Genomic DNA, 57661 nt, shown 5'->3' with positions numbered 1-57661 from the left:
GAGGTCTTCCCATGATCAACGTGACCAATCGTACCAATATTAACATGCGGTTTTGTTCGTTCAAACTTGCTCTTCGCCATTGCTATTAATCTCTTGTTTTATTCCCTATTTTTGTTAGCACCTAGGGTCAGTCCTGCAAAAATGAGTCTGACCAGACTGTAAACAGCCCAATAACCACAACTCTTAGAGGCAAAACCCCACCCAATCTATAAATGGAATATCCTCCATCATACCTATTTGCCCAATCATCAACAACCATTTGGAGCGGGTAGCGGGAATCGAACCCGCATATTCAGCTTGGAAGGCTGCTGCTCTACCATTGAGCTATACCCGCATGAACCCACGTACTAACTCTCCTTCGATGAATGGTGGAGGGGGTTGGATTCGAACCAACGTAGCATACGCAACGGATTTACAGTCCGCCCCCTTTAACCACTCGGGCACCCCTCCATTACACCGATAAAGTCACGCAATGAGACATCACGACAACCATCTTGAATACCCATTCAATTCAATCTGATTGCGATGTGGTTATGACGATTACTATTGTATCTGTCAACAGAATAAATACAATTCTGTACAAATTTCCTGCTCATAATTTTAAATCATAGATTTTTTTCTCTCTATTTTTCTTATTAACACGCTATAAAGAAGCTATGAAAGAAAAAACATCACAAAATTCTCATTATGCTCGTTTGCGTCGCCGATATCGCGATACAAAAGGCTCTGCTTCTCGATCTTTTACACACCCAAAGAAGAAAGCTGCTTCTTTACAGCAAGGGATCATCCATCTTTATGGCATTCATTCTGTTCAGGCTGCTTTAGAAAACCCAAAAAGAATTTTAAAATGTCTTTACGTTACACAAAATGCCTTAAAACGATTAAATATATCCGAATCAGATTATCCTTGCTCTGTTACATTATGCACCCCCAAATATCTTGATTCGCTTGTTGGAAGTGAGGCTGTTCATCAAGGTATTGTTCTGGAAACTCTCCCCCTCAAACCATGCAAACTGTCGGAACTAACCAATACTGATCTGGTCATTGTCATGGATCAAATTACCGATCCACATAATGTTGGCGCTATTATGCGCTCTGCAGTTGCATTGAAAGCTAAAGCACTTATTACAACTTGCCGTCACTCTCCCCACGAAAGCGGTGTTCTTGCGAAAGCGGCATCTGGAGCTCTGGAAATGATTCATTATATTACCGTACGAAACCTCGCTGAAGCTCTTCAAGAACTTCATCAAACAGGTTTTACAAGCTTTGGTCTCGATTCAGAAGGTGACCAACCTCTAGAAACAGCATTAACAGGGAATAAAATTGCTCTTGTTTTAGGAGCAGAAGGTAAAGGTTTACGTAAAAAAACACGCGAAACCGTTTGCGCTTTAACACGCCTTGACATGCCTGGAAATATTAAATCATTAAATGTTTCAAATGCAGCAACAATAGCTCTTTATGTGGCACATCAATATCTTAGATTCTAGTTTTTAATTTTTTGTGAAACATCAAAAAAACCAACCAACAAAAAACCCGCAAAAAACCCGCCAATATGAGCTTCCCATGCTATTGAGATGCCATTTTCTTCAAACAAAATAGAAGAAATACCTATGATCAAATCAGTCGTCAGCCATACACTCATATAAACAAGAACCCCCTTAGAACACAGAGCTTTTTTGACAGATAATAAAGGTCCTAAAAGTTTTTCGTTCTGCGCATTGACAGCTAGATTACCACTAGGAAAACCGTAACGTGCAATAGCACCCATCATTCCAGATACGGCACCTGACGCCCCAATAAGTGATATGGTACTTTCTTGATGAAATGTAAAATAAGTCAAAACAGAAATAACTGCCGTTAACACCCAAAAAATTAAAAAACGTAAAACACCAAAATGCCTTGCTAAAGGAGAGCCAAAAACCAAAAGCCAAACCATATTAAGAGCAACATGTTTAAAACTACTATGCATAAATGAATAACTCACCATGGTATAACAAAATGCTACAGGATCCCTCTTAAACAATGCTGGTATAAATGAAAAAAACTCAAGGCTTTCAACATAAAACTGATGAGAAAAAAAATACTGAGAAATGCAATAAAGACAAAAACAAAATGCTATCAAAACAACTATAATAAATGGAACATTCAATAAAGGTTCTTTAGGTTGTTTCGGCAATCGGGAAACATCATTATGGTGGTGACTAGAAACTTTCATTGTATAAAATCTCGTATTTTTCAGAAAATGGGTTATTCTTTATACAAAAGAAATATACCACTCCCAGTGATGCAAAATCTTTTTAACGCCTCTTCGAGGCCTCTTTTAAAATTTTCAATAGCTCTACATGAAAACACGTGTATTTTATACAAAAGATTTTAAAAAACATGGATACCAAGAATATGATTTACAAACTTAATGGTATTCTGCTTACTTAAATGTGAAGTTATCATGCAATATACAAGAACTTACAAATAGACAAACTCACTTATGAGTGTGGTATATAATAAAAATATATAAACATTATTTTCTTACTAGAAATATATTGATTATTGCATTTTTTAACCAAGCTATACTTCGATTGATAAACTTTAAAGAATCTTAAATCTCAATTTTTCCATTAATATAGCCTGCATTGCTTCTACGCTTTGAACGAAAAGCGACATCTCTATGAGAAAAAATACCAATACAGCGTTCTCTAGATATAATAATTAGTGTTTCATGATGAATTACTTACTTGATAGTCTGTTTCCCTCATAAATGCAAAAGCGTCAGTTCATCTCTTTAACAAATATAAACAAGCCTTTCATTTCAACCTTTTACAGATATAATTCAAGAACTGTCTCTTATGAAACACTGAAAAAATATGTTTATTCTAATGATGCATCTTTGAATTTAAACAGTTCATGACGGAGTTTTTTATTCCTTTCTTAGACAGTCTTATTTACACATCCGTCACTTTTAACGCGCAAGAGAATAGTTTGGATCAATTCAATATAAAAAATTTTAAATGAGGTAATCATAGGAATTTGAACCTCCTATTAAGTTGTAAAATGATAAATAACCATTATAAATCAATGTATTATAAATAGATAATACACTAATCATTGAAGAGGAAGATCTTGAGAATTCTGCTTGCAATCCTTTAACCATACATCATAAATAGGATGCTCAACAGCGTTCAAACCAGGACTATCCGCAAACATCCATCCTGTAAAAATACGCCGTATTTTTTTATCTAATGTCACTTCATTGACTTCAACAAAACCTGTTGTACGCGTGGGTTCATCTTTAGAGCTCGTATAACACGCACGTGGAGTTACCTGTAATGCACCGTACTGATAAATTTTACCAAGAGTAACTTCAAAACGTGTAGTCCGCCCCGTGATTTTGTCAAGACCCGCAAAAACAGCAATTCCATTGCTAATACGTTCAGCCCGCACTCCACTATTTAAGGATAAAAACACTAAAATTCCCATTAAAAAAATATATAAAAAATGCCTCACCCCTAACAATAAAAAAAATCTCATCATATCAAAATCAATCGCACCTTAAAAAAATAATTCTTTTCATAACATAGAGTCAAATAAGACAAAAATACACACGCACATTAAAACATGTTATTTTTTAGGTGACCACGCATCATAATCTTCATGCACACAAGAACGCTCTCCATTGGAAGTGATAGCCCCCTTTGGTCGATAGTCCTCACTTGTTCCTGTCATATTTGCAACATGAGGCTTTTCCCATTCATAAGGATGATAATCCTCCTGTGTTGGTGGACACTCACAGCGATGATGAATCCAGCCGTGCCAACCTGGTGGAATAGTAGAGGCCTCAGAATAGTCTTTATAGATAACCCAACGGTGCGGATAACCATCCTTATGAAGTCCTCCTTCATAATATATATTTCCAAATTGATCTTCCCCTATCCGCTTACCTTTGCGCCATGTGAAAAAACGCGTACCAATGGTATTGCCATTCCACCATGTGAAGATTTGCTTAAAAAAACGAGCCATCTGCTATTCCATTCATTTAGTGCGCTCATGAAATTAATCGTTGGAATAAAATTATTAACGATTGAAATTATCGAAAAAGTTACTCGTAAATTCAACTACAATTCCAATTGATAGGTTAACGTGCTATCCTTTAATTTCAAGAAGATATCATATGTATGGCTTCTTCTCCACCCCATAAAAATTTAATCTATGCCAAGTTTCATCTTAACCAATTCATTAACAGCTTGGGGATTTGCCTTACCACCTGTTGCTTTCATTACCTGTCCAACAAACCAACCAGCTAAAGCAGGTTTGTGCTTTGCTTGCGCAACTTTATCAGAATTATTAGCAACGATCTCATCAACAGCTCTTTCAATAGCCTTTGTATCCGTTACCTGCTTCATATTTCGCTCTTCTACAATTTGGCGTGCATCACCCCCCTCATTCCAAATAATCTCAAAAAGATCTTTGGCAATTTTTCCAGAAATAACTCCTTCTTTTATGAGATCAATAATACTTCCCAATTGATTTGGCGATACTGGGGACTCTTCAATCTCACGATTATCTTTATTTAAAGCCCCTAAAAGGTCGTTAATCACCCAATTGGCAACTATTTTTCCATCACGCCCACGCGCTACCTCTTCAAAATAATCAGCAATAGCCTTTTCTGTCACAAGAATGGAAGCATCATACACTGTCAATCCCATTTCCTTAATAAAACGTGCTTTTATAGCGTCAGGCAATTCTGGTAAGTCCGCTGCCAAAGCATCCACAAATGCTTGATCAAATTCTAATGGTAAAAGATCAGGGTCAGGAAAATAACGATAGTCATGCGCTTCTTCCTTTGAGCGCATAGAACGCGTTTCACCTTTAGCGGCATCAAAAAGCCGAGTCTCTTGATCTATGACGCCTCCATCTTCTAAAATTGCGATCTGACGACGCGCTTCATACTCAATTGCTTGACCAATAAAGCGAATAGAATTAACATTTTTAATTTCACAGCGCGTTCCAAAATCTTCACCAGGACGACGAACAGATACATTGACATCTGCACGCATAGAACCTTCATCCATATTGCCATCGCAAGTGCCCAAATAACGAACAATCGTACGCAATTTTGTCATATAGGCTTTGGCTTCATCTGATGAGCGCATATCAGGTTTGGAAACAATTTCCATAAGAGCAACACCAGAACGATTAAGATCTACAAAAGACATCGTTGGATGTTGATCGTGCATCGATTTTCCAGCATCCTGTTCAAGATGCAACCTCTCAATTCCCACTTCAATATCCTCAAATTGGCCATTCGAATCTGGACCAACAGATATGATAATCTTTCCCTCTCCCACAATGGGATAGCGAAATTGAGAAATCTGATACCCCTGCGGTAAATCTGGATAAAAATAATTTTTGCGATCAAAAACAGACTTTAAATTAATATGCGCCTTTAATCCTAACCCCGTTCGAACCGCTTGACGAACACATTCTTGATTAAGAACAGGCAACATACCTGGCATGGCTGCATCAATAAGTGATACATGATTGTTCGGCTCTGCACCAAATTCTGTTGATGCTCCTGAAAAAAGTTTTGAATTTGATATGATTTGCGCATGAACTTCCATGCCAATGATGACTTCCCAATCACCTGTAACTCCAGAAATAAAACGCTTAGAATCAGGAGTACGCGTATCAATGATGCTCATTGCCAATCCACTACCAATATTTTAAAATATACTCATGGCTTATCTAAAACCATTCTCTCAGTGTAACCCCAGGATATAAATCTTACAACACAAGCCCGTTTCTATCGGGCTTGTTCTGTTTGCATAAATATTAAGCTTTTTTAGGAGCCTTTTTCTTAGCTGGTTTTTTCTCTGTAGACGTTTCTTTCACTGCAGACTTTTTCTTTGCCGGCTTTTCTTCAGGAACATCTGATTCGTCATATTCTTTCATCAACTCTTCAACCGTCACTTCTTTATCTGTGACTTTTATCTGTGCTAATAAATGATCAATGACCTTTTCTTCAAAAATCGGAGCACGTAGATTTTCAACAGCTTCCGGAGTCCTACGGAAAAAATCCATAATCTCTTTCTCTTGTCCAGGATACTGGCGAACCTGATCAAAAACGGCTGCTTTTAGCTCATCCTCACTAACTTTAACACCAACCTTCATTCCAATTTCAGAAAGCACCAAACCAAGACGAACACGACGCTGCGCAAGGACACGATATTCCTCCCGTGCCTTTTCTTCTGTAATACCTTCATCTTCAAAACTGCGCCCAGCCTTTTTCAAATCATCATTAACCTGAGCCCATATATTGTTAAACTCAACTTCTAAAAGTTCTTCAGGAATCTCAAAATTATAATCAGCATCTAAAGCATCAAGAATTTGACGCTTAACTTTTTGACGTGTCACTGAACCATATTGGCTTTCAATCTGCCCACGAACGACCTCACGTAAGCGATCTAGAGACTCTAAACCAACTTTTTGCGCTGCTTCATCATCAATTTTTAATTCATCTGGTTTAAAAACAGCTTTGATAGTAATGTCAAACTCTGCTTCCCGTCCCGCCAAATGTGCTGCACTGTAATTATCAGGAAATTTAACAAAAATCGTTTTTACATCCCCAGCTTTCACACCAACCAATTGCTCTTCAAAACCAGGAATAAATTGTTTTGACCCAAGAATCAGTTGTGCATCACTATCTGTCCCACCTTCAAATGGAACGCCTTCAAGCTTACCTTGATAATCTATGGTAATGCGATCACCTTCTTCAGAATTCCCCTCTTTTAGGGAATAATTACGCGTAGAAGAAAGGACGCGATTGACTTGATCATCAATATCCTGTTCAGGAATAATTGCAATTTCACGGATAACCTTAATATGTTCAAAATCTTTAATGTCAATTTTTGGTAAAACTTCATACTTTAAACTAAAAGTAAAATCAGCTTTGCCATCTAGAATTTTTTCATCTTCATCTATATCAATTTTTGGCTGCATCGCTGCACGTTCATTGCGGTCTGCTAAAATAGAACCGGGTGCATCACTGAGTATCTCATTGAGAATCTCCGCCATAAAGGATTTACCATACATTTTTCGCAAATGCCCACTAGGCACTTTACCGGGACGAAAACCATTAAGCTTGATTTTTCCCTTGGTATCATCCAATCGTTCATTCAACTTTTCTTCTAAATCTTTCGCTGGAACCACGATCTTAATTTCGCGCTTCAGTCCTTCATTAAGCGTCTCGGTAACCTGCATTAAACACCTTCATTTTTCTAAGGAGAGGGATCAACCCACTCTAATAATCATTACATTCTAACACTTCGAGTGTTACATTTACCATGAAGCGGAATTTCAGACACGTAGAAATCCGTAGCACCTAAGGGATTGCTTTGGTGCGGATGGAGGGACTCGAACCCCCACGGTCTCCCGCCAGAACCTAAATCTGGTGCGTCTACCAATTTCGCCACATCCGCTCAAACTTACAAGCTAATAACCTTATACAAGCGGCGTTTCTATACCATTAATTACAGAAAAAAAGCAAACAAATATATTAAAAAAAAACAAAATCTATGCTTTTCATACATAACTGCTTACGCTAAAAGTCAATTATGTTAAAGACATTTGATATCCCAATTCATATCATCGGTGGCGGTCTTGCGGGGTGTGAAGCGAGCTGGCAAATCGCTCAATCAGGAATTCCTGTTGTTTTGCATGAAATGCGACCCGAAAAAAAATCAGATGCCCATAAAACCGATAAATTGGCAGAACTGGTTTGTTCAAATTCGTTTCGTTGCGATGATTCATTAACAAATGCCGTAGGGCTTTTACATGCTGAAATGCGATTAGCAAAATCGTTAATTATGAAAGCTGCTGATGCCAACAAAGTTCCCGCAGGGAGTGCTCTTGCTGTTGACCGTGATGGATTTTCAAAAACCGTTACGACAGCACTCGAAAACCACCCCCTTATAACAATCAAACGTGAAGAAGTTCAAGAAATTCCTAAAGCTTGGAAACATGTTGTCATTGCAACGGGCCCCCTTACATCGCCTGCACTTGCTCAAAAATTACAAGCAATAACCGGTATAAAAGCTCTTTCTTTTTTTGATGCGATTGCACCTATTATCCATACCGACAGTATTGATATCAACATTTGTTGGTATCAATCTCGCTATGATAAAATTGGTCCTGAGGGAACGGGAAAAGATTATCTTAATTGTCCTCTCAACAAAGAACAATATGAAACATTCGTTGAAGCGTTAAAAAATGCTGAAAAAACAGAGTTTCGTGACTTTGAAAAAACGCCCTATTTTGATGGATGCCTCCCCATTGAAATTATGGCTGAGCGCGGACTTGAAACGTTAAGACATGGTCCTATGAAACCTATGGGCTTAACTAATGCCCATAACCCTACAGTTAAACCCTATGCTGTCGTTCAATTACGCCAAGATAATAAACTTGGAACGCTTTATAATATGGTCGGCTTTCAAACAAAACTGAAATATGGTGAACAAATTCGTATTTTTAGAATGATTCCCGGTCTTGAAAAAGCAGAGTTTGCGCGTCTTGGTGGTCTTCACCGCAATACCTACCTCAACTCGCCAATTATTCTTGATCAAACCCTTCGTTTAAAACAAAAAAGACAACTACGCTTTGCAGGGCAAATTACCGGATGTGAAGGTTATGTAGAATCAGCGGCAATAGGGCTTCTTGCTGGACGTTTTGCTGCTGCCGAATATCATCATATTTCCCCTTGCCTCCCCCCACAAACTACAGCATTCGGAGCCCTTTTGAATCATATTACGGGGGGACACATCATAGATGAAAAAGCAGAAACACAGTCTTTTCAGCCAATGAATATCAATTTCGGACTTTTTCCCCCTATTGCTTCTATTAAACATTCAGGGAAACGCTTACCAAGTAAAGAAAAAAAATTAGTAAAAAAACAAGCCATAACAGCGAGAGCTCTCAATGATTGTACTCAGTGGTTAGCAGATAAAGAATCAAAGAGCTCCTGTTTATAAAAAACATACGATTCGCCTCTCACCTACTGAATAGATCTTTATGACTCTCGTGAAAAAATCATTCTAAAGCCTTTTAAAGACTGTCTCCTCCAATCAATAAATACTACCTACATTTCATCATTTATTCAATTATGTAGGTGCTGTGAAATAACTTTTGGCTATAAAAAACCTTTACCGCTATCAACAATTTAATATGATTTAATGACTAAAAAAATAATCATATAAATATATTATGAATAATCAAAAAAATAGATGAAAAATACACACGTAATACTGTACTATCTTTATTAATAGTTTTTATATTACGTAATGTATATTATTTTATAAGAGTAATTTTTCTGTTTTGTAACTTCCTCCCTCAAAATTTGTGATGTTCTCTCATTTTAACTCTTGTATGATGAAGGAAAAATACTCGCTTGCATATCACAAGTGAAATAAAGATATGGAAAAAATATTTGTAGGATAGAGCTGGAGCTATCTCTCCCCTCTCAAATGCCAAGAAAAATCACAATATTGAAAACCAAATCTGAATATCAAAAGATTCTTTCATTTCAGGCTCTCTAATAAATCAATAAAATTATCCTCTTGGTGTGTCACAAGAAAGGTTGGCGTATAAGAGTAAAAGAATAAAACTATCCCTTATGCACTCGTCTCAGATATCTGGGGCTAGTCGCAACATTATAGGAACTGAGAAAATAGATAGCACGGTGGCACCAACATGCACTTTTATTAAGCGTAAATGGTGATATATAATAACTTTTATGGACTTTACAGAGTTTTCCGCCTCATATTATTTACGGATCTTGTTTTGAAATAAATACCGTAACACTTCAGCGTAATAAAAGTTAATATTACATTTTATAAGCCATACCCGTGCTCAATTAATACAGTGCAATATTTCATTGAAAATGACTAAAAACAATATATTTTAAGCTGACAGTATTTTATACAAAACTTAAAATCATTTTCAAAAATACCAGCAATACATGAAAATAAAAAGTATCGCAAAGATCTCAAAGTTTTATATGAAAAATGCGCATAACACATGTGTTAAAAAAACCCGCTTATAAATAAATCGGGTTTTTTTAATGTAGCTTAAATTATTTTTTATTAACTGCTTCTTTAAGGCTTTTTCCTGCAGAAAATTTGGGTACAGAACGTGCTGGAATATCGATTTCAGCACCAGTTGAAGGATTACGCCCCTTTGTTGCAGCACGATGAGAAACTTCAAAAGTGCCAAAACCTGGAAGACGAACATCTCCCCCTGAAGCTAAAGCTTCTGTTACAGAAGCCATAAAAGCATCAACAACAGCACCAGCTTGCGCTTTCGAAACACCTGCCTTTTCAGCAACGGAGCTAACCAATTCACTTTTATTCATAAAATATTTCCTTTCCCTATATTACCTGAACATGACTTAATCATGTTATTGGTCAGTTTATTGAAAAGTACAGCAAACAGAAGTCTTATTTTTATCCAAAACATTGTTTTTTTAGCAATAATCACAGTTATTCACGGAATTTTTCACTTTTTCCAACAAAAAACAAAATAATAACCTCAACAACGCCTTCTGCCACCTAAAAAATGCCGTTATAAATGAGATAAGTGAATCAGTGCGCAATCTGTATTCCGTCACTATCACTGCTCTCTGACCGGATTGGGACAGCCACTGTAGAGGGTTCTTTCCATTCAATAGTATCTGGAAAACGAACCAAAGCGTGTTTCAAAACTTCACTCACATGATTTACCGGAATAATTTCCATATTATTTTTGACATCATCAGGAATATCAACCAAATCTTTTGCATTTTCTTCAGGAATAAGTACTTTTTTTATCCCTCCTCGAAGAGCTGCTAAGAGTTTTTCTTTTAATCCACCAATGGGTAAAACGCGTCCACGTAAAGTAATTTCACCAGTCATTGCAATATCTTTATGCACAGCTACTCCTGTAAGGACCGACACAATTGCTGTCACCATTGCAATCCCAGCAGAGGGACCATCTTTTGGTGTCGCACCCTCTGGAACATGAACATGGATATCGCGTTTTTCAAAAAGTGGAGGCTCAATACCAAAATCAACAGCACGAGAACGCACATAAGATGCGGCCGCTGAAATGGACTCTTTCATAATATCACGTAAATTTCCAGTTACAGTCATCTTACCTTTGCCGGGCATCATAACTCCTTCAATGGTCAATAACTCTCCGCCGACTTCTGTCCACGCAAGGCCTGTCACAACACCAATTTGATTTTCGCCTTCAATCTGATTGTAATGATAACGTTTAACACCCAAGAAATCATGAATATTACTTTCTGTAACTTTTACAGATTTTTGATGCGTTTTGAGAATTTTTGTAACGGATTTGCGGGAAATTTTCATGAGTTCACGCTCAAGGTTACGAACGCCTGCCTCACGTGTGTAAAACTGAATAATTGACCTTAGTGCTCCATCAGAAATACTGAGTTCTTTTTTAGACAAACAGTGATCTTTTAGTGCCTTTGGAAAAAGATGCTGTTTAACAATTTCCATTTTCTCACATTCAGTATAACCAGCAATACGAATAATTTCCATACGATCCATTAACGGACCTGGAATATTAAGCGTATTGGCAGTTGTGATAAACATGACATCAGAAAGATCATATTCAACTTCCAAATAGTGATCAATGAACGTACCATTTTGTTCAGGATCAAGAACTTCTAATAAAGCAGATGAAGGATCGCCACGAAAATCTTGTCCCATTTTATCAATTTCATCAAGCAAGAAAAGCGGATTAGATTTTTTTGCTTTTTTCATAGACTGGATAATTTTTCCAGGCATCGAGCCAATATATGTTCGGCGATGTCCACGAATTTCTGCTTCATCTCGGACACCTCCCAATGAGATACGAACATACTCACGCCCCGTTGCCTTTGCAATAGAGCGCGCTAATGATGTTTTCCCAACACCTGGAGGACCTAACAAACAAATAATGGGGCCTTTTATCTTTGACGCGCGACTTTGTACGGCCAAATATTCAATAATTCGCTCCTTAACTTTTTCAAGACCAAAATGTTCATTATTCATGACCTTTTCAGCAAAATCTAAATTGTTTTTAATCTTAGATTTTTTCCCCCAAGGCATTGCTAATAACCAATCAAGATAGTTACGTACAACTGTCGCTTCTGCAGACATAGGAGACATATTCCGTAATTTTCTCAATTCTGCTCCAGCTTTTTCCTGCGCTTCCTTGGATAGTTTTGTATTCTTGATACGTTCTTCTAATTCAGAGAGTTCATCTCGGCTATCATCACCTGCTCCTAACTCTTTTTGAATAGCCTTCATCTGCTCATTAAGATAATATTCTCGTTGGTTTTTTTCCATTTGCCGTTTAACATGCGAACGAATACGTTTTTCAACCTGCAAAACAGAAATTTCTCCTTCCATGAAGGACAAAACACGTTCAAGACGGGCCCGCACAGGTAAGAGCTCTAATATTTCCTGCTTTTCTGCAAGTTTAATCATCAAATGAGAAGCAATTGTATCGGCAAGCTTAGAAGGATTATCAAGCTGGCCAATCGCATTCACAACTTCAGGAGAGATTTTTTTATTAAGCTTTACATAGTTTTCAAAATAAGCAATCACTGACCTTGAAAGAGCTTCAATCTCAACATCACTCTCTCTAGGTTCTTCTGTAACAGTTGCAAAAGCCTGATGATAACCTTCACTTAAAGAAAATTGACTAATTTTTGCACGTGCAGTTCCTTCAACCAAAACCTTTACAGTACCATCAGGAAGCTTTAAAAGTTGAAGAATATTAGCAAATGTACCAATATGATAAATATCCTCTGATTTTGGATCGTCATCAGAAGCATTTTTTTGTGTCACCAATAGTATTTGCTTATCAACCGCCATCGTTTCTTCAAGAGCACGAATTGATTTTTCGCGGCCCACAAAAAGTGGAACAATCATATGGGGGAAGACAACAATATCACGAAGAGGTAAAACAGCATAAACCCCATCTCTTACTTCATCTGTCTTTTCATCAATATATTGCATAACTCTCCTTTCTGGAGCCTATGAGCTACCTACAACAACCAGCTCACCTTTAGAAAACCTCAGCTCTTCACTGTACATGAAGTGGTAATTACTCATACATAAATCAAGCATTATAATGATATTATTAGAAACACCCATCAAATACCATTCATTACCACCTTTTATATTGTGCATCGCACAATGTCATGCTGATACATTTTCTTTATCTTCTGCACGTTCTGAGTAAATATAAAGAGGACGCGCTTTCCCATCAACGACATCACTCGAAATAACCACTTTTTGAACGCCTTCAAGAGCCGGTAGCTCAAACATCGTCTCAAGAAGGATCTTCTCCATAATTGAACGCAAACCACGAGCACCAGTTTTACGTTCAATTGCTTTCTTTGCAATAACACGTAAAGCATCTTCATGAAATGCTAACTCGACATTCTCCATTTCAAAAAGACGCTGATATTGCTTTACTAACGCATTTTTAGGTTGTGATAAAATTTGCATGAGGGCGTTAACATCTAAATCCTCTAAGGTAGCGACTATAGGAAGGCGTCCAATAAATTCTGGTATTAAACCAAATTTTATAAGATCTTCAGGCTCTAAATCACGAAAAATTTCACCGACACAACGCTCATCAGGAGCCTTAACGGTCGCAGAAAAACCAATAGAAGTTTTTTCACCACGCCCTGAAATAATCCGTTCTAAACCTGCAAAAGCTCCCCCACAAATGAATAAGATGTTTGTGGTGTCAACCTGAAGAAACTCTTGTTGCGGATGCTTACGTCCACCTTGAGGAGGAACAGAAGCAATCGTTCCTTCCATAATTTTTAATAACGCTTGCTGAACTCCTTCCCCCGAAACATCTCTTGTAATAGAAGGATTATCTGCTTTACGAGAAATCTTATCAACCTCATCGATATAAACTATACCACGCTGTGCACGTTCAACATTATAATCTGCTGCTTGAAGGAGCTTAAGAATAATATTTTCAACATCTTCCCCCACATAACCTGCTTCAGTCAAAGTGGTCGCATCCGCCATCGTAAAAGGTACATCAATAATACGTGCTAATGTTTGTGCGAGATAAGTTTTACCGCAGCCCGTTGGACCAACAAGAAGAATATTTGATTTTGCCAACTCAATATCATTGCTTTTAGACTGATGCGCCAACCGTTTATAATGATTATGCACAGCAACAGAAAGAACACGCTTCGCATGCTGCTGACCAATAACATAATCATCAAGAACTGTTATAATTTCCTGTGGCGTAGGAACACCATCACGCACCTTAACCCCAGAAGACTTATTTTCTTCCCGAATAATATCCATGCAAAGCTCTACACATTCATCACAGATAAATACAGTAGGCCCCGCAATGAGCTTACGCACCTCATGCTGACTCTTGCCGCAGAACGAGCAATAGAGAGTATTTTTTGATTCGTTCCCGCTATTGCTAATTTTGCTCATTTTTCTTTCCTTTCACCACGATATATGAATACTTTGCCTTTTCAAAGGAAGCTTTTCATCATGAAAACTAAAAGACATATAGAAAACCATGCATGTCTCAATATTTTTAGGTGTTTCTCTTATTTTGCGATATTTTTTATAAAACTCTTTGATTTAAAGTAGCTGTTTTTTCTATAAAAATTCTTAATCTTTTTCTTCTTTTTCAGTTTCTGCACGATATTGTATAACATCATCAACTAAGCCAAACGCTTTGGCTTCTTCTGCTGTCATAAAATGATCGCGATCGAGAGTTTTCTCTATAACCTCATAATCTTGCCCCGTATGTTGGACATAAATTTCATTTAAACGCCGTTTCATCTTTATAATATCTTGCGCATGTCGCTCAATATCTGAAGCTTGACCTTGAAAACCTCCAGATGGTTGATGCACCATAATGCGTGCGTTTGGCAATGTAAAACGATGACCTTTTGCTCCAGCTGTTAACAATAAAGACCCCATAGATGCCGCTTGCCCCATGCAAAGCGTAGAAACAGGAGGGCGAATAAACTGCATAGTATCATAAATAGCCATACCAGATGTTACGACACCACCTGGAGAATTAATATAAAGACTAATTTCTTTTTTAGGATTTTCCGCTTCTAAGAAAAGCAATTGTGCACAAACAAGCATTGCCATACCATCTTCAACAGGACCATTAATAAAAATAATCCGCTCCTTTAAAAGACGGGAAAAAATATCATAGGCCCGCTCACCACGATTGGTTTGTTCAATAACCATAGGAACAAGGCTTAATGCTGTTTTCATTGGATCACTCATATTTTTACTTTCCGTTCATATAACAACCGCTCTTTACACATTCAATGTTTTTATCCATATGCTAACATTACTCTCTTGTGCAAGCTACAATCAAGAGATGTATAAGATAGATTAAAATCTCAATAGTTAAAATAGCAATAATAACTCTACCTAAACAAATGATGAACATCAGGAATGCGAGATACCGCCCAATGGTAAAAACTTCCTTCCTGAGGTCTTTTCGTGGTCTTTGTCTTTCTGTGAATATGAAAGCCTATCAAGCGTGAATCTGTAAGCGGCTTTACGCCAAAAGCTGGTTCAAAAATACGTTCAGTTTTTCGCCCAGTCCAATAATAAAAAGTTTCCTTTTCCCTTGCTTCATGAAAAAAACCATATCGTTTTGCTAATCGTGAAATACCATCATTGCCAAATATTGTAACGCCAAGATTTCCCGGTAAAATCGGCATTTTTTTCCTCTTTAACCAGAACGGTCTCCAAACACGACGCTTAAACCCAAGCCAATGAGGAATAATTTCTGTGCCTGCCCAATAATCTTCAAATATTTTTATAATAGGGTTATTGGGCGGAAAATAAAGTGCAGAAACGCCTACTCTTGTATTATTTTCTCTTGCCAACCAAACCTTATCGGCATCTGGATGAAATTGTTTAACAAGGTAAACATCTGTATCTAACCAAACACCTTGTTGATATTTCATCAGCATAACACGAAAAAAATCCGAGAACTGAACAATTGTACACCCTAGTTTATCATCAGAAAAATCGGGATCAAGGCGATAAATTGCTGAGCGTGGTAAAATTGATTCGGCTTCATGCAGCTCAACACCAGCAGGGAGATTATCTATTTTTTTATCATAACTAAAAAGCTTAACGCGCTGTCCAGTTTTAACCATTGAAGACAAACAAAGCCTATCCACCAATCTTAATTGTCCACTATACCAAAAAGTACAAATATCCATAGATAATACATCAAAAATATTCTAAACTTACGCGAAAGAGTTGTTCAACATCACGAACCCTATCAGCAAGAGCAAAAATCACTATTCTATCACCAGACAAAATACGCGTATCTGCCGAAAGCTGTATTATTGTCTTATTGCGATAAATTGCACCAATTCTCAAACCATCTGATAAATTGAGCTCTGATAATGACTTACCAACTAATGAAGATGTTTGCATCACTTCAGCTTCAATAATTTCTGCTCGGCCATTAAAAACTGAATGAACAGAACGAATACGCCCACGGCGCATTTGTTGCAAAATTCTCGATATTGTAACGCTATGGGGATTAAGATATGCATCCACACCAACAGCACGACTAAATTCTTGATAGGCAACATTATTAATCAATACCATATTGGCTTTGCAGCCCAATCTTTTAGCAATAATAGCGCTTAAGAGATTAACCTGATCTTGATTGGTCAATGTAATCATTAAATCGGACTGATCAATTCCCGCATCTTGAAGAATCACTGGATCTAACACGTTACCGTATAAGACTGTCGTTTTTTCAAGCTGATCAGCAATTGTAAGAGCTCTTTCTCTATGCGATTCTATAATCTTCAATTTTAATTTATGGAAACGCTTTTCAATCGCCTGTGCAACATAAAGGCCAATGTGACCACCCCCTGCAATAATCATGCGGTGTGCATCTTGTTCTTTATGACCAAAAAGCCCAACAGCACGACGCATCTGTTCACGAGAAACAACAAGATAGGTTATATCACCAACGCGTAATTGCGTTTCTGAATGTGCAACCAATAATTCCGCGCCACGTTTAATAGCGGTAACCGTCGTATGAAGATCTGGAAAAAGCTCTGTTAATTGACGCAAAGGTGTATTAATAACTGGACAATCTTCCATACATTCCAAGGCTAGCGCAACAATATCATCATTACAAAAATAAAGAACATCTATTGCACCAGGTAAAGCAATACGGCGCAAAACCATTTCCCCAACTTCAACTTCTGGCGAAATAACCACATCAATGGGAATATTCTCTCTGGAAAAAAGCGTCTTATAACGTGGCTCTAAATAAGATTGTGAGCGAATACGAGCAATTTTTGTGGGCACATTAAATAATGAATGTGCTACTTGGCAAGCTACCATATTGACTTCATCAAACAAAGTAACAGCAATCAACATATCAGCTTTGTCTGCATCTGCTGCCAAAAGAACTTCAGGCCGTGAACCGTGACCAACAAAACCTCTCACATCCAATGTATCGCGAATCTTTTCAATTAATCTCGTTTCGATATCAATAACGGTAACATCATGATTTTCAGCAGCAAGACGCTCTGCTATCCCATAACCAACCTGTCCTGCTCCGCAAATAATAACACGCATCGCTTAAGAAACTCCAAGCGCTTTAAGTTTACGGTGCAAAGCTGAACGCTCCATGCCTATAAATTCAGCAGTACGTGATATATTTCCACCCAAACGCCCAATCTGCGCCACTAAATATCTCTTTTCAAACAATTCTCGAGCTTCACGTAACGGCAAATCCATTATACTTTCATCTGAATCCATTTGAAGGCGTGGCAAAGAATCACTTACTTCACTGGGAAGAAAGTCCGCTGTTATAGGACCATCACCATCCCGCACAAGAATAAGAAGACGCTCAATATTATTACGTAATTGCCGCACATTACCCGGCCAAGCGTGCGTTTGCAAAATAGCAATCACATCATCACTGATTGCACGCGGTTTAATCCCAACCTGCTGTGATATTGTTTTTACAAAATGATGTACAAGTTCTGGAATATCTTCACGACGCGCTGAAAGGGGAGGAACAACAATAGGAACAACGGAAAGACGGTGAAAAAGATCCTCCCTAAAGCGCCCATCAGAAATGAGGTTTTCAAGATTTTGCGCTGTCGAAGAAATGATACGGACATCCACCTTAACACGTTTTGTGCCGCCAATTCTCTCAAATGTTTGCCCCGTTAAAACCCGAAGAATCTTCCCTTGAGTCTCACGTGGCATGTCAGCAATTTCATCAAGATATAAGATACCGCCATGAGCTTCCTCTAAGGCACCGATTTTACGCTCTCTTCCCTCCATTTCGCTGCCAAACAGCTCTATTTCCATTCTTTCCGGAGTAATCGTTGCAGCATTTATTGTAACAAATGGCCCATTCGAACGCGTTGAGAGCGCATGAATAGTTCGTGCAACAGTCTCTTTTCCTGCCCCTGAAGGACCTGTTATCATGATGCGACTATTGGTTGGTGCTACTTTTTCTATGATTTGACGCAAATTTTTTATAACTGTCGATTTTCCGAGCAACTCTAATGTCTCGTTCGAACGCTTTCGTAATTCTAAAAGCTCACGTTTTAAATTTGAATTTTCAAGTGTTCTCTCTGCAACCAATACAAGTCTATCAGCTTTAAAAGGTTTTTCAATGAAATCATATGCCCCTCGCTTTATAGCGGAAACAGCCGTCTCAATATTACCATGACCAGAGATCATAACGACCGGAAGAGCCGGATATTGTGTTTTAATTTCATCAAGCAGTGCTAAACCATCGAGACGACTACCCTGTAGCCAAATATCCAAAAAAATGAGCTTTGGAATACGCTCACTAATTTGAGCCAATGCTTCATCAGAGTTACAAGCAACGCGCGTTTCATAACCTTCATCCTCTAAAATACCAGCAACAAGCTCACGAATATCTGCTTCATCATCAACAATCAAGATATCTGATACCATACTATTCCCCTATCTTATGATTTATGGCTTGTATAATATTACCCTGCTTACCCCCATCCGCAGGAAATATCAAACGGATCATCGCACCACGACCTTCATAAAAACTCTCCGGTGCATCATGAAGCTCCATGAAACCACCGTGATCTTCAATAACTTTGCGCACAATGGCTAACCCCAGTCCTGTTCCTTTTTCCCGCGTTGTTATATAGGGTTCTAATAACTTTTGTCTTTGCTCTTTAGGAAGTCCTTTCCCGTTATCAACAACATCCACAACCACCCATTCTTTCTGTCGATAAGAACGGACAAGAATATGACCGTGAATATTTTCCTCTCGCATAACTGAATCTATGGATTCGCTCGCGTTTTTGATAACATTGCAGAAAGCCTGTACAATGAGACGGTTATCAAATGCACCCATAAGTGGTAGAGTTCCTAAATCTTGCTCAAAATGAATATCATGTCGCGTCACCTCTATCAAGAAACATGCTTCGCGCAACAATTCTCGTATATCTAAAATATGCATTTTGGGTTTGGGCATACGTGCAAAAGAGGAAAACTCATCAACCATACGCCCAATATCTCCAACCTGCCGAATAATCGTGTCAATACACCGCTCAAAAACCTCTCTATCTTGTGTAATAGCTTTGTTATAACGTTTACGAATGCGTTCAGCGGATAACTGAATAGGTGTAAGAGGATTTTTAATTTCGTGCGCAATACGCCGCGCAATATCCGCCCACGCCGCTGTACGTTGCGCTGCAACAAGGTCAGTAATATCATCAATTGTTAGAACCCAAGATTGCCCCTGTCCATCATCCTCCTCCATCGTAACTTGAACATTACAGACACGCTCTTTTCCTGCAACGTTTAAAGTGACCTGTTCACGATGGTTTTTACGATCTAATGAACGCACAAACTGAAAAACCTGCCAAATTTCAGCGCTTAAAGATAAAAGACTTTGTCCAACAACGTGCTCAGAGCGAATATCAAACATCGCTTCAATAGACCGATTGATAATGGTGATATCACCATTATCATCTATACCTGCTACTCCCGCTGTTACACCCGATAACACAGCTTCAGAAAAACGCCGTCTTTCATCAATTTGATCACGCACTGCAATCAACTCATTACGCCGACTTTTCAATTCACTGACCATGTAATTAAAAGTTTTGGATAATTGCCCAATATCTCCATCTTTTGCTCGTACTGGCACGAAAATTTCCATATTTCCAGAAGCAACATCATCGGCAGCACTAATGAGAAGACGAATAGGACGCACTAAACGATCAGCAACAGCAATAGCAGCCCAAATAGCTGATAAGAATAAACTAAAAAAAAGACACAAATAAAGCATACCAAATGCAATCTGTGTCAGCAGGCGATTTTCATTTAAATCACGATAACGATCTGTATTAACTTCTGTCAAACGCAAAGCAGATAAAACACCTTTATCAACGTCACGCACCAAATATAAAAATGTGTTTGGAATGTTGGTAAATTTTAAAATAATACCAAAATAATCATGAACGCCTGGTTGAAAAGAAAAAGGTCTCGCACTGGTTGCACGTTCAATAAGATGAGAAGGAGGAATTGGCAGTTTATCTTCATCACCAAGAGCACTCGATACAAAAATAGCTCCGCTAGAACTTAACAAAAATGCACCACGCAAATTGCGTCCTATAGCATGACGCGTCAATTGCATCCTATATTCAGCTGGATTACGTTCTAAGAGTTTTTTGTTATCAAGTGCAAATGCCATCGCGTAGGATAAATTTTTTAAATTTTGAAGCATTTCATCTGCATAAGCATTTGCTAAATCAATAGAAGAGCCCACAATTTGCCGCGTTGTTGTATCAAACCATCGATCAAGTCCCAAATTTAGTGCTGGACCCGATACAAGAGCTACAGCAACAGCTGGCATTGTCGCAACAAGTGCAAACAATGAAATAAGACGCACATGAAGACGCGATCCTGCACGCCTTGAACGCCAAGCACGAATGATCGGAATCATCTCATAAAAAACGATGACAATAAGCCCTAAAACCCAAAAACTATTAATCCCTATAAGAATAAGGGTTACTGTTCTACTGGGAACAACAGGAGTTAATCCAATAAGAATAATAAACGAAACAGAGGCCGTAAGTAAAGCCAATACAATAATTGTAATCCCTAAAAAAATATATACCTTACTTAAACGATACAACTCATCGTTATAAGTATTTTTATCTATGTCTTGAAGATTCGTCACAGATGTTATATTCGTCATGAGCTTACATACCCTTATCCCATTATTCTCATATAACCTTTTGTAGCAAAAATTGACAATACTAATACTACATTTAAAATAGGGCAAATATAGTCAATGAGGAAAAGCTTCTATATTTTGCAAAATATCTTTAAAATAGACTGTGTTCGACGATACTTTACGAAGGAAATGAGATGCGATTAACAAAACAAACAAATTATGCTCTTCGAATGCTCATGTATTGTGCAGATAATCAGGGAACTCTCAGTCGTGTTCCAGAAATTGCTAAAGCATATGCCGTTTCAGAACTTTTTTTATTTAAAATCCTTCAGCTGCTTGTTCAAGCAGGTTTTATACAAACAGTGCGTGGACGCAATGGTGGAGTTAGATTGGCTAAACCCGCAGCAGAGATTTCAGTCGCTGATGTTGTGAAAGTAACAGAAGACAACTTTTCCCTAGCAGAATGTTTCGATACTGCAGAACCAACTTGCCCCTTGTTTGATTTTTGTGGTTTAAATACCGCACTTCAAAAAGCATTAAATGCTTTTTTTGAGGTGTTGTCCATGATATCCCTTGCTGATCTACAACAACCATCCTTTCAAAATCATTTTAAAATTAATGACAAAAAAGAAAACTAAGATTATAATACAAGGAGATTAAGTATTTCTATTGCAGCAATAATATTAGCCGCTGGACGGGGTGAAAGAGCAGGATCTCCCTATAAAATTCCAAAACAATATCGGCTTCTAGGACAAAAGCCGATTATTTATCATACCGTGCATTGTTTTTTGCAGCATCCAGCTATCACAACAATTATCCTTGTTATTCATCCAGAAGATCGTCAAATCTGTGAACAAGCTATTGGCGATTTTAAAGAGCGCCTTATTATCGTTGAAGGAGGCAATACACGTCAAATCTCTACCTTACATGGACTTCAGGCACTTAAAAAATTTTCCCCCCAATATGTGCATATTCATGATGGTGCACGCCCTTTTATTGAAAACAAGCTTTTTAATAACATTCACAACACTATCACGCCTCAAGAAGGTGTTCTTCCTGTTCTGCCCATCTCTGATACCCTTAAACGTATAAATAATCAGCATGTTTTAGAAACAATTCCCCGTACCCATCTTTATAGTGCACAAACTCCACAGTGTTTTCCCTTTGAACATATCTTAGCGGCCCATAAACAAGCAAAACAAGCTTGCAAACAAGAATTCACTGACGATTCTGCAATTGCCGAATGGTTTGGAATTCCTATGCGTACCGTTCCTGGGGATCCTAACAACATAAAAATTACATGGCATGAAGATTTTAATACTGCACATTTATATCTCCAAAAGAAAATGCAAATGTTTCCTGATATCCGTACTGGCAATGGTTATGATGTTCACTCTTTTGAAGATGGTGATTTTCTTATATTATGTGGTATAAAAATCCCTTTTCATAAAAAATTAAATGGACACTCCGATGCGGATGTTGCTCTTCATGCATTAACAGATGCCCTTCTTGCAACTCAAGGTGCTGGAGATATCGGTACACATTTTCCTCCCTCTGATCCTCAATGGAAAAATGTATCATCAGAAATTTTTCTCCGTCATGCTCTCGATATTATAAAACAAGCAGATGGTCGTATCGCCAATGTTGATATCACAATTATCGCTGAAAATCCTAAAATTGGTCCCTATCGTCATGCTATGACAGAAAATCTTATGACAATACTTGCAATGACACCTGATCGAATCTCTATCAAAGCAACAACAAATGAAAAGCTTGGATTTATTGGTCGTGGTGAGGGAATTGCTGCTCTTGCAACAGCGAGCGTTCTTTATTCAGGAGAAATTCCCCAATGACATATCTTTGTGAAAAACAAGCACATGAAGTCCTTAATACCTTTCGCCAAAAAGGTTTACTGTTAACAACTGTAGAGTCTTGTACAGGGGGACTCATTGCTGCAAGCCTCACAAATATTGCAGGATCGTCAGATGTTCTCGATTGTGGATTTGTTGTTTATTCAAATGAATCCAAAACACGCCTTGTTGGCGTTTGTGCTGAACTTATAAGAACCTATGGTGCCGTTTCAAAAGAAGTTGCTCTTGCAATGGCTGAGGGTGGATTAAAACATTCACAAGCTGACATTGCAGTTTCTGTAACAGGGATTGCTGGTCCAGGAGGTGCAAGTCTTGATAAACCTGTAGGACTTGTGCATTGCGCAGTTGCTTACAAAAATCACCCCCCCCTGCACAAAGAAATGCACTTTGCTCATCTTAATCGCAATGCTATCCGCCATGCAACTGTTGAAAATGTTTTTAAAATGATTCTGGAATTACTTCACTGAATTCCCCATACTAATTTCAAAATTCTCTATTCCACATTGAGTCTATAATCGCCCACAACTTGAAAATGAAAGACCTGAATAGCGTAAAGTTATCTCACTTCAGCCCTGTGTAGGTTGAATTAATCAAATTTATTCACTTGCACGCCACAAGAGAAAAAAACTGTAGTAAATAAAATGATTAAAGAAAGGGACACTTGTACCTCTCTCTCAAGTGCTAAGAGCTGGCGCAACATCTTGAGAGATGGCAAATAAATGGTGCAGGCTGACTTGTTCATAAACGTACAGATGTGGAGTTTATATGCTTTTACGAAGGATCTATACTATTTATTATGAGCACTATTATGAAATGGGTATGACGCAAGCATGTTCTATTTGGGCGTTCTGTTTAACGGATGTGTATCCATTAAAAAAGAGAGAAACAAAAGAGTGAAGCTGTACATCATCTTCATTATTTAAAATGACGTTCCTTCAATATGTTTTTGAAAGCTGGATTAAAAACAAATAGTAAAGATGGAAACCGATTTCCACCTTCACGCTGTTATAAGCAATACGTATTGTTAAAAAATAACAGAATAGACTATGTTACCGTAGAGCCATAAATCTGATGCGCACGCTTCTCAAAAGCCTCGGTAAATTTACGAAACGCAATATCAAACATTGAGCCCATCACTAATCCAAGCGTTTTACTTTTAAATTCATAATCAATAAAAAACTCTACATTACATGCATTGGTATTTTCAATATCATGAAAGGCCCAACGATTTTCAAGATATTTGAATGGACCATCAATATATTTAACTTCTATAAGACTTTTTTCCGGCTGAAGAAATACTTGAGTCGTAAAAGTTTCACGAATAATCTTATAGCCAACGGTCATATCCGCAAGAAGCAATATTTTTTTTCCATATTCTTTTCGAGAACGTATTATTAAAGACTCACACATTGGTAAAAATTCAGGATAACGCTCAATATCTGAAACCAGATCAAACATCTCACTGGCACTATGGGTGATCTGCCGATGTATTGTAAAAATCGGCATAATTATCTCTGTAAGGAAAATTTTTCATCACGCGCTTTTTGCAAAATGGCAAAATCATCTCCAGCGTGATGAGATGAACGCGTCAGAGGATTGGAAGCCATATGTAAAAATCCTTTTACTTTACCAATCTTGGCAAAAGACTCAAATTCTTCAGGAGGCACAAAACGAACAACTGGATGATGTTTTCGTGTAGGCTGCAAATATTGTCCAATTGTCATAAAGTCAACATCAGCAGCGCGCAAATCATCCATCAATTGCAAAATCTCATTTCGCTCCTCCCCAAGGCCAACCATAATTCCCGATTTTGTAAAAATTGTTGGATCAAGTTCTTTAACGCGTTGTAATAAACGAATTGAATGAAAATAACGCGCCCCTGGACGGACCTTCAAATATTTAGAAGGAACTGTTTCTAAGTTATGATTAAAAACATCAGGCTTAGCAGCAACAACAACTTCTAAAGCGCCATCCTTATGACGAAAATCAGGTGTAAGAACTTCAATTGTTGTTTTAGGAGTTTTTTGACGAATCGCATAAATAACTTTTGCAAAATGCTCAGCACCACCATCAGCAAGATCATCACGATCAACAGATGTAATGACAACATGTTTTAATTCCATCCGTGCAACAGCATCGGCGACACGTTCTGGCTCATTATCATCAACGGCAAGTGGAATACCTGTTGCAACGTTACAAAAAGCACAAGCACGCGTACATATTTCACCTAAAATCATAAAGCTAGCATGCCTCTGGCTCCAACATTCGCCAATATTAGGGCAACCAGCTTCTTCGCATACAGTCACTAACTTATGCGTACGTACAATACCATGTGTTTCCTTATAAATTGGTGATGTTGGCGCTTTTACACGAATCCAATCTGGCTTTTTTTGAACGCTTGTATCAGGACGATGTGCCTTTTCAGGATGACGCAAACGTCTATTTGTAACTCTATCAACAACCGTAACCATTTAAGCCTTTGCCTTATAAATACGAAGTAACAATCAAAAATATAAAATTTTTCATACAATCCAGTCATCAAGCGTTTAAAACTTGACCATAAGCATCTAATACACTTTCTTTCATCATTTCCGATAAGGTCGGATGTGGAAAGACAGTATGCATTAATTCTTCTTCTGTTGTTTCAAGATTCATAGCAATAACAAAACCCTGTATCAATTCTGTTACCTCAGCCCCTACCATATGGGCCCCGAGAAGCTGTCCTGTTTTTTTATCAAAAATCGTTTTTACTAACCCCTGATCTTCACCCAAAGCAATCGCCTTACCATTCGCAGCAAAAGAATAACGACCAATACGTATATCATAACCTGCTTCTTTTGCAGCCGCTTCTGAAAGCCCTACAGAGGCAACCTGTGGTGTACAATATGTACACCCTGGAATTTTTCTTTTATCAAGCGGATGAGCACTCTTCAAACCTGCAAGATGCTCAATACATATCACTCCTTCTTCTTCTGCTTTATGGGCCAACATAGGAGGACCTGCTACATCACCAATAGCATAAATGCCTTCCACCCCCGTCCAACTCCATTCATCAGTTACAATGCACCCGCGATCGGTTTTTATTCCCAAAGATTCTAAACCAAGATTCTCAATATTACCTTGCACCCCTACAGCGGAAATTAACCGGTCAACAGTTATTGTCTCTATTTTACCTTGAACATCAATATGTACAGTCACAGAATCGGAAGACTTTTCAACCTTTGTTACTTTTGCTTGACGAAGAATGCGTAAACCTCTTTTCTCTAACTGTTTACGAGCAAACGTTGAAATTTCAATATCTTCAGCAGGCATGATATGGGGCATCATTTCAACAACAGTTACTGTCGCCCCCATATCACGATAAAAAGAGGCAAATTCAATGCCAATAGCCCCAGACCCTATAACCAAAAGCGATTTTGGCATTGATGACGGTATCATAGCTTCAAAATAAGTCCAAATGAGTTTTCCATCTGGCTCAATACCAGGAAGGACACGAGGACGTGCACCTGTTGCAATAATGATATGTTTTGCTTGATAAGTTCCCTCCCCTAACGTCCCTTTAGGGACTGGATTTTGCGGTTGCATAATCGGCTTGGAGGATGAAGAAACCATAATTTCCGCAGGATGGCTTCCCTTTGCTTTTTTAGTAAGCTTTGCTTCACCCCAAATAATATCAATTTTGTTTTTTTTCATTAGAAAATCAACACCAGCATTTAAACGTGCTGAAACACCGCGTGAACGTGCCACAACATCTTTGATGTTTGCCTCAATTGAACCATTAATTTTTAGTCCATAATTTTTTGCATGTTCAGCAAAATGTTTCATTTCCGCTGAACGTAGAAGGGCCTTTGTGGGAATACATCCCCAATTTAAACAGATCCCTCCCAAATGTTCACGTTCAACAATCGCAGTCTTAAAGCCACATTGTGCTGCACGAATTGCGGTTACATATCCGCCTGGACCTGATCCAATCACAATTACATCATAAAGATTTGCCACAGTAATTCCTCCATGGATATATATAAAACGGATATGCACTTTTTGAACTTAAGTCTGCAAAATAACATGACAGAATTATCTTATGTCTTTTGCTTACGTAAATGCTTTACCCAAACCAGAAATAGCAATAACATTGCTCTTCAAACTCGTTAAATTTGCTTTTATTCTCTTAATACACTCTCTCACAATTTACGTGAAGAACTGTTAAACAGTTCAAACCAACATTGCTAATGGATTTTCAATCATCTTCTTAAAAGTCCGCGCGATCTCTGCTGCTAAAGCACCATCGACAGCACGATGATCAGCAGAAATCGTAACTGACATAACTGTCGCAACGACTAATGCATCATTTTTAACAACGGCGCGCTGCTCCCCTGCACCAATCGCAAAAATCGTCGCATGCGGTGGATTAAGAATAGCAGAAAAACTTTTTATACCATACATCCCCATATTTGATACAGCTGTTGTTCCACCCTGATATTCTTCCATTTTTAACTTGCCCTCGCGCGCACGCTTTGCAAAATCCTTCATCTCTTTGGAAATAAGTGATAACGGCTTTTCCTCTGCATGGCGAATAATCGGTGTAATTAATCCATTGGGAATGGAAACAGCAACCCCAACATCACAATGTTTATGATGAATCATCCCACCTTCAAGCCAAGAGACATTCGCATCAGGAACCGCTTTCAAAGAAAGTGCGACAGCTTTGATCACCATATCATTAACAGAAAGCTTATAAGTAGGCTGAGTTTCTTCTTGCCTTTTAACCATTGGTGCAGCAGCATTCAGTTGTGTACGCAGTGCTAATAGCGCATCAAGTTCACAATCTACCGTTACATAGAAATGTGGGACTTTCTGTTTTGATTCCACCAAACGTGTGGCGATTGTTTTACGCATATTATTATGGGGAACGAAGCTATATTCATCCTCTTTGAAGAGTTTCAATATCTGTTTGTCTGAAGCACCTGTAGCTGTTAGCTCCCCTATCTGTGATGAATAAGACACTTTAGAAATATCGCTGCTCACAGCTTTTTCCACATCGCGCTTAATAATACGCCCATGCGGACCACTTCCAGAAATAAGGGATAAATCAAGACCTGCCTGAGATGCTAATCGCCGCGCTAAGGGAGAGGCAAAAAGACGAGCTTCTTTTTTATCTTGCTGTATTAATTGCCCAGTTGATGATTCATGAGACATTTTTATTCCCTTTGAGTCCGTCTGTTTCAGAGAATCTGTCTGTTTGATGCCCTCTGATTCTTGTCTTGTAGAAGAAGAGATTTCTTCTGTAACTTTTGCAGCTTCAGCTAAATCTTCACCTTCTTCTGCTAAAACAACAATTAAAGCATTTACTTTAACGCCTTGTGTTCCAGCAGGAACAACAATTTTAGCAACCCTACCTTCATCAACGGCTTCGACTTCCATTGTCGCTTTATCCGTCTCAATTTCAGCAATAACATCACCAGAGGAAACCTTATCTCCCTCCTTAATATTCCATTTTGTTAAATTTCCCTCTTCCATCGTAGGGGAAAGCGCTGGCATTGTAATTTTAATGGGCATTATGCTTTCCTCCGTTATGCTCTGTATGTCACAGCTTGAACTGCCTCAATAATTTCAGCAGTATTAGGCAAAGCCAACTTCTCAAGATTAGCGGCATAAGGCATCGGAACATCTTTGCCAGAAATCGTAGCAATTGGCGCATCAAGATAGTCAAAAGCCTGCTGCATAACACGCGTTGCTATTTCAGTTCCCACGGATGACTGAGGAAATCCCTCTTCAATTGTTACCAAACGACCTGTTTTTTTAACTGACGAAAGAATTGTAGGAAGATCCATAGGGCGAATGGTTCGTAAATCAATCAATTCAACATCAATACCAAGTTTTTCAATTTCTGGTAACGCTTGAACAGCATAATGCATCCCAATTCCACATGCAACAATCGTCACATCTTGTCCAGACTTATGAATACGCGCCTTACCAATAGGCAAAAGAAAATCATCCAGTTGAGGAACATCAAATTGATGCCCATACAAAATCTCATTTTCAAGGAAAATAACAGGATTATCATCACGAATAGCAGCTTTCAGCAAACCTTTTGCATCTGCAGCACTATAAGGCATGACAACTTTCAGACCTGGTACATGACTATACCATGCAGCATAGCATTGAGAATGTTGAGCACCAACACGGGCAGCCGCACCATTGGGACCTCGGAAAACCATAGGAGCGGTCATTTGTCCACCAGACATATAACGTGTTTTGGCTGCTGAGTTAATAATTTGGTCCATCGCCTGCATCGCAAAATTAAAGGTCATAAACTCGACAATAGGACGTAACCCACCAAAAGCAGCCCCAACAGCCAGCCCAGCAAAGCCGTGCTCTGTAATTGGGGTATCAATAACTCGGCGTTCCCCGAACTCTTCCAACAAACCCTGACTAACCTTATAGGCACCTTGATATTGCGCGACTTCTTCCCCCATAAGAAAAACTGTTTCATCACGCCGCATTTCTTCAGCCAAAGCCTGATTAAGCGCTTCACGAACTGTCATTGTAACCATTTGTGTTCCCGCTGGAATATCAAAATTAAGAGATGTATCAAAAGTAGGAGCAGCCTGCGGAACTGACAAAGGTAGAGAAAGAGCAGATTCCTTAGGTTTTTGTGCTGTATCCGTAGGCTGCGAAATATCCTCAGCACGCTCACCTTCTTCTAACAAAATTGCAATAACAGTGTTAACCCTTACGCCTTCTGAACCTTCAGGCACAAAAATTTTACCAAGAGTACCTTCATCAACGGCCTCTACTTCCATTGTAGCCTTATCCGTTTCAATTTCAGCAATAACATCGCCAGAGCTAACCTTATCACCTTCTTTCTTGAGCCATTTAGACAGTTTACCTTCTTCCATAGTTGGTGAAAGCGCCGGCATCAAAATATCAATAGACATACTTGCTTCCCTCGCATCAAACTAAAATATCAGTATAGAGCTCAGAAGCATCTGGCTCTTGATCACTTTGTGCAAAATCTACCGCATCAGCAACAATTGCACGGACCTCTTTCTCAATAGATTTTAAATCGTCTTCGCTCGCCCAATTTTTTTTAAGAATCCGACTTTTTACTTGATCAATCGGATCGTGCTCCTCTTTTATTTTTTGGACTTCTTCCTTTGAACGATATTTTGCTGGGTCAGACATGGAATGACCACGATAGCGATAGGTCTGCATATCAAGAATGATCGGTCCTTTACCTGAGCGTGCCCAAGAAATTGCTTCATCAGCAGCTCCTTTTACTGATCGAACATCCATACCGTCAACAACAATACCTGGAATTTCAAAAGAAAGACCACGTCGGGAAAAATCAGTTTCTGCAGATGCACGTGAAACTGACGTTCCCATAGCATACTGATTGTTTTCAATAATATAAACAACGGGAAGCTTCCAAAGTGAAGCCATATTAAAACTCTCGTAAACCTGCCCCTGATTTGCAGCACCATCACCAAAATAAACCAATGTCACATTATCTTTACCAAGGTACTGATTCGAAAATGCCAAACCTGAACCAATTGGAACCTGCGCACCAACAATACCATGTCCTCCATAAAAGTTCTTTTCTTTAGAGAACATATGCATCGAGCCACCTTTCCCTTTGGAAAAGCCACCTTGGCGCCCCGTTAATTCTGCCATAACCCCACGCGGACTCATCCCAACCGCTAACATATGACCATGATCACGGTAAGACGTAATAACCTGATCACCTTCTTTTGCCGCTTTCAATGTTCCTATAACAACGGCTTCCTGACCAATATAAAGGTGACAAAATCCCCCTATAAGCCCCATACCATAAAGTTGTCCTGCTTTTTCTTCAAAACGGCGAATTAAAAGCATTTCACGATAAGCATCAATTTCTTCTTCTTTTGTAAAATCTGCTATTGGTGCTTTCTTTGTGGTGCTTGATAATGCAGTGCGCGCCGCCGACGCAGAATTTTTTTTAAGTCGTTCTGCCATATTAAACTCCCTTTTATGATTATTTAGGAATAACCTTTACGAACAAAAGTTACAAGCCTTATCAATCGGCTTAAACAATATCATTGCTGATTGTTGTTTAAATTAAGCGATTTTTCATTTACCTTTGGTATCATTTCAAGGTATTAAGATTGTCAGTTCATTTGGCTTAGAGAAGTTCAAATTCTTTCGTACATACTCATCCAACATATCTTTTTCTATATGCCCATTGCGTAAAAGAGAAATACGCTTTTCCATGAATATCCGCTCAGCTTCTATTTTATGAAGCTCCTGTTCTAATTCGCTAATATGCTGATTAACTTCACTGCGTGAATACAATCCATACTCACCATGATAAATGTGATAACTGAAATAGCTTAAGACTCCCACCGTCATAAGAGGTAGTACAAAGCGTACTTTGATTGATCGACGTTTCTGCTTTGTCCACATAAAATAGCACAGTCTTTACAGCACAAATTTTTTAATATTTTGCCCAACTATGCATGATTTTGATTAATACCTCATTACCAAATCTACACCAAAATAATTTGTTATCATCAAAGTCCCCCCCTTAATACAATTAAAGTAAGCTGAATAACCCACTTTTTATATTATAAATATTGGATATCCTCTAAGTTGTGATTTTACACCCATCTTTGTCCTTAAAACTTCCTGTTAAAATGACTATAAAATCAATCAATACCCAAGGTGTAATTATCAAAAAAATTCCTATAAGCCCTACCGGCATAAGTATTACACTTATTATAAGTATTACACTTATTATATTTATAAGAAGCATTGCAATGCCCGTTCCAACTTTACCAACCATAAAACGATGAAGTCCTAGTCCACCTAGAAAAAAACAAACGACCGCTAACGTCACTTTTGATTGCTGTGACTGACCTTCAGTCAAGATAGGGAAAATAGATTTAATGGTATCCCCTTCACACACAAAATCAACGACGTCACCAACTTTCGGCGGCGTTTTTCCTGACCAATCCCAATTCGCAAACTGATAGCGCTTACCATCAGCCCCTGAAATGAAATAATCTCCTTGATCATGACCAATAATCTTACCTTTCATCTTCACCACCTATAAAATTGTTATTCATAAAGAAGCTTTTCTTCTAATATGATAATATGTTGAATAAACCTCACAGCATGAATACAGTCTGTATTCACCGTGATATATGACAATTTAAAAAGCTAAAAATTCCCCAACAACTTAAAATTCCCGCAATTACAAGTGGTAATACAAAGCACGCTGTTCGATTTGCACCTTTGCTTTTTTCATATGAAATAGTACAGTCTTTTTCAATAGTTTTATTTAAATATTCATAATTTTCTTTAATATTTCACATTTAAAGACATATATTAAAATAATTTACATTATTAAATTAATATATTGACAACATTAAAAGTAAAGAAAGTGCCTCACTCTTTAACTTTTTATATTATTCTAAAATTTCTACCAATTTATAATTTTATCCCCATTTTCATCCCTAAAATATCCGGATAAAATAACTATAAAATCAATGAATGACCAAGGACCAGTTACTAAAAGTATCCCTACCCCAAAAGTAAATGGTATACTTAGTAGGCTTATAAGAAGCATTACAATACCCGTTCCAACTTTACCTGCCATAAAGCGATGAATTCCCAACCATCCAAAAAACCAACAAACAAGTGCTATCGCCAATCTTGATTTTTCTGACTGAGTTTTACTCACGAGAGGGAGAACAGATTTAACAACATTATCTTCATATACAAAATCAACGGTATCACCCACTTTTGGTGTTTTTTTTCCTAACCAATCCCAACTCGTAAATTGATAACGCTTACCGTCAGCCCCTGAAACAAAATAATCTCCTTGATCCTGACCAATAATCTTACCTTTCATTCTTGCCCACCTATAAAGCTGCTCCTCATGTGTTATTCATAAAGAGATTATTTCTAATTCGATAATATGCGGATTAACCTCACGGTGTAAATACAATTCGTACTCACCATGATAAACATGAAATTAAAATAGTTCGTAACTCCCCAATAATCTAATATTTCCCCCTGCTATAAGCAGTAACAAAAAACATGCTTTAGTTGATTTATATCTTTGCTTTACCCATATAAAATAGCATTGTCTTTTTCAATACGTTTACTTAGCTGTACATGTTTTTTAATATCTCATATTAAATAAATGTAGTACAATAATTTCGCATGATGCAACTTAATATATTTATAAAAATAAAAAGCGAGCTAAATTACCTTTTTTTATTATAAGATTTTCACAAATCTGTAATCTGATTTCCATCTTTATCCGTAAATCTTCCACCAAGAATGACTATAAAATCAACAATTGCCCAAATGCCGGTAATTATCAATCCAAACAATGATAAAGATAGAACTAGCATTAAAGCACCAGTCCTAACTTTACCAACCATAAAGCGATGGACACCAAAAATACCTGCAACCCAACAAAGCAGTGCGAACATTATCTTTGTGTTCTCTGTACCTGATCTCAACAATGGAAAAACAGAACTGACAACCCCCCCTTCACAGACAAAATCAACAGCATTACCAATCCTTGGTGGATTCTTTCCCAACCAATCCCAAGTCGCAAACTGATAACGTTTACCATCATCACCAGCAACGAGATAAGTTCCTTGATCTTGACTAATAATTATACCTCTCATCTTAATCCCTATAAATTTAAACACTTAAAAATTATTGCGTATATGCCTTTGATAAGAAATCTCAATTTCATAATCTAAATGATCTTATACTTTCATATTTTGTGCTCAGAACTATACACTAAATCACCAGCATAACGCGCTTGGGCTCCTAGCATTTCTTCAATACGAATAAGTTGATTGTATTTGGCTAATCTATCCGAACGTGCAAGAGAACCTGTTTTAATTTGTCCACAATTCGTTGCAACCGCAAGATCTGCAATGAAAGAATCCTCTGTTTCGCCTGAACGATGAGATATAATGGCACGATAACCTGCTTTATGTGCTACTTCTACAGCATCAAGTGTTTCACTCAATGTACCAATTTGATTAACTTTTATGAGAATAGAATTGCCTACCCCCATTTTGATACCATCACGCAAACGTGCTGAATTCGTTACAAACAAATCATCGCCAACAAGCTGACATTTTTCTCCAATTGTGTCAGTGAGTAACTTCCAACCTTCCCAATCATCCTCTGCCATTCCATCTTCAATTGTAATAATAGGATAATTTTTCACAAGATGTGCTAAATAATCTACCTGCTCTTGGATGTCTCGGCATTTCCCCTCACCTTTATAAAAATACGAACCATTTTTATAAAATTCGGTTGAAGCACAGTCTAAACCAATGGCAATTTGTTCACCTGGTTTATAGCCACATATCATGATAGATTCCATAATAAAATCAATTGCTTGATCAGCACTTTTAAATTGAGGTGCAAAACCACCTTCATCACCAACATTGGTATTATAACCCGCATCTTTTAAACGCTTTTTCAATGCATGGAAAATCTCAGCGCCATAACGGATAGCTTCTCTTACAGTAGGAGCTCCTATAGGGATAATCATAAACTCTTGAAAATCAATCAAATTATCAGCATGAACGCCACCATTAATAATATTCATCATGGGGGTTGGAAGAATATGCGCTTGTGTACCACCAATATAACGATACAAAGGTAAATTTAATGAATCCGCAGCTGCTTTTGCAACAGCTAATGAAACACCAAGAAGTGCATTGGCACCAAGACGGGCTTTGTTTGGCGTTCCATCCAAAGCAATCATTGCTTGATCAATAGCAATTTGATTTGTTGCATCCCGCCCACCAAGTTCTTCAAGAATTTCGCCATTAACTGCAGCAACCGCTTTTTCAACACCTTTCCCTTGATAGCGCAAACCACCATCACGAAGCTCTATAGCCTCGTGTGCTCCTGTTGAAGCTCCCGAAGGAACCAGAGCGCGACCAAAAGCTCCATTCTCCAAATGAACATCAACTTCTACCGTTGGATTACCACGGCTATCAAGAACTTCACGCCCAATGATATCGACAATTATAGTCATATGTGTTTCCTTATCCAATAAAAGTCTCGATTCATTTATAATGCCCTATTAATGAAATATTTTTTCTCTTCTCAACTCAACTTTTTTGACAGATAATCAAATTCCATTAAAGTCTCAAGCAATCTTTGTAAATCATCAACTTTAACCATATTGGGTCCATCAGAAGGTGCATTATCTGGATCTTGATGTGTTTCTAAAAAAATACCAGCTACCCCAACAGAGACAGCTGCACGCGCTAAAATTTCAACAAATTGACGCTGCCCACCAGATGAAGCCCCCTGCCCCCCAGGTTCTTGAACAGAATGCGTTGCATCAAAAATAACAGGAGCACCAAATGAACGTAAAATAGGCAACGAACGCATATCAGAAATAAGTCGGTTGTAACCAAATGACGTGCCTCGCTCACAAAGCATAACATTCGGATTACCACTGTAAACAACCTTTTTTAAAACATTCTCCATGTCCCACGGCGCTAAAAACTGACCTTTTTTAATGTTAATAACACATTCTGTTTTGGCGGCTGCTACCAAAAGATCTGTTTGACGACATAAAAAAGCCGGTATTTGTAAAATATCAACTGTAGAAGAAACAATTGTACATTGCTCTTCTGTATGCACATCAGTTAATATGGGACAATTAAACTCTTTTTTTAAATCAGAAAAAATGGACATTGCTTTTTCAAGACCAATACCACGTGCCGCCCCTAAAGAGGTTCTGTTGGCTTTATCGTAACTTGATTTATAAACAAACCCGATACCAAGCTGATCGGTAATTGTTTTAATACGACCAGCCATTTCAAAAGCATGATCACGACTTTCCATCTGACACGGCCCTGCAATTAATGAAAGAGGCATTTCATTTGAAAAAATCATATTTCCAACTTTCACACGGGCATTTGGTTTAGTCATTTTATCCCTCAAAAGCAAAGTAACCCAATTTATGCATTAAACTAATCGACTTTGTTCTACAGCAGCTTCAATAAAAGAAGAAAAAAGCGGATGTGGATCAAAAGGACGGGATTTTAATTCTGGATGATATTGAACACCAATAAACCATGGATGATCTACATATTCTATCGTTTCTGGTAAAATACCATCAGGAGACATCCCAGAAAAAATCAAACCACACTGTTCTAACTTATCCTTATAATCAATATTAACCTCATAACGATGACGATGTCGCTCGACAATCTTGGTCATCCCATAAATTTGAGCAATATGACTCTCTTCTTTTAATTCAGCAGCAAAAGCACCAAGGCGCATCGAACCGCCGAGATCACCATTTCTTGTACGTTTTTCAAGGACGTCTCCTTTAAGCCATTCTGTCATTAAACCTACAATTGGATTGTCTGTTTCGCAAAACTCACTCGATGAAGCATTCTTAATCTGTGCAATATTGCGCGCAGCTTCTATACAAGCTAATTGCATCCCAAAACAAATCCCTAAAAATGGAACTTTACGCTCTCGTGCAAATTGAATTGCTCGAATCTTCCCTTCTGCCCCACGTGCCCCAAAAGCACCTGGAACCAAAATTCCATGGGCTTTTTGTAAAGCTGAAACAGAATCTTCTTTTTCAAAAAGTTCCGAATCAATCCACTCAATATTAACTTTCACTCTATTCGCTAAACCACCATGCGCAATCGCTTCAATAAGAGATTTATAAGCATCCTTTAAGCCCGTATATTTTCCTACAATAGCAATCGTGACTTCTCCTTCAGGATTGTGAATACGATGCGTAATATCCTCCCAACGATCCATCTTGGGGGAAGGTGCCGAATCAATTCCAAAAGCGCAAAGAACTTCAGAGTCCAAACCTTCCTTATGGTATGCCATAGGAACATCATAAATCGTTGGCATATCTAATGCCTGAATGACTGCATTGGAGCGAACATTGCAAAAAAGTGATAATTTGCACCGTTCTGTTTCTGGAATAGATCTATCTGCACGTACAAGCAAAATATCAGGAGAAATACCAACTGCTTGCAATTCTTTGACAGAATGTTGTGTTGGTTTCGTTTTTAATTCACCTGCTGAAGGAATATAAGGCATTAATGTGAGATGGACATAAACGACATTTTGTCTCGGTAGCTCATTGCGAAGCTGACGAATCGCTTCTAGAAAAGGCATTGCTTCAATATCACCAACCGTTCCACCTATCTCACAAAAAACAAAATCAAATTCTTCATTTCCCATCGTAATGAATCTCTTAATTTCATCCGTAACATGAGGAATAACTTGGACTGTTGCCCCCAAATAATCACCACGCCGCTCTCGTTCAATGATATTGCGATAAATACGCCCTGTTGTAATACTATCTTGGCTATTTGCAGAACGCCCAGTAAAACGCTCATAATGACCAAGATCAAGATCCGTTTCTGCACCATCATCGGTCACAAATACTTCACCATGTTGATAAGGTGACATCGTACCTGGATCAACATTTAAATAAGGATCAAGTTTGCGAAGACGTACGCGATAACCACGAGCCTGTAATAACGCTGCTAACGCCGCCGCTGCGATGCCTTTTCCAAGGGAAGAAACCACACCACCAGTAATAAAAACATAACGTGCCATGGGCTTATGGTGATAAGCAATTTATAATGATTTTTCCAGCAAAAAATGCAAAAAGAAACAATTTTTCTTCTAAAATAAAAAAGGTGAAAAAATCACCTTTTTAAAAAGTCTATATTTTCTTAAAAAACTATTTTGTACTGTTATCCGGAACTGTGTTTTCAAGAACCTGTGGAACTGGACTTTCTGCTTCAGGATTTGTGGACTGTTTCTGTTCCTGCGGAGAATTCGAAGTGCCTCCTAGCTGTTCAAGAACAGAAGGGGAAGACTCATCATTTGATGATGGAACTGAGCCTGAGCCTTTATCGGTAGAATTCTGTTCTGAATTAACCGGTATACGCTTTAAGATATCAGAACTAGAATTTGATATATTACCCACCACGGTAAGTCCAATAGACACAACAAAAAAACAACAGGCTAAAATAGCAGTCAAACGTGTTAAAGGGTTTCGAGATCCACGAGTTTTCATCAACCCTGAGCTATTACTCACACCTAGCCCACCACCTTCTGAAGGTTGAATTAATATAACACCAACCAAAGTAATCACAATCAAAAAATGAATAACTATAAGTACTGTTTGCATAAACCCTGCTCTTCAAATAACTCTTTAATAGCTATTTACACATAAATAACGCACAATCCAAGGGGAAACTCAAATTTCTCTGCTATAGTTTACGACAAACATCGCAAATAGTTAAAAAATCAATCGCTTTTAAGCTTGCTCCACCTATCAAAGCACCATTAACATGAGCAATGCTTAAAAGCTCAAATGCATTGGATGGCTTTACGGATCCACCGTAAAGCAAACGAATCTTATTGCCTTCATCACCAAAACGAGAGCGCACCTTATCACGAATGAAATGATGTACTTTTGCAATATCTTCTGGAGTCGCTGTATTGCCGGTGCCTATCGCCCAAACTGGTTCATAAGCAATAATGGTATTCTCTTCTGTTGCATCATCTGGTAAAGATTCTTCAAGCTGCTGCGTGAGAATATCCAGTACTTTATTATTCTTACGCTCCTCCAATGTTTCACCAATACACACAAGAGCCACAAGACCTGCTCGCCACGCAGCTTGTACTTTGGCACAGACAATCGCATCATTTTCTTGGTACACTGTACGACGTTCTGAATGCCCAATAATAACATGACTTGCTCCCGCTTCTTTAAGCATAAAAGCTGAAACATCTCCAGTATAAGGACCATGATCATCAAAGTGACAATTTTGTCCTCCTAAAAGGAGATTTTCACCATTCAGCGTATTAGAAGCACGCGATAAAAGCGTTGCTGGAACACAAATAAGCGCCTCAAAAAGATGACCTAGATCAGAGCTAACGCCTGTAGCAATAGCACGCAACTCTCCAAGCGATTCACTCGTTCCATTCATTTTCCAATTTCCAGCAAGAAAAGGCCGAATATTTTGAGACATATTTTCACCTCAAGAGCTCTTACAATACATTGTTTATCTGTAGTTACCAAATTATAAAATGAAAGCAAGTCTTTAAAGCTTGCATCTTTCATCTCTTTATTGCAAATTCCATTACAGCTTTGATAATAACTCACATTAAAAATGGACCTGAACAATGCTTGACATCATAAGAAATGCTACAAATTCTTGGATTTTTAGAATTTTCCTTGCTATTTTACTCTTATGCTTCATTCTTTTATGGGGGGTACCGCAGTTACACAAAAAAAGTGAAAGAGATCTTATTACATCTGGAAAGTCCACAGTAACTATCGATGATTATCGTCTTGCACTCGCCGATCAAAGCGCACGTTTAGCATATGCAGCTCATCTTGGACGAATGTTTACAGCAAATGAAATGCAGCAATACCAAATTCCTGCTTTTGTATTTAATCAATTACAACAAAATGTACTTCTTGATGAACAAGCACGTAAAATGAAAATAAGTCTTTCAAAAGATACAATAGCTCATACGATTGGTTCTGATAAGATGTTCCAGGTAAATGGCACTTTTGATAAAAACTTGTTTTATAACTATCTTCAGCATTTACGTATTAGTGAAAGTGCTTTTCTTAATTATTACACCAAACAAGAAAAGCGTAATCAGCTTATTGCTGCTTTACTTTCTAATATGAAGGCACCAAATCTCTTTTATAAAGCACTTGCTCTTTATCAAGAAGAAATGCGTATTGCTGATTATCTTGTTATTGATCTAAAAGAAAAGAAAACAATTGCTGATCCTGATTACGCAACATTACAAAAATGGTTTGAAACACATCAAAGTCAATTTCGTGCTCCAGAATACCGCACTGTCTCTTTGCTATCTATGGAACTTAATGATTTTGTAAAACCTCAAGATATCTCAACAGATGAGGCGAAAGCCTATTATACACAAAATGCTTCACGTTTTGTAACGCCTGAAAAGCGTACATTCGAAGAACTGCGATTCCCCTCACGCGAAGAAGCCGATAATGCAGCAAAAAAAATAGCTGATGGATTGAGTTTTGATGAACTGGTAAAAGCTGAAAAAAAGACTCTTAATGAAATAAAAAAAGGGCCTCTCGCAGAAAATGAACTTCCTAATCATCTGACATCTGAAATTTTTGAACTTCAACAAGGCCAAGTCAGTTCTGTGATAAATGACTTACAAGGACCTGTTATCATTCGCGTCACGCATATTGAACCCTCAAGCTCTCTTCCTTTTGAAAGTGTAGAAGAAAATATTCGCCAAACACTTGCCAAAAATCGTGCTACTGATGATATCCGTAACAATTATGCAGCCATTGAAAATGCTCGTTTTGAGGGTGCTTCTCTCAAAGAGTTAGCTGACCAATACAAGTTATCTTTGCGCACAATTACCATTGATAAAACAGGAAAAACGCTTGAAGGTGCAATACTCACGGATTTACCTCAAAAAGATATTTTACTGAATGCCATCTATCAATCAAACGAAGGAGTCGATCTTGATCCTCTCTCTTTTCAAAATGGTGGATATCTCTGGTACAAGGTCGATAAAATTATTCCTGCCCGTGATAAGACACTTGAAGAGGCTAAGCTAGATGTTCTTTCTCAATGGAAAAATGAGGAAATCCAACGTCTTCTTGATGGAAAAGCCCAAAATGCTCTCAAACAGCTCACGGAAGGAAAAAGTCTTGTTGCTCTTGCTCATACCCTTGGTGTTACAAAACAAACAACACCAACCCTCCGGCGTCAGGACTCATCTGAAACCCTTGGCGTTGAAGGCATTAAAGCATTATTTTCCGCTCCCAAAGGTCATTATGGCATCATAAAAGGTCCGGTTGCAACAAACCGTATCATTTATCAAATAAAGACTGTAACCATGCCTAAAGATATCACGTCTCATACTCTTTCAACTGAAGTCCGCACCAATATAGATATGATGATAAGAGAAGATCTCAAGCTAGAAATGCTACAAGTTGCCAATAAAGAACATCCTTTGGAAATTAATAGCACAAATTATAATCAGATCTTTAACGCTCTCCAATAAAAAGATTTTACATAATTTAAAGAACTTATTTGATAAAGTTTCCGTCAGCTCTTCGTCTATAGTTGAAGAGGTAAGATAGATCTCTTGTTTGCATATCTTAGGATCAAACATTTGTATAATGATTCATTCTCTCGCAAATCAGTGCATGTATGGATTTGCGAGAAAATAGTCAATGGAATGTAGAGTCGTTTTTGCAACGCATTAAAAAATATTATTCATCCAAAGGTTGTAAAGGTTGTCGCCCATTAAGCTATAAATATCATCCCTATCGTCACTCATTTATAGCTCATCATATTACTACTCTTAATATCATTCATAAGGAGCATATTGCTTCTTCCTTAAATGATTTCATTTACACACCAAACTTATAATATACAAAAAAACTATTTTTAAAATTCATTATAAAAATGGAGAAATCTTTTTCTATTCAAGACTCTCATTCAATATGAGAAAAAACAAATTATCATTATAAATCAATATATTCATAAATCATAACAGTCATCAATTATGATGTTATAATTTCTCAAAAATAAGAGTTTTTTATAGACTTATAGACTGCTAAGATAACTTCTCTCATAAAATAGAAATTTTATTTCATTTGCAAATGAGCTACAATCAATACATTCAGAGTACTTAAAAGTTCTTCATCAAACAAACCAATGTATTAAGATTTATCTCATGTTTTTCTTTCTCTGTATCTCACCCATCCAATACACTGTATAAAACATATTACTGATGAAGAAATACACTGTATTTTCAAGATCATAAAATTTCTTATTCTTTTGCGTTCATAACAACCAAAACATCAACATTTTTTATAACAAAAAAATGGTTTGGAATCACAATGGCTCCTTTTATCTTCATATGAGAAAATCAGTCTCCATGTTACGCATTCCAACGTAGTAATATTCTTTTACAGTATCTTTGGAAAATTGCCGCTTATTGCTGCCCTTGTTATCAACCAATAACGATATATCAATGGCAAAGTTGCACTCTCTTGAAAAATTGCTGCCCCCAGCTGTATAGCTTTTTGAAGAGAAGCCGGTACAATGACCAATGGAAGAAAAGCTGGCTTAAGAATTCTAGGTAAAGTACAAGAATACTCGTAAAATTGGGTATAATGATCGCGTGATAATGCTACCATAGCTTCAACAATACGACCCTTTTGTTGATCACTGAGACGATGAGATTCCAAATCTTCCCTATTCACTCCTACAGCCTTTAATATATCAGTAGGTAAATAATATTGATATCGTGATTGCATGAATGATAAAAGACGCAATACACCGCTTAATCCTTGAGAAATCCCTCCATGTTCATAGATATCTGTAAACTCTTGTGCAGTTTCAGGATCTAATATCTGACAAGAAAGCTGTAAAATTATGCCTGCTGTCTCACCACAATAATGCTCTAGATCATGAAGTGTTTCTATTGGATTGTGATAAAGATCTAAAATTTGCGCATCACAATAACGTAAAAAAGCTGTCTTAGGTAAATTAAAAAGAGTCATTGCTTTTAATAAATCATTCAAAATCGGATTGTTTCCACTCATTTGCATTTCACCATGAGCAATAGCATCATACCACCAACGTAACCGTATTTCTCCTATGAGTGGATCATGTACACTTTCGCGGATACGAGAAACTTCAGCATTAAATACATAAAGAGCAGCCAATGCTTGGCGCTTTTTTTTAGGTGCAAATAAAACTGATATATAGCGATCACGATCTATGGTACGTAAAATATCAAGACAATAAGGAAGAGAGCCTATCATTCTATGAACCTATTAACGTCCCTTTTTTAGCAATTAAATTAATATCCTCTTTTTATTCATATTAAAAAATGAAGGATAAGCAAATACAGTTCAGAAAATAAGATTTTTAAATGTGTCTCTTAACTGTATTGTGAATTAAAGTTTCTTTTCTAGTCACTTTTCGTTTTAGAAAGAAAAAAATTAAATAAATAATTTTTCTGATAAAACTTATCTTATAGGACTTCAAGTTTTCATTTGCAGTAAAAAAGCTAAAAAACAATCGTAACATGCATAGTAAAACTTGAACAACAAACAACGAAAAACACTTTTTCAGTGGATAGATGACAATGTTATTTTATAAAAATGCACTAATCACAAAAACTTCATCAACTCATTGACCTCCTCCCCATCCTAAAAGACAAAGGTTCTTACCAACACCAATTTGTAAAAAGTCCAATTGCTCTCGGTGAGTTTCTGTTACTATCAATACATTGATTTATAATCATAATTTGTTGTTTTGTATGTTAAATTAGAATCCCAAATATCGTAGATATGCTTTCATTTCAAACCAATTCCATGTTAAATTAATAAAAACCATTCCCTTGCACGTCCCAAGCGTAACTGGCTTGTAGGTAACAACTGTATAAGAAAGAATTAAAAATGCCTCTTATGAACTGTCTCAAGTGCCAAGAGTTGATCACTCATGTGATTCATTAGGAACGACGAGCAAGCTTTGTCCTAAATACTTGCCGCTGTATTTAAAAACACTTTTGTATTTAAAAACACTTTAATATGTTAAGTTATGTATATTCTATACCCTTATATCACCGCCTTAAACGACGGTACTTTACGGCGCAGAAAAATAATCGCACAAGTCTTTCATACTAGACGAGAGCATTTGTTTTATTAAACAATACTCTATTCTACCGCAAATAATAACGCCGCAACAGCGCGATCTTCAGCCAATAAAACATTAAATGTACGCACCGCCGCTCCCGTACTCATTGTATCTGATGAAATACGTTTTTCCCCTAAAAGCACCCGTAACTCTTCAGGTAATCGTAATAATTCAATTCCAGTACCTATTAATAAAACTTCGATTTCAGAAGCTTCTTCTAAAATACGAGATATATCCCCTTGAGTGGGAATAGGCTCTGCCATGTCAATGCCATAAATACCTGATGGTACACAAATAATAGAACCTCTATGAGACATATCAGCAAAACGAAACCCACCATTTCCATAAGCATCAATAGGTGCGCGACTTGGAAAATGTGCTTCACGAATTTGAATTGCATCGAACATGAATAAGCACCTTTTATTTTTGAATAATCCAATTGTCTTTGCTACTTCTCACCATAAAAATTAAAGTAAGGCTGATATAAACATTGATATGTTAACCATAACCTAGTACTGAAGTGAAAATTTTTATATAATACCCTAATCTTCTCATACAACAAATATAGGAAAATTTGGTAATAAATCGCGATAAATTGCTATACCTGCTTCAATAAATCTATCTTTTAAAAAGTTTCCTCAGCTTATTTACTCACAAATTTCTTTTTATAAAAACAATGATCTTATTTAAAAAACAGAAAAAAATTGCGTAATATTCTATAAATAAAGCAACTATTTTAATAATCTAAAGAAAACCAAAACCCCATTTTCTGTAGCCACTATAAAGCCCCTTTTCCAATGAAATTGTCTTGATCTTGCCAAGCTTTTTACAAAAATGCTTAAAAAATGTAATAAACTGCTATTACACCTTAAGATGCATTTTCCTTTGATATAGCTTTTTTCTCTTTAGAGATACTCATATCTTCTTTTGTTGTCGTTTTAGATTTAGACTTTTGTGGTGTTTTTGCTTTAGCATTAAGTTTTGATTTTTTTTCTGCAATCGGCTCACCTTTAACGCGCACATCAGCTAATGTTGAGCGAATAACACGAATATTTATACTCTCACCAATTTCAACCTCTAATTCACCACTCTCGTCGTGAACCTTCGTAACCTTGCCGATAATACCACCACCCGTTATAACTGTATCACCACGACGTACTGCATTAAGCATTTCTTGGCGTTTTTTCATTTGGGCACGCTGTGGACGAATCATAAAAAAATACATAATTGCAAAAATTAAAATGAATGGGACAGCGTTAGCAAATGAAATTCCACCGGAAACATCGCCTGCAACTTGAGCATAAGCGTTCGTAATAAACATTTTTATCTCCTATAGTTAAACCTCAGGTATTTCCCACTCTATTAAAATGAAATTCCGATACAGAAAAAATTCCTAAAGAATTTATCATAAAAAGCAATAACTACATAATCTAATCACAGCTTTACAAAAATACAATAAATCCTTAAGAGGCAGAATACCAAAATATAATGAGAAAAATCTTAAAAAATAGATTCACTTTCCCCTATTGTATATCCTACAATATAAATCTTTTCACTAACTCAATAAATTATACAAGATAATTTTTCTAATGAACAAACTTTAATTTATATAGATAATTTATCGTTTTTGATATCGAACGACAGATCTAAATACAATAAAACGCTCTTATTTCAAACCTTCTGAATTAATCAAAACGATTTTCTTGCACGTCACACATATGAAATGAGCCTGTAGATAAAAACTTTTTAAGAAGGCGTGAAATTTTTTTTCATGCTTCTCTCAAATGCAAGAGCAATTGGAATACTCAAAGCTGACAAATAGTATGATACTATTTCTTACACTTTCATAAATACAAAGATGGTAATATCTAACGCCCCCCACGAACTACTCTCCTGAAACCAATGATTTTTTGCTGCTATGTTATTGATTTAAGAAAATCAATTGTTTTTCATGAATTTTCTATAAACTGTAAGACTATTCAAATGTAAAAGTCATCAATAAATTAGTTTTCTAAATATTTAAGGGGATCAACAGGTAATGAATTCTTACGCATCTCAAAATAGACACGTGGCGTTTTAACATTTCCTGAAACACCAGATTTAGCAATCTCATCACCGCGCCTTATCCTTTGTCCTTTGTTAACAACAAGCTTACTATTACATCCATAAATAGTGATAATATCATTTTCATGTCGAATCATCACAACATTACCAAGCTCTTTTAATCCATCTCCCGCGTAAATAACCACACCATTTTCTGCCGCCTTTACCGAAGACCCTTCAGGCACTGCAATATCTATTCCTCGATTCATTACTGTTCCCTTTTTTTGACCGAACTGGCTTAATAAACGCCCTCGTACTGGCCAACGCATCTTAGAAATTCCTGTGGCTTGCGGAGTCGTCATATTATCTGTATTCGTAACAGTACTTGACAAACCAGTCTCATGTTTCAATTGCGTCATCTGTTTAGAAAAATTTTTCTCAGAACTTGATTTGTTCATCTTTGCAGAGGGTGGCGTTGTTACAGGAGCTTTATATATAGGAGAGGACTTCTTGTTTTTTATAGAGGACATCACTTGAGATTGGGATGTAGATTCTGTAGTTGACACTGCCCAATCGTTATTATTGTGTGCATTTGAAGCTGATAATGTACGCCTGCTTGGAACAACCAGTACCTGACCGATATAAATGGAATTGCTGTTTATACCATTTGCTAATTTTAATGCCTCAACACTAACCCCTACTTGTCGTGCAATACTGAGCAGTGTATCTCCACTCTGGACAATATAAGAATTCCGCCGAAAAATAGGAGATTTATCCATTTGTGAACGAGAAAGTGTTCCAAGATTACGTGGAGGGGAGCCCATAACGCGACCATCAGAAGAAGTTATCCTATCTTGATGTGGAAAATTATAGGGAGAATTGTCATCTCCCCACGAATCATCACCTGATTCCACAGGTGGCAATTCAGTGCTTTGTATCATACCACTACCGTATGATAGCATTCGCGGATCTGTATACATAGTGCTTGATATATTTGATTGAGATGATACCGTACGATGAGAGAACGTATTGGAAAAACGCTGTGTACCAGAACTACAACCAGCAACAATAGTTACCACCGCTAACAAAGTTATTCTCTGAAAATTATGCTGGAAAATATTATCCAAAGCTTTTAGATACATCGTTTTGCTCACTCATCAATAATCAACTCACTCCATTAAAGCTTTTTTAAATTACCGAAGAGTTAAAATGAGATGTTTTATTCATAAATATCTTTATATAAGATCAAAATGAATTTAACGTAGACAATTTGCAGAAACTTCTTAGCTTTTAAAAATTAAAGTATCTCCGCAATGCCTTTAATAAAAGGTTGGTAACGCACTTGGAACAGTTCTAAACACTCAAATCGACTACCAATTTTTGTATAGCGCGTCACCGTTTGTACCCCTTCGTCAGGTCCTATCGCCTGAATGAGAATTCCATTTTCAGCTAAAAGTTCTAAAAATTCCTTTGGTTCATCAAAACGTGATGGCCAAATAAGAATGCGATCAAATGATCCTAAGCCTGTCACACTATGACTTCCATCAATCTGCCTTATAACAATATTTTCAATTCCTAAAGTTTGAAATTTTTGGCGTGCTAAATCAACAAGCGTTTTATAACGATCAATCGTTGTCACGCGGTCACTCAGACATGCCATAAGAGCAGTACAAAAACCAGATCCTGTACCAATTTCTAAGACACGATGCCTTTTTTTCAACGATAATGCCGAAAGAATTAAGAGTTGTTCTTCCAAACGTTCCATATATTCACCACACTCAAGGGGAATAACTTTATTATCATAAGCACTATTGAACCAAGGAGCAGCAACAAACTGTTGACGCGGAATTTTCTCTAATGCCGAAAAAAATCGCACGTCATCAATGCCTTTGCTACGCATTTTCAGTACAAGAGCGGCTAACTCCTCACGAAATTGTAAAATACCCTTTTGCCCCATAGTATCATTCAATCTCCAATGGAGGTACACTTTTATCATACTGACAAACTGCTTCTTTTAAAATGGCAAAAACTTGCGTCTGTGTATCATCACCTCTTGGCAATAAACGCATATTGTCTCTCCTTTCGTAAAATTAAGCAGTAATACAGCGCATGCCTCCCATATAAGGTTGTAAAACATCTGGAATAATAATTGATCCATCAGCCTGTTGATAATTTTCAAGTACGGCAATAAGACAACGTCCAACAGCCGTACCAGAACCATTAAGGCTATGAACAAAATGCAATTTTTTATCGCCTTCTTTACGATAGCGCGCATTCATACGACGACCTTGAAAATCTCCACAAACTGAACAGCTAGAAATTTCACGATAACATTCTTGACCAGGAAGCCAAACCTCGATGTCATAGGTTTTACGCGCTGCAAACCCCATATCACCAGTAGAAAGAACCACTGTGCGAAAAGGCAAACCAAGCCGCTTTAATATATCTTCTGCACATTCCGTCATACGTTCTAATTCAATTAAAGACTGCTCTTCACTGGTAATCGAGACCATTTCAACTTTCCAAAATTGATGCTGACGCAACATACCGCGCGTATCACGACCGGCTGCTCCCGCCTCTGAACGAAAACAGGGAGATAAAGAAGAAAATCGCAGTGGTAAATCTGATATTTCAAGAATTTCATCGTTGACCAAATTGGTTAATGGCACTTCTGCTGTGGAAATAAGCCATCGACCATCTGTTGTACGAAAAAGGTCTTCAGCAAATTTCGGTAATTGTGCTGCTCCGTAAACAATTTCATCACGAACAAGAAGAGGTATTGAGACTTCTGTGTAACCATTCTCATTGACATGCACATCAAGCATAAACTGGCCTAATGCTCGTTCTAGCCGTGCTAATGCCCCTGAAAGTACTGTAAAACGTGTTCCAGACAAACGACTAGCTCGTTCAAAATTCATCTGCTTGAGATCTTGACCAAGATCAAAATGTTCCTTTGGTGTAAAATTAAATGTTGGAGGTGTACCAAAATGTCGAATGACGACATTATCACTTTCATCTTTACCTTCTGGAACATCATCTAATGGAATATTTGGAAGTGCTGAAAGAATTTTCTCAAGACTCTCCGTCAGCTGTTTTTCTTCCACTGTTGCAGAGGAAAGAAAAGCTTTAATCTCTTCAACTTCAGCTCTAAGACGTTCAGCCATTTGCTGATCCGATACCGCTAAAGCCTGTCCTATTTCCTTTGAAACAGCATTGCGACATTCCTGCGCCAATTGCACCTTAGCAATATGCGACCGACGTGCAAGATCAAGTTGTATTAACCTTTCAGCTTGTGGCTCAAGACCTCTACTTACGAGTGCTTTATCTAATTTCTCAGGATTGTCACGAATCCACTTAATATCAAGCATAAAAATTCCTCATTTATATTGTTTTTATTCATTCCTTATCGCATAAGATTATACACTTTTCTTAAGCGGATTTTCTTCTCTTTTCTATACTGTAAGCAATTAAAATTGAAATCTCGTAAAGTGCTATCGTTGGTAAAGCCACTGCAAACATCGTAAAAAAATCCGACGGCGTTATGATTGCCGCAATAATAAAAGAGAGCAAAATAGCCCATTTTCGTTTAGACGCCAAATCATAAGACGTTAAAAATCCAATTTTTGTTAAAAGACTGATGACAAGAGGTAATTGAAAAATCAAACCAAAAATTAGGATAAATGATGTCATAAAGCCCAAATAATCAGAAATACGCACTATAAACTCTATTTTTAAATGAACATCTGGAAGAAATTGTTGAGAAAGGCTAAACCATAGTATTATTGGCGCTAATAGACCATAAACAAACGCTCCCCCAATACAAAATAAAATAGGCCCCCCAATGAGAAATGGTAAAAAAGCCATCCGCTCATTTTTATAAAGCCCTGGTGCAATAAAACTATAAAACTGAAAAGCCGTATAGGGAAAAGATAAAATAATTCCCCCAAAAGCAGAAAGCTTCATCTTCGTTAAAAAAGTTTCCCATACTTGCGTTGATTGCAAACGAATACCCTCAGGATTACCCCCTGCTATTTTCATTGCCCACTGATATGGCCATAGTAAAAAAATTAAGATATAATCTTTAACAAGAAAACACATCATAAAAGCGATCATAAATGCAACCAAGGCAGCAATAATTCGCTGACGAAGTTCAATTAAATGTTCTAAAAGTGGTGCCATATGGGCATCAACTTCATCTTTCTTAACATTCATGACATATCTTCTTTATCTTTAGAAGCAATAGATACTGTCGTATCTTTATTGGTTACGTTTTGATCGCATTCCAAAATTTCTTTATCTTTTTTTGATTTATGGTGTGTTGCCTTAACATCCAAATTATCGTGGATATCTTCTAATGTATTTTGAATGGGATCAAAAGTTTCTGCCAACTTCTTGCTTGAATCGCTAATATCCGAACATACTTTTTGCAAATCATCGCGCTCGATTTGTTTTATTACATCATCAAACTGATGACGAAGTTCATTTGCTGTTGAATACACATACGCTCTTATCTTGGCTACTGTCTTTAATATTTTAGGTAAATCTTTCGGTCCAACGACAATGATGAGAACAAGTAAGATTACGATAAACTCTGGTCCGTCAATCCCAAACATCTCTTAATTCGACTTTCTCATCAAAAAATAATGCACAATGATGATTGCGTTTTTGTTACTGTTTTTTAGCAACAGATGTTTTGCTTTTTTTAGAAGCAGAAGAAACCTTTCTGCGCGCTGTTGCATATTTTACCGATAACGGCTGAGATTGTTGAGATTCTACATCAATTATTTGGGAAGTAGGAGCCATTTCAACTTTATCCTCAATGCTGTCATCTTCTTCCTTCATATTTTTTTTGAAGGCTTTAATTCCCTTAGCAACATCGCCCATTAATTCAGAAATTTTACCGCGACCGAAAAGCACAAAGATAATCAATAAAATTATAATTAAATGCGTTGGTGAAAAAATATTACCCATTACTCTCTCTAACTTATGCTTTTAAATTTGATTTCATTTATTCATGCTTCCTCTGAAGAATGTATCAAAATAATATCTTACTTGTATATTTTCTTCTTAACTTAAAAACAATTACACGCTTTTATTGCAAAAGAACTTTTTATCCTCTCATCCCTTTTTAGCGTACTATAACACAAACCATTCAACAATGATAAACCGCCTCATACAAAATTCAAAACACTTAAAAACTTTTCTAAAATAACTTCATCTGATCTCCTAGGTTACTCATCTTCCTGTAAATACTATAGCTAATGTCTCTCCTTTTACACAATGTTTTACGTATCATTACAAACATTTCCGTCAAATTATCCTTTACTGATAAAGATCATAACATGTTGTAAAACACTTTACGTATTCAATTAAAAAATTCAGAAAGAAAAATCTCTAAAAAACTTTCTTAACACATCATCAGTCTCTTCAAAAACTATCATCTTACGCACAACATTTATTCTTTGCGTTGGGGTAGGAATTTTATCATTCATTATTCTATGTACAATACGAAATATGAGCCATCATCGCGTTCAGTTAAATATCTGGCGTGTAAATAAAAACTATTAGCGGAAAGAGTAAAAATGCACTTTATGAACTAACTCAAGTGCCAAGAGGTATGGCAATACTGCTAAAAAATAAAAAAGGTACCAGCTTGCGCCTTTATTCAGAAAATACCTCCATATAACTAGCTCTCTAAGCCACTGTATGCTCTAACTATTACACGTCTCCGGATTCTGGGCATGCGTTCTCATAATATCATGTGTTTAACCTATCTCAGTATTGAAAACAGAATGGGCATGAATAGAAAATTACATTCAATCAAAAGCATGGTATCGAAGCATAATCCATATAAAAAGAATTTCTTATCCTAGCCTTTTTTATAAGATTACCTCATAAAGCCGCTCGATAATATAGTGTTAGAGATAGATAAACCTATTTACTTTAGTTTAAAATTCCTCATTTTATTGAGATCGCTTGCAGAGCACATATCAATTTTCAAAAGTTTTATTTTAGCATCATACACAATAACCTAGCTATTTAGCGTGTATAATGTAAAGCTTTGGCTCTGCTTAAAGCAATGAGATTCATTCACACTTTTACAAAAATCTATCACTATAACACCAGCACTTTATTGCTCTATCCATAATTTTACGCTCGCTAAAAAAACTTATAAATGTAACAATGTTTTTATCAAGCATTTGAAATTCTTTAATCTTTAAACAAGAAAATTTATGAATGAATTTGAAAGATACCCTTCAATTTTTCAAAAAACTTCACTAATATTCTCGTTAATTGAGTGTTTTTATAGTCTTCCTGGAAGAGTCCGCGATCATAAAGAAAAATCTCTTACAACATAAATATCTCTATTGAAATGTTTGATCTCTTCTTGTCTATCTTTCATATAAAAAATTTAAAATTTTAACGATTAATCTCATAATATAAAAATAGTCTTGTGAATAAATGCTCCGATGACATTAATATTTTTTCTGTAGTGTATAATGTGGGAGTGAGGGTATTGTTTGATTTCTATAAGAATATTTTTATGGATATCAATTCTATTATTCTATGCTAATAATCCGGTACAGTTATACATATGATAGAGTTTACTCCATGAATTATCGGCATATTTATCATGCTGGCAATTTTGCTGATGTTTTTAAACACATTATTGTCACTCGCATTGTAGAATATCTCAAACGCAAAGAAAAAGCTTTTCGCGTTATAGATACGCATGCTGGAATCGGTATTTATGACCTTTCTTCTTTAGAAGCACATAAAACAGGAGAGTGTCGCGAAGGTGTCCAACGACTTTTTTCAACTCCTATCCCAGAAGATTTAAGAACACTCCTTTGTCCATGGTGTGATATCATTGATGCCCTCAATAAAGGGGAAAAAGAAATTGTATTTTATCCTGGATCTCCTGTTCTTATTCGTCAATTATTACGGAAACAAGATCGCCTCACTGCAATAGAATTGCACAATGAAGATTATCATATTTTAGCAAAAAACTTTGCAGGAGATTATCAGACAAAAGTTCTGCATTTAGATGGTTGGCTTTCCTTAAATGCTCATGTACCACCAAAAGAAAAACGTGGGTTTATCCTTGTTGACCCTCCCTTTGAAAAAACTGGAGAGTTTTCCCGCCTTATTGATGGATTAACGAAAGCCTATCGTCGCTTTTCTGGAGGAATCTACGCTTTATGGTATCCTGTTAAATATGACAAAGAAATTGAAAGTTTTCTTCACGCGCTTTATCAAACCGGAATTCCTAAGATTCTACAGCTTGAAATGCGTATCCGAAAAAGTTCAAGTCCACCGACAATGAATGGAAGTGGTATGATTATTATTAACCCTCCCTACCTTTTGGAAGAAGAAATGAAAAAACTCAGCCCCTTTCTTATCAACCGTCTGGGACAAGATGAAAATGCCCAAATAACGCATAAGTGGCTTCAAAAAGAACATCTATTATGTTAGACTTTTCTCTATATTTTTTCTAAATCAAATATCATGTTGTAAAATACAAAGGCATTAAATGATAAAGTTCTTTGATTCTTTGGATAATACCAACATATTATAATGGTAAGCTAATAACGATCAGCGTGAATTAATTTTTTTCCTTTTAGAAAGTCTATCCTCTTAATCATCATGAATTTCCTATTCAATCATTTTAATGGATAAATTAGGCAAATTCATAAAGCTGTCTTAGAATAACAACTCTCATGTTTTTTATGAAAGATCGGCTCTCTAAAATCATACTCTTATGCTATAAGATATTATTTATAGAAAAAAATTATAAAGACATAAATAATCATTATTTAATAAAAAAGAATATTTCATACATTAAACGAACAACATATTTGTAATAAACGGAATGGTCCTGAAAAGTAATACAAATTGTCCGCAAAATGAACGGGAAAAACTTTCTTTTCTCTCTAATATTACATGGCATAATGCTAATCAAAGCAATGAGAAAAATCAATTCCAAGGTATCAAGTTCATACAAGAGTTTGTTAGACACCTTCCGCATAAGCCAGGGGTTTACCGGATGATTGGTGAAAATGGTGATATTCTCTATGTTGGCAAAGCCCGTAATCTCAAAAAACGTGTTTCAAACTATACACGTGAACAAGGACACAATAATCGTATTACCCGCATGATTCGTGCAACATATCATATGGAATTTATCGTCACCCATACAGAAACAGAAGCACTCCTTTTAGAAGCCAATCTCATCAAAAGATTGCATCCACATTTTAATGTACTCCTACGTGATGATAAAAGTTTTCCTTATATTATGATTACAGATGATCATCGAGTGCCTGCACTTTACAAACATCGTGGTGCTCGAATACGAAAAGCTCACTATTTTGGTCCTTTTGCTTCTGCTGGTGCAGTGACACAAACAGTTCATGTTTTACAACGCGCCTTTTTATTACGAACCTGTACTGATTCAGTTTTTGAAAACCGTACACGCCCCTGCTTGCTTTATCAAATTAAGCGATGTTCTGCACCTTGTACTCATGAAATTAGTGACAGTGATTATAAAGAACTGGTGAAAGGAGCAAAAGCGTTCCTTTCGGGAAAAGATCAATCTATTAAAAGCGATATGGTTCAAGCTATGCATAAAGCCGCAGAAAATCTTGATTTTGAACAAGCAGCTTCCTATCGTGACCGCTTATCAGCCCTTTCTCACATACAAAGCCATCAAGGTATTAATCCTCAAACGATAAAAGAAGCGGATGTATTTGCAATTGCGCAAAAAGAAGGAATGACCTGTATTCAAGTGTTCTTTTTTCGCATGGGGCAAAATTGGGGAAACCGTGCCTATTTTCCTAAAGCAGATCCCTCTTTTTCCCGCACTGAAATTTTAGCGAGTTTTCTTGCCCAATTTTACGATGATAAACCACTTCCTAAAAGCATCCTTTTATCTGAAGAAATTGAAGAAAAGACACTTCTTACAGAGGCATTTAGTCTCAAAGCAAATCACAAAGTGTCCCTCTCTTTACCTAAACAAGGTGAACGAAAAACTCTTGTTAATCGTGCCTATCTCAATGCTCATGAAGCACTTGAACATAAGCTTTCTGAAACAGCCACCCATACAAAATTGCTTCAAGGTCTTGCTAAAACATTCCAACTACCTGTTCCTCCACGCCGGATAGAAGTCTATGACAATTCTCATATCATGGGAACAAATGCTGTAGGGGCTATGATTGTTGCTGGTCAAATGGGATTTATTAAAAATCAATATCGAAAATTCAACATTCGCTCAACAGATATCACGCCTGGCGATGATTTTGGCATGATGAAAGAAGTGATTAAACGAAGATTTTCACGCCTTATCAAAGAGTATGATCTGCCAAATAGAAGTCATGACATAAAAGATGATGATCTTTTTCCCATTTGGCCTGACCTTATCTTAATCGATGGTGGTGAAGGACAAATCAACAGCGTACATGCAATACTTGCTGAATTACAATTAAATGATCTCTTCACAGTTGTTGGAATCGCCAAAGGTGTTGACCGTCATGCGGGACGTGAACGATTTTTTATAAAAGGTATCCCCCCCTTTACACTTCCTCCACGTGATCCTATCCTCTATTTTTTGCAACGTCTGCGTGATGAAGCACACCGTTTTGCGATTGGAACTCATAGGATAAAACGAAAAAAAGCAACATTCAAAAACCCACTTGATGAAATCGAAAATATCGGTCCGACACGAAAGCGTGCATTGCTTCATCATTTTGGAAGTGCCAAAGCTGTTGCTAGTGCCTCATTTGAAGATTTAAAAAAAGTTACGGGAATTTCTATGACAATTGCACAAAAAATTCATAACCATTTTCATGAAAAATAGGCTTGTTTCATAACCTTCGACTTGTTACGTTAAGGAAATATATTCTCTTTCACAAGAATTAAAAATGGCTCCATGAAAAATCATACTTTTTCTTTTCCAAATATTTTAACTTATGCACGAATTGTTGCAGTCCCAATGGTTGTTGCATGCTTTTTTTTAGAAGGGCGACTACAATCAAGTGATATCACTCGCTGGATTGCTGTTTCCATTTTTATCGTTGCATCCATTACTGACTTTCTTGACGGTTACCTTGCTCGTATTTGGGAACAAACATCCAATATTGGTCGCATGTTAGATCCAATTGCCGATAAACTTCTCGTCTCTGCTTGTTTGCTCTTGCTTGCCGCAGACAGTACCATCGCTGGGTGGACACTATGGGCAGCTATTATCATTCTTTGCAGAGAAATTCTTGTATCAGGATTACGTGAATATTTGGCTGAGTTAAAAGTTAGTGTTCCTGTCTCTCGTCTTGCAAAATGGAAAACTTTTGTACAGATGATCGCTATTGTATTTCTTTTAGCTGGACCAGCCGGTAATAAAATTTTCCCTTACACAGTAGAGTTTGGCATTACTATGCTGTGGATTTCTGCCCTCCTTACATTGTGGACAGGGTGGGATTATTTTCGTGCAGGTTTAAAACACGTTATCCTATGAAGAGTATGGAGATTTATAATGGATAATTTATCTTTTTGTACTTAAATAAGAGATAAGAATAGCATAAGATTGATTTATTTTTATTAATGATAAATCAATCAAACACTTTTTTGCACATTACAAGTAAGGGTGGTATATAGATAAAAGCTCTTCAAAAAAGAGTAAATAGGCTTTATATTTTCGTAAAAGCAACTGTAATATTAAAAGCTAAAAAAACAATTAATGCTCCATATGCTTTCAAAAAAGTCTATAATCTTATAAGCAAAAAACCGAAATATAGTGTTTCGGATTTTTGCTTTTTATATACGCTTTATTATTATAAACGCTTTATTAACCAACAATTTCTATCTCAGAAAACCAAAAGGCGATTTCTGTTTTTGCCGTTTCAGCACTATCGGATCCATGGACAGAATTTTCGCCAATCGATAAAGCATGAACCTTACGAATTGTCCCTTCTTCTGCATCACTAGGATTCGTAGCCCCCATTACTTCACGGTTTTTAGCTATTGCATTTTCGCCTTCCAAAACTTGTACAACGGTTGGACCAGAAGACATGAATTCAACCAATTCACTAAAAAAAGGGCGTTCTTTATGAATAGCATAAAATTTTTCAGCCTCACGTTTGCTCATCCAAACACGTTTAGACGCAATAACACGTAGCTCCGCATCCTCAAGCATTTTAGTAATTGCGCCAGTCAAATTACGACGGGTTGCATCTGGTTTAATCATCGAAAAAGTACGCTCTAAAGCCATTTACTCACCTTTATTTCATTTATAACATTCTCTGACTGTTTCTATAGCGAGCAAGGAGCCCTTTGCCAAGTGACTCTGCAAAAATCTACACAAATTCTCAAAATATAGAATGAATTATAAAGAAAACTTTAATAAAAATACCTGCAATCGCTCATCCCATCATAAAGATGCGCTACCGACTCTCAATAAATATTGAACCTTCTTTCATAATCTTAAATGCTTCCCATCAAAATTATCATTTAAGCAATAAAAAGTCATAAGAAAAAACTCACATGCAAAAAATATATCTTTTTGAAAGCCTTCTTCTTTAAAGAGGACGAACCTAGACACTTGGTTTGAAAATCCTTCTACACACATTGAGATCAATTAAAAATAACCATATATTTAGAAACTATAGCGTACACCTATAATTCCCTGAAGGGACTGTTTTGTTTTACGCCCTTTAATAT

47 protein-coding genes, 3 tRNA genes and 1 pseudogene are annotated in these 57661 nt (G+C 37.0%); 9 read left to right on the top strand and 42 right to left on the bottom strand.

Going from position 1 to position 57661, the window contains the following annotated elements; genetic code table 11:
• The 3 genes and pseudogenes from ACFIKN_RS09340 to ACFIKN_RS09330 form a co-directional block, all read right to left on the bottom strand.
• A pseudogene (locus ACFIKN_RS09340) lies at positions 1-80 on the bottom strand (elongation factor Tu); the annotation flags it as partial.
• Positions 81-260: 180 nt separating this feature from the next.
• Positions 261-334: transfer RNA gene (locus tag ACFIKN_RS09335), tRNA-Gly, on the bottom strand.
• A gap of 32 nt (positions 335-366) precedes the next feature.
• Positions 367-450 (bottom strand) — tRNA-Tyr (locus ACFIKN_RS09330).
• Positions 451-656: 206 nt separating this feature from the next.
• Here ACFIKN_RS09330 and ACFIKN_RS09325 point away from each other — a divergent pair.
• The gene (locus tag ACFIKN_RS09325; RefSeq protein ID WP_375658311.1) at positions 657-1487 is read left to right on the top strand and encodes a TrmH family RNA methyltransferase; all 831 of its coding nucleotides are present in this window, start codon (positions 657-659) and stop codon (positions 1485-1487) included.
• On the opposite strand, the gene ACFIKN_RS09320 is transcribed toward ACFIKN_RS09325, so the two are convergent.
• The 6 genes from ACFIKN_RS09320 to ACFIKN_RS09295 all read right to left on the bottom strand — a co-directional run bounded on the left by ACFIKN_RS09320 (position 1484) and on the right by ACFIKN_RS09295 (position 7472).
• On the bottom strand, positions 1484-2215 hold the full coding sequence (locus ACFIKN_RS09320) for a rhomboid family intramembrane serine protease (RefSeq protein ID WP_375658310.1): 732 nt from the start codon (positions 2213-2215) through the stop codon (positions 1484-1486). The two genes, ACFIKN_RS09325 and ACFIKN_RS09320, sit on opposite strands and share 4 nt — an antisense overlap.
• Positions 2216-3099: 884 nt before the next feature.
• Positions 3100-3525 carry a DUF2155 domain-containing protein gene (locus ACFIKN_RS09315; RefSeq protein WP_375631374.1) on the bottom strand — a complete coding sequence of 142 codons (426 nt, stop codon included), beginning with the start codon at positions 3523-3525 and terminating at the stop codon, positions 3100-3102.
• A gap of 90 nt (positions 3526-3615) precedes the next feature.
• A complete protein-coding gene (locus ACFIKN_RS09310) occupies positions 3616-4014 on the bottom strand; it encodes an NADH:ubiquinone oxidoreductase subunit NDUFA12 (RefSeq protein WP_012755018.1) in 399 nt (132 codons plus the stop codon).
• 182 nt (positions 4015-4196) lie between these two features.
• The gene (gatB, locus tag ACFIKN_RS09305; RefSeq protein WP_375658309.1) at positions 4197-5696 is read right to left on the bottom strand and encodes an Asp-tRNA(Asn)/Glu-tRNA(Gln) amidotransferase subunit GatB; all 1500 of its coding nucleotides are present in this window, start codon (positions 5694-5696) and stop codon (positions 4197-4199) included.
• 130 nt (positions 5697-5826) lie between these two features.
• Positions 5827-7254, bottom strand: coding sequence for a trigger factor (gene tig / locus ACFIKN_RS09300; protein ID WP_375658308.1), 1428 nt, complete (start codon positions 7252-7254; stop codon positions 5827-5829).
• A 135-nt stretch (positions 7255-7389) separates the two neighbouring features.
• Positions 7390-7472 (bottom strand) — tRNA-Leu (locus tag ACFIKN_RS09295).
• A 135-nt stretch (positions 7473-7607) separates the two neighbouring features.
• Between ACFIKN_RS09295 and trmFO the strand changes: the two genes are divergently transcribed.
• Positions 7608-9020, top strand: coding sequence for a methylenetetrahydrofolate--tRNA-(uracil(54)-C(5))-methyltransferase (FADH(2)-oxidizing) TrmFO (trmFO, locus tag ACFIKN_RS09290; protein WP_273791159.1), 1413 nt, complete (start codon positions 7608-7610; stop codon positions 9018-9020).
• A 1100-nt stretch (positions 9021-10120) separates the two neighbouring features.
• Here the strand turns inward: trmFO and ACFIKN_RS09285 are convergent.
• The 8 genes from ACFIKN_RS09285 to ACFIKN_RS09250 all read right to left on the bottom strand — a co-directional run bounded on the left by ACFIKN_RS09285 (position 10121) and on the right by ACFIKN_RS09250 (position 21303).
• The gene (locus ACFIKN_RS09285; RefSeq protein ID WP_273791158.1) at positions 10121-10399 is read right to left on the bottom strand and encodes an HU family DNA-binding protein; all 279 of its coding nucleotides are present in this window, start codon (positions 10397-10399) and stop codon (positions 10121-10123) included.
• A 229-nt stretch (positions 10400-10628) separates the two neighbouring features.
• The gene (gene lon / locus ACFIKN_RS09280; RefSeq protein WP_375658307.1) at positions 10629-13055 is read right to left on the bottom strand and encodes an endopeptidase La; all 2427 of its coding nucleotides are present in this window, start codon (positions 13053-13055) and stop codon (positions 10629-10631) included.
• A 183-nt stretch (positions 13056-13238) separates the two neighbouring features.
• Positions 13239-14513 carry an ATP-dependent Clp protease ATP-binding subunit ClpX gene (gene clpX / locus ACFIKN_RS09275; protein WP_273723371.1) on the bottom strand — a complete coding sequence of 425 codons (1275 nt, stop codon included), beginning with the start codon at positions 14511-14513 and terminating at the stop codon, positions 13239-13241.
• A gap of 183 nt (positions 14514-14696) precedes the next feature.
• Positions 14697-15329: an ATP-dependent Clp endopeptidase proteolytic subunit ClpP gene (gene clpP / locus ACFIKN_RS09270; RefSeq protein WP_273791156.1), complete on the bottom strand. Its 633-nt coding sequence runs from the start codon at positions 15327-15329 to the stop codon at positions 14697-14699.
• 146 nt (positions 15330-15475) lie between these two features.
• Positions 15476-16285: a hypothetical protein gene (locus ACFIKN_RS09265; protein ID WP_273791155.1), complete on the bottom strand. Its 810-nt coding sequence runs from the start codon at positions 16283-16285 to the stop codon at positions 15476-15478.
• 10 nt (positions 16286-16295) lie between these two features.
• The gene (gene trkA / locus ACFIKN_RS09260; protein WP_273791154.1) at positions 16296-17672 is read right to left on the bottom strand and encodes a Trk system potassium transporter TrkA; all 1377 of its coding nucleotides are present in this window, start codon (positions 17670-17672) and stop codon (positions 16296-16298) included.
• A 3-nt stretch (positions 17673-17675) separates the two neighbouring features.
• The gene (locus ACFIKN_RS09255; RefSeq protein ID WP_273791153.1) at positions 17676-19034 is read right to left on the bottom strand and encodes a sigma-54 dependent transcriptional regulator; all 1359 of its coding nucleotides are present in this window, start codon (positions 19032-19034) and stop codon (positions 17676-17678) included.
• 1 nt (position 19035) lies between these two features.
• Positions 19036-21303, bottom strand: a complete 2268-nt coding sequence (locus tag ACFIKN_RS09250) for a PAS domain-containing sensor histidine kinase (protein ID WP_273791152.1) — start codon at positions 21301-21303, stop codon at positions 19036-19038.
• A gap of 173 nt (positions 21304-21476) precedes the next feature.
• Between ACFIKN_RS09250 and rirA the strand changes: the two genes are divergently transcribed.
• The 3 genes from rirA to ACFIKN_RS09235 are packed head-to-tail and all read left to right on the top strand — an operon-like array spanning position 21477 to position 23620.
• Entirely contained in the window at positions 21477-21920 is a 444-nt protein-coding gene (gene rirA, locus ACFIKN_RS09245; RefSeq protein ID WP_273791151.1) for an iron-responsive transcriptional regulator RirA, read from the top strand.
• Between the two features lie 24 nt (positions 21921-21944).
• Positions 21945-23135: a bifunctional 2-C-methyl-D-erythritol 4-phosphate cytidylyltransferase/2-C-methyl-D-erythritol 2,4-cyclodiphosphate synthase gene (locus tag ACFIKN_RS09240; RefSeq protein ID WP_273791165.1), complete on the top strand. Its 1191-nt coding sequence runs from the start codon at positions 21945-21947 to the stop codon at positions 23133-23135.
• Complete coding sequence (locus tag ACFIKN_RS09235) at positions 23132-23620, top strand: CinA family protein (RefSeq protein WP_375631353.1); 489 nt, start codon at positions 23132-23134, stop codon at positions 23618-23620. Before ACFIKN_RS09240 ends, ACFIKN_RS09235 begins: the two co-directional genes overlap by 4 nt.
• Positions 23621-24197: 577 nt before the next feature.
• On the opposite strand, the gene ACFIKN_RS09230 is transcribed toward ACFIKN_RS09235, so the two are convergent.
• The 15 genes from ACFIKN_RS09230 to tpiA form a co-directional block, all read right to left on the bottom strand.
• Positions 24198-24659, bottom strand: a complete 462-nt coding sequence (locus tag ACFIKN_RS09230; protein WP_273791149.1) for a type II toxin-antitoxin system RatA family toxin — start codon at positions 24657-24659, stop codon at positions 24198-24200.
• Positions 24660-24661: 2 nt separating this feature from the next.
• Positions 24662-25624, bottom strand: coding sequence for a lipoyl synthase (gene lipA, locus ACFIKN_RS09225; protein ID WP_273791148.1), 963 nt, complete (start codon positions 25622-25624; stop codon positions 24662-24664).
• Positions 25625-25691: 67 nt separating this feature from the next.
• Positions 25692-27152: a dihydrolipoyl dehydrogenase gene (lpdA, locus tag ACFIKN_RS09220; protein ID WP_375658306.1), complete on the bottom strand. Its 1461-nt coding sequence runs from the start codon at positions 27150-27152 to the stop codon at positions 25692-25694.
• A 213-nt stretch (positions 27153-27365) separates the two neighbouring features.
• Complete coding sequence (locus ACFIKN_RS09215) at positions 27366-28709, bottom strand: pyruvate dehydrogenase complex dihydrolipoamide acetyltransferase (protein ID WP_273791146.1); 1344 nt, start codon at positions 28707-28709, stop codon at positions 27366-27368.
• A 14-nt stretch (positions 28710-28723) separates the two neighbouring features.
• The gene (locus ACFIKN_RS09210) at positions 28724-30091 is read right to left on the bottom strand and encodes a pyruvate dehydrogenase complex E1 component subunit beta (protein ID WP_375638116.1); all 1368 of its coding nucleotides are present in this window, start codon (positions 30089-30091) and stop codon (positions 28724-28726) included.
• Positions 30092-30107: 16 nt separating this feature from the next.
• Positions 30108-31148 (bottom strand): pyruvate dehydrogenase (acetyl-transferring) E1 component subunit alpha, encoded by a 1041-nt coding sequence (gene pdhA / locus ACFIKN_RS09205; protein WP_273791144.1) that lies wholly within the window; start codon positions 31146-31148, stop codon positions 30108-30110.
• 135 nt (positions 31149-31283) lie between these two features.
• A complete protein-coding gene (locus tag ACFIKN_RS09200; protein WP_375641463.1) occupies positions 31284-31595 on the bottom strand; it encodes a septum formation initiator family protein in 312 nt (103 codons plus the stop codon).
• A 181-nt stretch (positions 31596-31776) separates the two neighbouring features.
• On the bottom strand, positions 31777-32229 hold the full coding sequence (locus ACFIKN_RS09195) for a TM2 domain-containing protein (protein ID WP_375643076.1): 453 nt from the start codon (positions 32227-32229) through the stop codon (positions 31777-31779).
• Positions 32230-32613: 384 nt separating this feature from the next.
• The gene (locus tag ACFIKN_RS09190) at positions 32614-33045 is read right to left on the bottom strand and encodes a TM2 domain-containing protein (protein WP_375643078.1); all 432 of its coding nucleotides are present in this window, start codon (positions 33043-33045) and stop codon (positions 32614-32616) included.
• A gap of 382 nt (positions 33046-33427) precedes the next feature.
• On the bottom strand, positions 33428-33835 hold the full coding sequence (locus ACFIKN_RS09185) for a TM2 domain-containing protein (protein ID WP_375631359.1): 408 nt from the start codon (positions 33833-33835) through the stop codon (positions 33428-33430).
• Positions 33836-33927: 92 nt separating this feature from the next.
• Positions 33928-35214, bottom strand: coding sequence for a phosphopyruvate hydratase (eno, locus tag ACFIKN_RS09180; protein WP_375631360.1), 1287 nt, complete (start codon positions 35212-35214; stop codon positions 33928-33930).
• 71 nt (positions 35215-35285) lie between these two features.
• Positions 35286-36122 carry a 3-deoxy-8-phosphooctulonate synthase gene (gene kdsA, locus ACFIKN_RS09175; RefSeq protein ID WP_273791141.1) on the bottom strand — a complete coding sequence of 279 codons (837 nt, stop codon included), beginning with the start codon at positions 36120-36122 and terminating at the stop codon, positions 35286-35288.
• 36 nt (positions 36123-36158) lie between these two features.
• Complete coding sequence (locus tag ACFIKN_RS09170) at positions 36159-37787, bottom strand: CTP synthase (RefSeq protein ID WP_375658305.1); 1629 nt, start codon at positions 37785-37787, stop codon at positions 36159-36161.
• 127 nt (positions 37788-37914) lie between these two features.
• Positions 37915-38367 carry a preprotein translocase subunit SecG gene (gene secG / locus ACFIKN_RS09165; RefSeq protein WP_273791139.1) on the bottom strand — a complete coding sequence of 151 codons (453 nt, stop codon included), beginning with the start codon at positions 38365-38367 and terminating at the stop codon, positions 37915-37917.
• A gap of 82 nt (positions 38368-38449) precedes the next feature.
• On the bottom strand, positions 38450-39214 hold the full coding sequence (tpiA, locus tag ACFIKN_RS09160; protein ID WP_273791138.1) for a triose-phosphate isomerase: 765 nt from the start codon (positions 39212-39214) through the stop codon (positions 38450-38452).
• A 154-nt stretch (positions 39215-39368) separates the two neighbouring features.
• On the opposite strand from tpiA, the gene ACFIKN_RS09155 reads away from it, so the two are divergent.
• Positions 39369-41258, top strand: coding sequence for a peptidyl-prolyl cis-trans isomerase (locus ACFIKN_RS09155; RefSeq protein ID WP_375658304.1), 1890 nt, complete (start codon positions 39369-39371; stop codon positions 41256-41258).
• Positions 41259-42171: 913 nt separating this feature from the next.
• Here ACFIKN_RS09155 and ACFIKN_RS09150 read toward each other — a convergent pair.
• From ACFIKN_RS09150 to tatA, 9 genes are all read right to left on the bottom strand, one after another.
• Positions 42172-43032 carry a phytoene/squalene synthase family protein gene (locus ACFIKN_RS09150; protein WP_375658303.1) on the bottom strand — a complete coding sequence of 287 codons (861 nt, stop codon included), beginning with the start codon at positions 43030-43032 and terminating at the stop codon, positions 42172-42174.
• 897 nt (positions 43033-43929) lie between these two features.
• The gene (locus tag ACFIKN_RS09145) at positions 43930-44316 is read right to left on the bottom strand and encodes an Mth938-like domain-containing protein (protein WP_375631365.1); all 387 of its coding nucleotides are present in this window, start codon (positions 44314-44316) and stop codon (positions 43930-43932) included.
• A 461-nt stretch (positions 44317-44777) separates the two neighbouring features.
• The gene (yajC, locus tag ACFIKN_RS09140; protein WP_375631366.1) at positions 44778-45230 is read right to left on the bottom strand and encodes a preprotein translocase subunit YajC; all 453 of its coding nucleotides are present in this window, start codon (positions 45228-45230) and stop codon (positions 44778-44780) included.
• Positions 45231-45912: 682 nt separating this feature from the next.
• Positions 45913-47094 (bottom strand): peptidoglycan DD-metalloendopeptidase family protein, encoded by a 1182-nt coding sequence (locus ACFIKN_RS09135; RefSeq protein ID WP_375631367.1) that lies wholly within the window; start codon positions 47092-47094, stop codon positions 45913-45915.
• Between the two features lie 155 nt (positions 47095-47249).
• Entirely contained in the window at positions 47250-47909 is a 660-nt protein-coding gene (locus ACFIKN_RS09130; protein WP_273791164.1) for a protein-L-isoaspartate(D-aspartate) O-methyltransferase, read from the bottom strand.
• Positions 47910-48042: 133 nt separating this feature from the next.
• Complete coding sequence (gene serS, locus ACFIKN_RS09125; protein ID WP_375631368.1) at positions 48043-49320, bottom strand: serine--tRNA ligase; 1278 nt, start codon at positions 49318-49320, stop codon at positions 48043-48045.
• A gap of 61 nt (positions 49321-49381) precedes the next feature.
• A complete protein-coding gene (tatC, locus tag ACFIKN_RS09120; RefSeq protein WP_375637380.1) occupies positions 49382-50164 on the bottom strand; it encodes a twin-arginine translocase subunit TatC in 783 nt (260 codons plus the stop codon).
• Positions 50161-50565, bottom strand: coding sequence for a twin-arginine translocase subunit TatB (locus tag ACFIKN_RS09115; protein WP_273791130.1), 405 nt, complete (start codon positions 50563-50565; stop codon positions 50161-50163). The genes tatC and ACFIKN_RS09115 overlap by 4 nt, the downstream gene beginning before the upstream one ends.
• Before the next feature lie 55 nt (positions 50566-50620).
• The gene (gene tatA, locus ACFIKN_RS09110) at positions 50621-50923 is read right to left on the bottom strand and encodes a twin-arginine translocase TatA/TatE family subunit (protein ID WP_375658302.1); all 303 of its coding nucleotides are present in this window, start codon (positions 50921-50923) and stop codon (positions 50621-50623) included.
• Between the two features lie 1641 nt (positions 50924-52564).
• Here tatA and ACFIKN_RS09105 point away from each other — a divergent pair.
• The 3 genes from ACFIKN_RS09105 to pgsA all read left to right on the top strand — a co-directional run bounded on the left by ACFIKN_RS09105 (position 52565) and on the right by pgsA (position 56459).
• Positions 52565-53428 (top strand): 23S rRNA (adenine(2030)-N(6))-methyltransferase RlmJ, encoded by an 864-nt coding sequence (locus ACFIKN_RS09105; protein ID WP_375612916.1) that lies wholly within the window; start codon positions 52565-52567, stop codon positions 53426-53428.
• 397 nt (positions 53429-53825) lie between these two features.
• Positions 53826-55805, top strand: coding sequence for an excinuclease ABC subunit UvrC (gene uvrC / locus ACFIKN_RS09100; RefSeq protein WP_375658301.1), 1980 nt, complete (start codon positions 53826-53828; stop codon positions 55803-55805).
• A 72-nt stretch (positions 55806-55877) separates the two neighbouring features.
• The gene (gene pgsA, locus ACFIKN_RS09095; RefSeq protein ID WP_273723320.1) at positions 55878-56459 is read left to right on the top strand and encodes a CDP-diacylglycerol--glycerol-3-phosphate 3-phosphatidyltransferase; all 582 of its coding nucleotides are present in this window, start codon (positions 55878-55880) and stop codon (positions 56457-56459) included.
• Positions 56460-56789: 330 nt separating this feature from the next.
• On the opposite strand, the gene ndk is transcribed toward pgsA, so the two are convergent.
• Positions 56790-57212 carry a nucleoside-diphosphate kinase gene (gene ndk / locus ACFIKN_RS09090; RefSeq protein WP_375631370.1) on the bottom strand — a complete coding sequence of 141 codons (423 nt, stop codon included), beginning with the start codon at positions 57210-57212 and terminating at the stop codon, positions 56790-56792.
• Positions 57213-57661: the final 449 nt, after the last annotated feature.

The organism is Bartonella sp. CL436QHHD (assembly GCF_042195105.1).
In the GTDB taxonomy this organism is placed as follows: domain Bacteria; phylum Pseudomonadota; class Alphaproteobacteria; order Rhizobiales; family Rhizobiaceae; genus Bartonella.
This window is presented reverse-complemented; position numbering and strand designations above follow the sequence as displayed.

Coding starts and splice junctions, on each gene's coding strand:
- gatB (WP_375658309.1), bottom strand. CDS start 5,696: ATGAGCATCATTGATACGCGTACTCCTGATTCTAAGCGTTTTATTTCT.
- trmFO (WP_273791159.1), top strand. CDS start 7,608: ATGTTAAAGACATTTGATATCCCAATTCATATCATCGGTGGCGGTCTT.
- tig (WP_375658308.1), bottom strand. CDS start 7,254: ATGCAGGTTACCGAGACGCTTAATGAAGGACTGAAGCGCGAAATTAAG.
- uvrC (WP_375658301.1), top strand. CDS start 53,826: ATGGTCCTGAAAAGTAATACAAATTGTCCGCAAAATGAACGGGAAAAA.
- ACFIKN_RS09170 (WP_375658305.1), bottom strand. CDS start 37,787: ATGGCACGTTATGTTTTTATTACTGGTGGTGTGGTTTCTTCCCTTGGA.
- ndk (WP_375631370.1), bottom strand. CDS start 57,212: ATGGCTTTAGAGCGTACTTTTTCGATGATTAAACCAGATGCAACCCGT.
- clpP (WP_273791156.1), bottom strand. CDS start 15,329: ATGAGTGATCCAATGAAAACAGCATTAAGCCTTGTTCCTATGGTTATT.
- tatC (WP_375637380.1), bottom strand. CDS start 50,164: ATGAATGTTAAGAAAGATGAAGTTGATGCCCATATGGCACCACTTTTA.
- ACFIKN_RS09310 (WP_012755018.1), bottom strand. CDS start 4,014: ATGGCTCGTTTTTTTAAGCAAATCTTCACATGGTGGAATGGCAATACC.
- ACFIKN_RS09150 (WP_375658303.1), bottom strand. CDS start 43,032: ATGATAGGCTCTCTTCCTTATTGTCTTGATATTTTACGTACCATAGAT.
- lon (WP_375658307.1), bottom strand. CDS start 13,055: ATGCAATATATTGATGAAAAGACAGATGAAGTAAGAGATGGGGTTTAT.
- ACFIKN_RS09315 (WP_375631374.1), bottom strand. CDS start 3,525: ATGAGATTTTTTTTATTGTTAGGGGTGAGGCATTTTTTATATATTTTT.
- trkA (WP_273791154.1), bottom strand. CDS start 17,672: ATGCGTGTTATTATTTGCGGAGCAGGACAGGTTGGTTATGGGATAGCA.
- ACFIKN_RS09250 (WP_273791152.1), bottom strand. CDS start 21,303: ATGACGAATATAACATCTGTGACGAATCTTCAAGACATAGATAAAAAT.
- ACFIKN_RS09195 (WP_375643076.1), bottom strand. CDS start 32,229: ATGAAAGGTAAGATTATTGGTCATGATCAAGGAGATTATTTCATTTCA.
- ACFIKN_RS09255 (WP_273791153.1), bottom strand. CDS start 19,034: ATGGTATCAGATATCTTGATTGTTGATGATGAAGCAGATATTCGTGAG.
- tpiA (WP_273791138.1), bottom strand. CDS start 39,214: ATGTCTCAAAATATTCGGCCTTTTCTTGCTGGAAATTGGAAAATGAAT.
- yajC (WP_375631366.1), bottom strand. CDS start 45,230: ATGTTTATTACGAACGCTTATGCTCAAGTTGCAGGCGATGTTTCCGGT.
- ACFIKN_RS09235 (WP_375631353.1), top strand. CDS start 23,132: ATGACATATCTTTGTGAAAAACAAGCACATGAAGTCCTTAATACCTTT.
- ACFIKN_RS09115 (WP_273791130.1), bottom strand. CDS start 50,565: ATGTTTGGGATTGACGGACCAGAGTTTATCGTAATCTTACTTGTTCTC.
- ACFIKN_RS09105 (WP_375612916.1), top strand. CDS start 52,565: ATGAATTATCGGCATATTTATCATGCTGGCAATTTTGCTGATGTTTTT.
- ACFIKN_RS09155 (WP_375658304.1), top strand. CDS start 39,369: ATGCTTGACATCATAAGAAATGCTACAAATTCTTGGATTTTTAGAATT.
- ACFIKN_RS09190 (WP_375643078.1), bottom strand. CDS start 33,045: ATGAAAGGTAAGATTATTGGTCAGGATCAAGGAGATTATTTTGTTTCA.
- ACFIKN_RS09200 (WP_375641463.1), bottom strand. CDS start 31,595: ATGTGGACAAAGCAGAAACGTCGATCAATCAAAGTACGCTTTGTACTA.
- ACFIKN_RS09185 (WP_375631359.1), bottom strand. CDS start 33,835: ATGAGAGGTATAATTATTAGTCAAGATCAAGGAACTTATCTCGTTGCT.
- ACFIKN_RS09285 (WP_273791158.1), bottom strand. CDS start 10,399: ATGAATAAAAGTGAATTGGTTAGCTCCGTTGCTGAAAAGGCAGGTGTT.
- kdsA (WP_273791141.1), bottom strand. CDS start 36,122: ATGACTAAACCAAATGCCCGTGTGAAAGTTGGAAATATGATTTTTTCA.
- ACFIKN_RS09210 (WP_375638116.1), bottom strand. CDS start 30,091: ATGTCTATTGATATTTTGATGCCGGCGCTTTCACCAACTATGGAAGAA.
- ACFIKN_RS09145 (WP_375631365.1), bottom strand. CDS start 44,316: ATGTTCGATGCAATTCAAATTCGTGAAGCACATTTTCCAAGTCGCGCA.
- clpX (WP_273723371.1), bottom strand. CDS start 14,513: ATGAGCAAAATTAGCAATAGCGGGAACGAATCAAAAAATACTCTCTAT.
- serS (WP_375631368.1), bottom strand. CDS start 49,320: ATGCTTGATATTAAGTGGATTCGTGACAATCCTGAGAAATTAGATAAA.
- ACFIKN_RS09135 (WP_375631367.1), bottom strand. CDS start 47,094: ATGTATCTAAAAGCTTTGGATAATATTTTCCAGCATAATTTTCAGAGA.
- secG (WP_273791139.1), bottom strand. CDS start 38,367: ATGCAAACAGTACTTATAGTTATTCATTTTTTGATTGTGATTACTTTG.
- ACFIKN_RS09320 (WP_375658310.1), bottom strand. CDS start 2,215: ATGAAAGTTTCTAGTCACCACCATAATGATGTTTCCCGATTGCCGAAA.
- ACFIKN_RS09230 (WP_273791149.1), bottom strand. CDS start 24,659: ATGCCGATTTTTACAATACATCGGCAGATCACCCATAGTGCCAGTGAG.
- ACFIKN_RS09215 (WP_273791146.1), bottom strand. CDS start 28,709: ATGCCCATTAAAATTACAATGCCAGCGCTTTCCCCTACGATGGAAGAG.
- ACFIKN_RS09265 (WP_273791155.1), bottom strand. CDS start 16,285: ATGGATATTTGTACTTTTTGGTATAGTGGACAATTAAGATTGGTGGAT.
- rirA (WP_273791151.1), top strand. CDS start 21,477: ATGCGATTAACAAAACAAACAAATTATGCTCTTCGAATGCTCATGTAT.
- ACFIKN_RS09325 (WP_375658311.1), top strand. CDS start 657: ATGAAAGAAAAAACATCACAAAATTCTCATTATGCTCGTTTGCGTCGC.
- pdhA (WP_273791144.1), bottom strand. CDS start 31,148: ATGGCAGAACGACTTAAAAAAAATTCTGCGTCGGCGGCGCGCACTGCA.
- ACFIKN_RS09130 (WP_273791164.1), bottom strand. CDS start 47,909: ATGGGGCAAAAGGGTATTTTACAATTTCGTGAGGAGTTAGCCGCTCTT.
- eno (WP_375631360.1), bottom strand. CDS start 35,214: ATGACTATAATTGTCGATATCATTGGGCGTGAAGTTCTTGATAGCCGT.
- pgsA (WP_273723320.1), top strand. CDS start 55,878: ATGAAAAATCATACTTTTTCTTTTCCAAATATTTTAACTTATGCACGA.
- lipA (WP_273791148.1), bottom strand. CDS start 25,624: ATGGTTACGGTTGTTGATAGAGTTACAAATAGACGTTTGCGTCATCCT.
- tatA (WP_375658302.1), bottom strand. CDS start 50,923: ATGGGTAATATTTTTTCACCAACGCATTTAATTATAATTTTATTGATT.